The sequence below is a fragment of the Riemerella anatipestifer genome (assembly GCF_035666175.1).
Lineage (GTDB): Bacteria > Bacteroidota > Bacteroidia > Flavobacteriales > Weeksellaceae > Riemerella > Riemerella anatipestifer_D.
Genome location: NZ_CP142016.1, coordinates 115,343 through 173,013 on the forward strand (window position 1 = coordinate 115,343; position 57,671 = coordinate 173,013).

At 33.9% G+C, this 57,671-nt stretch carries 52 protein-coding genes and 1 pseudogene (2 of these 53 running past the window's edge); 37 read left to right on the plus strand and 16 right to left on the minus strand.

Annotation, left to right across the window (positions count from 1 at the left end):
- Positions 1-904 carry the 3' end of a S46 family peptidase gene (locus tag VIX88_RS00515; RefSeq protein ID WP_374761061.1) on the plus strand. It extends 1,217 nt beyond the left edge of the window, so the window shows 904 of its 2,121 coding nt (coding positions 1,218-2,121); its start codon lies beyond the left edge, outside the window; the stop codon is at positions 902-904.
- Between the two features lie 59 nt (positions 905-963).
- On the opposite strand, the gene VIX88_RS00520 is transcribed toward VIX88_RS00515, so the two are convergent.
- On the minus strand, positions 964-3,828 hold the full coding sequence (locus tag VIX88_RS00520) for a M16 family metallopeptidase (RefSeq protein WP_064971231.1): 2,865 nt from the start codon (positions 3,826-3,828) through the stop codon (positions 964-966).
- A 360-nt stretch (positions 3,829-4,188) separates the two neighbouring features.
- Here VIX88_RS00520 and VIX88_RS00525 point away from each other — a divergent pair, with 360 nt between their 5' ends.
- From VIX88_RS00525 to groL, 14 genes are all read left to right on the plus strand, one after another.
- Complete coding sequence (locus VIX88_RS00525) at positions 4,189-4,824, plus strand: hypothetical protein (RefSeq protein ID WP_214193943.1); 636 nt, start codon at positions 4,189-4,191, stop codon at positions 4,822-4,824.
- Positions 4,825-4,887: 63 nt separating this feature from the next.
- Positions 4,888-5,598, plus strand: a complete 711-nt coding sequence (locus VIX88_RS00530; protein ID WP_237190350.1) for a hypothetical protein — start codon at positions 4,888-4,890, stop codon at positions 5,596-5,598.
- 384 nt (positions 5,599-5,982) lie between these two features.
- Complete coding sequence (locus VIX88_RS00535; RefSeq protein WP_064970052.1) at positions 5,983-8,412, plus strand: alpha-ketoacid dehydrogenase subunit alpha/beta; 2,430 nt, start codon at positions 5,983-5,985, stop codon at positions 8,410-8,412.
- 75 nt (positions 8,413-8,487) lie between these two features.
- On the plus strand, positions 8,488-9,615 hold the full coding sequence (locus tag VIX88_RS00540; RefSeq protein WP_064970050.1) for a DegT/DnrJ/EryC1/StrS family aminotransferase: 1,128 nt from the start codon (positions 8,488-8,490) through the stop codon (positions 9,613-9,615).
- Positions 9,616-9,624: 9 nt separating this feature from the next.
- A complete protein-coding gene (gene galE / locus VIX88_RS00545; protein ID WP_064970048.1) occupies positions 9,625-10,647 on the plus strand; it encodes a UDP-glucose 4-epimerase GalE in 1,023 nt (340 codons plus the stop codon).
- Between the two features lie 12 nt (positions 10,648-10,659).
- Entirely contained in the window at positions 10,660-11,295 is a 636-nt protein-coding gene (gene rsmG / locus VIX88_RS00550; RefSeq protein WP_064970046.1) for a 16S rRNA (guanine(527)-N(7))-methyltransferase RsmG, read from the plus strand.
- Between the two features lie 32 nt (positions 11,296-11,327).
- Positions 11,328-13,994, plus strand: coding sequence for a PD-(D/E)XK nuclease family protein (locus tag VIX88_RS00555; protein ID WP_064970044.1), 2,667 nt, complete (start codon positions 11,328-11,330; stop codon positions 13,992-13,994).
- Positions 13,995-14,005: 11 nt separating this feature from the next.
- Positions 14,006-14,410 (plus strand): hypothetical protein, encoded by a 405-nt coding sequence (locus tag VIX88_RS00560; RefSeq protein ID WP_064970042.1) that lies wholly within the window; start codon positions 14,006-14,008, stop codon positions 14,408-14,410.
- Positions 14,411-14,507: 97 nt separating this feature from the next.
- Positions 14,508-15,353: an HAEPLYID family protein gene (locus tag VIX88_RS00565; RefSeq protein WP_064970040.1), complete on the plus strand. Its 846-nt coding sequence runs from the start codon at positions 14,508-14,510 to the stop codon at positions 15,351-15,353.
- Between the two features lie 101 nt (positions 15,354-15,454).
- Positions 15,455-16,585, plus strand: coding sequence for a DNA polymerase III subunit beta (gene dnaN, locus VIX88_RS00570; protein ID WP_004919817.1), 1,131 nt, complete (start codon positions 15,455-15,457; stop codon positions 16,583-16,585).
- 138 nt (positions 16,586-16,723) lie between these two features.
- Positions 16,724-19,123, plus strand: a complete 2,400-nt coding sequence (pheT, locus tag VIX88_RS00575) for a phenylalanine--tRNA ligase subunit beta (protein ID WP_064970038.1) — start codon at positions 16,724-16,726, stop codon at positions 19,121-19,123.
- Positions 19,124-19,140: 17 nt separating this feature from the next.
- Positions 19,141-19,554 carry an META domain-containing protein gene (locus tag VIX88_RS00580; protein ID WP_214193944.1) on the plus strand — a complete coding sequence of 138 codons (414 nt, stop codon included), beginning with the start codon at positions 19,141-19,143 and terminating at the stop codon, positions 19,552-19,554.
- A gap of 239 nt (positions 19,555-19,793) precedes the next feature.
- Positions 19,794-20,072 carry a co-chaperone GroES gene (locus VIX88_RS00585; RefSeq protein WP_004919811.1) on the plus strand — a complete coding sequence of 93 codons (279 nt, stop codon included), beginning with the start codon at positions 19,794-19,796 and terminating at the stop codon, positions 20,070-20,072.
- Positions 20,073-20,148: 76 nt separating this feature from the next.
- Positions 20,149-21,777 (plus strand): chaperonin GroEL, encoded by a 1,629-nt coding sequence (gene groL / locus VIX88_RS00590; RefSeq protein ID WP_064970034.1) that lies wholly within the window; start codon positions 20,149-20,151, stop codon positions 21,775-21,777.
- 153 nt (positions 21,778-21,930) lie between these two features.
- On the opposite strand, the gene aspS is transcribed toward groL, so the two are convergent.
- A complete protein-coding gene (gene aspS / locus VIX88_RS00595; protein WP_064970032.1) occupies positions 21,931-23,679 on the minus strand; it encodes an aspartate--tRNA ligase in 1,749 nt (582 codons plus the stop codon).
- 168 nt (positions 23,680-23,847) lie between these two features.
- On the opposite strand from aspS, the gene asnB reads away from it, so the two are divergent.
- Complete coding sequence (gene asnB, locus VIX88_RS00600) at positions 23,848-25,518, plus strand: asparagine synthase B (RefSeq protein WP_064970030.1); 1,671 nt, start codon at positions 23,848-23,850, stop codon at positions 25,516-25,518.
- Positions 25,519-25,715: 197 nt separating this feature from the next.
- Positions 25,716-26,333, plus strand: a complete 618-nt coding sequence (locus VIX88_RS00605) for a porin family protein (protein ID WP_064970028.1) — start codon at positions 25,716-25,718, stop codon at positions 26,331-26,333.
- Between the two features lie 107 nt (positions 26,334-26,440).
- Here VIX88_RS00605 and pncA read toward each other — a convergent pair whose 3' ends face one another.
- Complete coding sequence (gene pncA, locus VIX88_RS00610) at positions 26,441-27,046, minus strand: bifunctional nicotinamidase/pyrazinamidase (RefSeq protein ID WP_214193945.1); 606 nt, start codon at positions 27,044-27,046, stop codon at positions 26,441-26,443.
- Between the two features lie 147 nt (positions 27,047-27,193).
- On the opposite strand from pncA, the gene hisS reads away from it, so the two are divergent.
- Both hisS and VIX88_RS00620 read left to right on the plus strand, forming a co-directional pair.
- Positions 27,194-28,552 carry a histidine--tRNA ligase gene (hisS, locus tag VIX88_RS00615; RefSeq protein WP_064964678.1) on the plus strand — a complete coding sequence of 453 codons (1,359 nt, stop codon included), beginning with the start codon at positions 27,194-27,196 and terminating at the stop codon, positions 28,550-28,552.
- Positions 28,549-28,896: an ArsC/Spx/MgsR family protein gene (locus VIX88_RS00620; RefSeq protein WP_064970024.1), complete on the plus strand. Its 348-nt coding sequence runs from the start codon at positions 28,549-28,551 to the stop codon at positions 28,894-28,896. The genes hisS and VIX88_RS00620 overlap by 4 nt, the downstream gene beginning before the upstream one ends.
- A 42-nt stretch (positions 28,897-28,938) precedes the next feature.
- Here VIX88_RS00620 and VIX88_RS00625 read toward each other — a convergent pair whose 3' ends face one another.
- Positions 28,939-29,490, minus strand: a complete 552-nt coding sequence (locus VIX88_RS00625) for a thioredoxin family protein (protein WP_064970022.1) — start codon at positions 29,488-29,490, stop codon at positions 28,939-28,941.
- 97 nt (positions 29,491-29,587) lie between these two features.
- Here VIX88_RS00625 and VIX88_RS00630 point away from each other — a divergent pair, with 97 nt between their 5' ends.
- The 9 genes from VIX88_RS00630 (at position 29,588) to VIX88_RS00670 (ending at position 36,056) form a co-directional block, all read left to right on the plus strand.
- A complete protein-coding gene (locus tag VIX88_RS00630) occupies positions 29,588-30,472 on the plus strand; it encodes a lysophospholipid acyltransferase family protein (protein ID WP_004918796.1) in 885 nt (294 codons plus the stop codon).
- Between the two features lie 4 nt (positions 30,473-30,476).
- The gene (locus VIX88_RS00635; protein WP_064970020.1) at positions 30,477-31,454 is read left to right on the plus strand and encodes a glycosyltransferase family 2 protein; all 978 of its coding nucleotides are present in this window, start codon (positions 30,477-30,479) and stop codon (positions 31,452-31,454) included.
- 58 nt (positions 31,455-31,512) lie between these two features.
- Complete coding sequence (locus tag VIX88_RS00640) at positions 31,513-31,851, plus strand: MerR family transcriptional regulator (RefSeq protein ID WP_064970017.1); 339 nt, start codon at positions 31,513-31,515, stop codon at positions 31,849-31,851.
- A 22-nt stretch (positions 31,852-31,873) separates the two neighbouring features.
- Positions 31,874-32,428 carry a hypothetical protein gene (locus tag VIX88_RS00645; protein ID WP_127919820.1) on the plus strand — a complete coding sequence of 185 codons (555 nt, stop codon included), beginning with the start codon at positions 31,874-31,876 and terminating at the stop codon, positions 32,426-32,428.
- A gap of 89 nt (positions 32,429-32,517) precedes the next feature.
- On the plus strand, positions 32,518-33,855 hold the full coding sequence (locus tag VIX88_RS00650) for a helix-hairpin-helix domain-containing protein (protein WP_064970013.1): 1,338 nt from the start codon (positions 32,518-32,520) through the stop codon (positions 33,853-33,855).
- 57 nt (positions 33,856-33,912) lie between these two features.
- A complete protein-coding gene (gene cdd / locus VIX88_RS00655) occupies positions 33,913-34,398 on the plus strand; it encodes a cytidine deaminase (RefSeq protein ID WP_081276906.1) in 486 nt (161 codons plus the stop codon).
- 24 nt (positions 34,399-34,422) lie between these two features.
- Positions 34,423-34,893: a nucleoside triphosphate pyrophosphohydrolase family protein gene (locus VIX88_RS00660; RefSeq protein ID WP_064970012.1), complete on the plus strand. Its 471-nt coding sequence runs from the start codon at positions 34,423-34,425 to the stop codon at positions 34,891-34,893.
- A gap of 11 nt (positions 34,894-34,904) precedes the next feature.
- Entirely contained in the window at positions 34,905-35,435 is a 531-nt protein-coding gene (locus VIX88_RS00665; protein ID WP_064970011.1) for a TlpA family protein disulfide reductase, read from the plus strand.
- A gap of 6 nt (positions 35,436-35,441) precedes the next feature.
- On the plus strand, positions 35,442-36,056 hold the full coding sequence (locus VIX88_RS00670) for a DUF4230 domain-containing protein (RefSeq protein ID WP_064970009.1): 615 nt from the start codon (positions 35,442-35,444) through the stop codon (positions 36,054-36,056).
- Positions 36,057-36,304: 248 nt separating this feature from the next.
- Here the strand turns inward: VIX88_RS00670 and VIX88_RS00675 are convergent, their stop codons facing one another.
- The 3 genes from VIX88_RS00675 to VIX88_RS00685 form a co-directional block, all read right to left on the minus strand.
- Positions 36,305-36,781 carry a hypothetical protein gene (locus VIX88_RS00675; RefSeq protein ID WP_127919819.1) on the minus strand — a complete coding sequence of 159 codons (477 nt, stop codon included), beginning with the start codon at positions 36,779-36,781 and terminating at the stop codon, positions 36,305-36,307.
- A gap of 214 nt (positions 36,782-36,995) precedes the next feature.
- Positions 36,996-37,541, minus strand: coding sequence for a helix-turn-helix domain-containing protein (locus tag VIX88_RS00680; RefSeq protein WP_064970004.1), 546 nt, complete (start codon positions 37,539-37,541; stop codon positions 36,996-36,998).
- A gap of 152 nt (positions 37,542-37,693) precedes the next feature.
- Positions 37,694-38,749 (minus strand): TerC/Alx family metal homeostasis membrane protein, encoded by a 1,056-nt coding sequence (locus tag VIX88_RS00685; RefSeq protein ID WP_214193946.1) that lies wholly within the window; start codon positions 38,747-38,749, stop codon positions 37,694-37,696.
- 335 nt (positions 38,750-39,084) lie between these two features.
- Here VIX88_RS00685 and VIX88_RS00690 point away from each other — a divergent pair, with 335 nt between their 5' ends.
- Positions 39,085-40,191 carry a M14 family zinc carboxypeptidase gene (locus VIX88_RS00690; RefSeq protein ID WP_064970000.1) on the plus strand — a complete coding sequence of 369 codons (1,107 nt, stop codon included), beginning with the start codon at positions 39,085-39,087 and terminating at the stop codon, positions 40,189-40,191.
- Positions 40,192-40,205: 14 nt separating this feature from the next.
- Here the strand turns inward: VIX88_RS00690 and VIX88_RS00695 are convergent, their stop codons facing one another.
- Complete coding sequence (locus VIX88_RS00695; RefSeq protein ID WP_127919832.1) at positions 40,206-41,084, minus strand: IS982-like element ISRa1 family transposase; 879 nt, start codon at positions 41,082-41,084, stop codon at positions 40,206-40,208.
- A gap of 116 nt (positions 41,085-41,200) precedes the next feature.
- On the opposite strand from VIX88_RS00695, the gene VIX88_RS00700 reads away from it, so the two are divergent.
- On the plus strand, positions 41,201-41,854 hold the full coding sequence (locus tag VIX88_RS00700; RefSeq protein WP_064971065.1) for a protein-L-isoaspartate(D-aspartate) O-methyltransferase: 654 nt from the start codon (positions 41,201-41,203) through the stop codon (positions 41,852-41,854).
- An 83-nt stretch (positions 41,855-41,937) separates the two neighbouring features.
- Positions 41,938-43,254, plus strand: a complete 1,317-nt coding sequence (locus VIX88_RS00705; RefSeq protein ID WP_064971066.1) for a dihydrolipoamide acetyltransferase family protein — start codon at positions 41,938-41,940, stop codon at positions 43,252-43,254.
- A gap of 91 nt (positions 43,255-43,345) precedes the next feature.
- On the opposite strand, the gene VIX88_RS00710 is transcribed toward VIX88_RS00705, so the two are convergent.
- The 3 genes from VIX88_RS00710 to acs all read right to left on the minus strand — a co-directional run bounded on the left by VIX88_RS00710 (position 43,346) and on the right by acs (position 46,554).
- A complete protein-coding gene (locus tag VIX88_RS00710; RefSeq protein ID WP_237190353.1) occupies positions 43,346-43,840 on the minus strand; it encodes a hypothetical protein in 495 nt (164 codons plus the stop codon).
- A gap of 10 nt (positions 43,841-43,850) precedes the next feature.
- Positions 43,851-44,465: a type II CAAX prenyl endopeptidase Rce1 family protein gene (locus VIX88_RS00715; protein ID WP_237190365.1), complete on the minus strand. Its 615-nt coding sequence runs from the start codon at positions 44,463-44,465 to the stop codon at positions 43,851-43,853.
- A 178-nt stretch (positions 44,466-44,643) separates the two neighbouring features.
- The gene (gene acs, locus VIX88_RS00720) at positions 44,644-46,554 is read right to left on the minus strand and encodes an acetate--CoA ligase (protein ID WP_014938634.1); all 1,911 of its coding nucleotides are present in this window, start codon (positions 46,552-46,554) and stop codon (positions 44,644-44,646) included.
- A gap of 179 nt (positions 46,555-46,733) precedes the next feature.
- Between acs and VIX88_RS00725 the strand changes: the two genes are divergently transcribed.
- Both VIX88_RS00725 and VIX88_RS00730 read left to right on the plus strand, forming a co-directional pair.
- The gene (locus tag VIX88_RS00725; RefSeq protein WP_214193947.1) at positions 46,734-47,891 is read left to right on the plus strand and encodes a THUMP domain-containing class I SAM-dependent RNA methyltransferase; all 1,158 of its coding nucleotides are present in this window, start codon (positions 46,734-46,736) and stop codon (positions 47,889-47,891) included.
- Between the two features lie 15 nt (positions 47,892-47,906).
- On the plus strand, positions 47,907-48,908 hold the full coding sequence (locus VIX88_RS00730) for a glycosyltransferase (RefSeq protein ID WP_064971069.1): 1,002 nt from the start codon (positions 47,907-47,909) through the stop codon (positions 48,906-48,908).
- On the opposite strand, the gene VIX88_RS00735 is transcribed toward VIX88_RS00730, so the two are convergent.
- Complete coding sequence (locus VIX88_RS00735) at positions 48,905-49,192, minus strand: barstar family protein (protein WP_064971070.1); 288 nt, start codon at positions 49,190-49,192, stop codon at positions 48,905-48,907. The genes VIX88_RS00730 and VIX88_RS00735 overlap by 4 nt on opposite strands.
- A gap of 159 nt (positions 49,193-49,351) precedes the next feature.
- Here VIX88_RS00735 and VIX88_RS00740 point away from each other — a divergent pair, with 159 nt between their 5' ends.
- The 3 genes from VIX88_RS00740 to VIX88_RS00750 all read left to right on the plus strand — a co-directional run bounded on the left by VIX88_RS00740 (position 49,352) and on the right by VIX88_RS00750 (position 54,093).
- Positions 49,352-51,490, plus strand: a complete 2,139-nt coding sequence (locus tag VIX88_RS00740; RefSeq protein WP_064971071.1) for a M3 family metallopeptidase — start codon at positions 49,352-49,354, stop codon at positions 51,488-51,490.
- Between the two features lie 249 nt (positions 51,491-51,739).
- The gene (locus VIX88_RS00745; protein WP_154212690.1) at positions 51,740-53,218 is read left to right on the plus strand and encodes a S41 family peptidase; all 1,479 of its coding nucleotides are present in this window, start codon (positions 51,740-51,742) and stop codon (positions 53,216-53,218) included.
- A 191-nt stretch (positions 53,219-53,409) separates the two neighbouring features.
- On the plus strand, positions 53,410-54,093 hold the full coding sequence (locus VIX88_RS00750; RefSeq protein ID WP_237190367.1) for an outer membrane beta-barrel protein: 684 nt from the start codon (positions 53,410-53,412) through the stop codon (positions 54,091-54,093).
- A gap of 71 nt (positions 54,094-54,164) precedes the next feature.
- On the opposite strand, the pseudogene VIX88_RS00755 reads toward VIX88_RS00750, so the two are convergent.
- The 4 genes and pseudogenes from VIX88_RS00755 to VIX88_RS00770 form a co-directional block, all read right to left on the minus strand.
- Positions 54,165-54,554 (minus strand): annotated as a pseudogene (locus tag VIX88_RS00755) (MBL fold metallo-hydrolase).
- Positions 54,555-54,586: 32 nt separating this feature from the next.
- Positions 54,587-55,513: a 1,4-dihydroxy-2-naphthoate octaprenyltransferase gene (menA, locus tag VIX88_RS00760; RefSeq protein ID WP_064971242.1), complete on the minus strand. Its 927-nt coding sequence runs from the start codon at positions 55,511-55,513 to the stop codon at positions 54,587-54,589.
- Between the two features lie 30 nt (positions 55,514-55,543).
- Positions 55,544-56,380 carry a 1,4-dihydroxy-2-naphthoyl-CoA synthase gene (locus VIX88_RS00765; protein ID WP_004918886.1) on the minus strand — a complete coding sequence of 279 codons (837 nt, stop codon included), beginning with the start codon at positions 56,378-56,380 and terminating at the stop codon, positions 55,544-55,546.
- Between the two features lie 129 nt (positions 56,381-56,509).
- A complete protein-coding gene (locus VIX88_RS00770) occupies positions 56,510-57,238 on the minus strand; it encodes a VIT1/CCC1 transporter family protein (RefSeq protein ID WP_064971243.1) in 729 nt (242 codons plus the stop codon).
- 94 nt (positions 57,239-57,332) lie between these two features.
- Between VIX88_RS00770 and VIX88_RS00775 the strand changes: the two genes are divergently transcribed.
- Positions 57,333-57,671: the start of an IS982-like element ISRa1 family transposase gene (locus tag VIX88_RS00775; RefSeq protein WP_127919822.1), read on the plus strand. The gene runs 540 nt beyond the window's last position; only the first 339 of its 879 coding nucleotides appear in the window; it begins with the start codon at positions 57,333-57,335; its stop codon lies off the right edge, out of view.

Sequence of the window (57,671 nt, forward strand, 5' to 3'; positions counted from 1 at the left end):
TAAGAATATAGAACCTAAGTTTTTTGAGAGTTTAAAATCTTTTTATAAAGATTACGATGGTGCATTAGATGCTAAAGTAACGGCAAAACTATTGGCTTTATATACCAACAAGACACCTGCGGAATTTCTTCCTAAAGGGTTTGAAGAATTTAAAAATGAAGAGACTAATCTTAAAGTCATAGAAGAATGGAGTAAAAACTCGGTAATTACAGGAAGAAAATCACTTAACGGAGCTTATGTAACGTCTGATTTAGACAAGGTATTTCAGAATAAAGATACTTTAGTAAAAGAGCTTAGTTCTGACCCACTTTTAGGAGTGTTAGCTATGTTACAAACGACTTATGTTCAAGGAACTCAATCTAAGTTTAATGAGTATCAAACCCAAATAGATGCTCAGCTTAAAACCTTTATGGTGCAGCAAATGGCGACGGATAAGGATAGAAAATTCTTCCCAGATGCTAACTCTACACTTAGGGTAACTTACGGAACGGTGCAAGGTTCTAATCCTAGAGATGCTGTATATTACGGATATAAGACTCATACTTCGGGGATTATGGAGAAATATATACCAGGAGATTATGAATTTGATGTTCCTACTCGTCTTATCAATCTTTATCAAAACAAAGATTATGGCATTTATAAAGATGAAACAGGAGAGGTGCCAGTTAATTTTACAGCGACTAATCATACCACAGGAGGTAACTCTGGAAGTCCTGCGTTAGATGCTTACGGTAACTTGATAGGACTTAATTTTGACCGCCAATGGGAAGGTACGATGAGCGACATCAATTACGACCCTAAATTCAGTAGAAATATTATGGTAGATACTAAGTATATCCTATTTATTGTTGATAAATTCGCTAATGCCAAATGGCTTTTAGACGAAATGAAAATTATAAAATAAGAGTATAATTTCTTTCAAAATAGAAAAAGTCAGACAAGTTGTCTGACTTTTTCTTGTTTTTAATAACCAAATAAATCTTCTATGCTTAACTCTTGCACTGTTCCTAAACTTTTTAGATAATTTAAGTCAAGGCTTTTGGTTTGCCCTATAATGGCGGTATGATATGGTATCGGTTTTATGTTTTGATTATAAAAATCAATTAAATCGTCTAAACTAAGCGAGTTTATCTCATCATAAATATCCTTTCTAATGTCGTAGCTGTATCCCCATTTTTGTATCGCAAGATAATTGAAGTACAAATTCTGCTTTGTAAGTCTTTGTGAGGCAATTTGCTTCAGTGCAGAACTTTTAGCATTATTGAATTGCGACTTGACTTGTGGGAATTCGTTCATTAGTTCGTTTATAGAGTTTAAGGCGATTTCCATTTTGTCGGATTGAGTGCCAAGGTAAGATGTTACATAATCATATTTTTTGAGTTGGCTAGGGTAGGTGTAAGATACATAAGCCGAATAAGCCAAAGATTTAGATTCTCGTATTTCTTGAAATACAATAGAAGATAGCCCACGCCCAAAGTATTCATTAAAGACACTTATTCGTCCAAAATTTTTAGGATTGATTTCTTCGCCTCGTCCTACCTTCATTATTTCCACCTGTACCATATCATAATACACTAGATAAACTTTATTTTGGTTAGTGACTGGCTCTGGGTAGTTTTTAGGAGTTGGAGGTGTAAGGGTTCCTTTGGTAAGACCTATATCTAACAATGCTGATTTAAACGCTTCAATATCTTGCCCATAGAAAAATAGTTCATAAGGGTAATCCAATAATATTTGAGTTCTTTGCGTGAAATCTTCCGCCTTAGCCGTTTGTAACCTTTCTTTGGTAATAACATCTCGGAAACGAGAGTTTTCTCCATATTTAGCATAATTTACTAAAGCTCTCGTAATTTGGTTTTTGTCTTTTTTGCTTATTTCACGAGCATCTAAGATGGAGGCTACCATAGTTTGATAAATGGAATTATCAGGCTGTATATTCCTTAGCCAATGCACCATTAGTGCAACTCCTGTAGCAAGATTTTCCTCCAAACCGCCTAACATAATACTAATATTATCTGTACCAACTTGGAAGCTGTAATTAATTCCTATCTTGTAAAACTCTTGTTTAATTTCTTCGGGAGAATAGCGGTCGGTTCCCATATATTCCAAAACTTCTAGCACCAAACCTAGCTCTTTATCATTATCCGTACCCATAGGGAAAATAAAATTCATTTGAGCGAGGTTGTTTTGGGTGTTTCTAATGGAACTGAGTTTAATCCCATTGAGGTTATCCTCTAAAATTTCTTTAGAATAATCGGCAAAAACAGGAGCTATATCGTGAGTTTTCTCTGCGAGGAGTTGCGTTAAAAATTCAGATTGAGCTTCCTTATTGATTTTAATAGGCGTTATTTTAGGGTTTTCTACGCGTATGAGTTTATCATTTTCGCCTCTTTCTTTATAAACTACCACATAATTTTCGCCAAAAAACTCGTTGGCAAAACTAATGACTTCCTCTTTAGTAATGGTTTCGTACAGATTGAGTTCGTTTAGTTCCTCGTTCCATTCTCTTTCTTTAATAAAGGTTTCGTAAAGGAGTGTGGCGAGTCCATCGGCAGTTTCTAGTTGTTTTAATCTACCTTTTTTAATATCGTTGATGATGGCAGGAATGAGCCAATCTGGAAAATCTCCTTTTTTCAAGGCTTCTATTTGGGATAGAATTAAATCCTTCGCTTCGTCCAAAGTTTGATTTTCTTTTGGAACGATGACGATAGATAAAAATCCGTAAGACTTAAATGGAGAATGAAACGCCGATGCTCTTAAGGCGGTTTGTTTTTGATTGATGTTTAAATCAATAAGTCCTACCTCACCGTTGTTTGAAAGGATTTGAGTGCATATCTCGGTAAGTCTAGCTTCTTGAGTACCATAGCTATGAGAACGCCATGCCATCTGAAGTCTAGGTGCAGAAGGACTTTTAATAGTTCTTTTAATGATGTTATTTATAGGTTGCTCTATGATAGGTGTTTTTGGAGGCAACTCTCTAAAAGAAAAAGTGCCAAAATAGCGTTCAGCTAAAGCAATAGTTGGTTCAAAATCTAAATCTCCCACCAAAATAAGGGCATAATTGTTAGGAACATAGTATTCGTTAAAATACTTATGTAAGGCTTCCATAGACGGGTTTTTTAGATGTTCGGCTTTACCGAGGGTGGTTTGTTGTCCGTTGGGGTGATTAGGGAAAAGAGCGTCCATAATTTCATAATGCACCAATCTAAAATCGTTATCTTGGGCTCTGTTGAACTCTTCATAAACTGACTCTAGCTCGGTATGGAATAATCTTAAGGTTAGCTCCGAAAAGCGTTCTTTTTCAACTTTAAACCATTTTTCTAACTCGTTGGACGGGATATTGTTCTTATACACCGTTTCGTCTAGCCAAGTGTGGGCGTTAGTGCCAGAAGCTCCTAGAGAAGATAAAATTTTGTCGTATTCGTTAGGGATAGCATACTGTGCCGCCTCTTGAGAAATGGTATCTATCTCTTTGTAAATTTGCTTTTTTTCTTCCTCGTTTTGGGTGGCTTTGTGCTGCTCAAACAAATCGGATAATTTCTGTAAAAGAGGTCGTTCTTTTTCCCAGTCAAGGCTACCTATTTTAGAAGTGCCTTTAAACATTATATGCTCCAGATAGTGGGCAAGACCAGTATTGTCTTTGGGGTCGTTATTACTTCCTGTTCTTACGGGGATATAAGTTTGTATTCTGGGAGCATCAGAATTTTTGGAGAGGTAAACTTTAAGACCGTTTTTTAGGGTGTATATTCTTACTTGGTTGTCGTCGTTGGTTACCGATAGGTATTCTAGCCCATTCTTATCGGTGTGGGATATTACATCATATTTCATCACTTGCAAAAATCTTTATTGAGGTGCAAAGATACCTTAGTTAGAGTAATAATTGGTAAAATATTTAGAAATGAAGTCAAAAATGGGGTATTTAAAATAAAATTTTTAAATTTGGGGTGCTGTAATATTTTCTAGAACAGACATCATCCGAAAATTATTATTGAAACATTGAAGATGATTTTACAATAAATGAAATAATAGGAGATGGTTTGAAATTGTAGTAAAACTTTGTGTGAGAAAATTTTGCAGTAGGGTGAAAAAGCTGAACCTCATCCTTCTTAATATTTTGATTTAATTAAGTAAAGGAGTATTGTTTTTTTATTCTAAAGTTAAGTAGGCATAACTTTAAAAACTAGAATTATGAAAAAAAATTTAATTTTATTCTTAACTTTTACTCTTTTTATTGGAGTATTGAACTCTTGTAGAGATAATGATGGAATTCAAGAACAAGAAAATTCAATTGATGCAAAAACTAAGTTGGAGATTTTTAGAAAGGAGTTTGCTACCAGATTTTCTGAAACAGTAGTTGAAAGTAGAGAGGTCGTGAAACACATTACATTACCAAAAAGTAATGGTTCTTTGGCTACATTGGAAAGTTCAGACTCTTCTTTTGATGAGTTCTTAGCAAATGTTCCTAATGGGAATATGCTTGGAGTAACTGGTAAGAAATTAGCGAAAGAGAGTTTTGATTTAGCTTTGTCTGGACAATCTACGGAGGATATTATCTCAAATTTTGGTACTGAACAAGTGATTGAACTTGTTAATGAAATGGCAAAACTTGAGCAAAGTTTAAGTGTGGATGAAGCTGTTGATAAAATAATGTTTGGAGACGATAAGTTTTTTATTGAAGAAAGTTCTTATAAAGGAATAAGAACTAATGGTGGGGATTGTAGATTTTTTTGTAAAGTTTGGAATGGTGTGAAGTCTGCAGTGGCTTGGTTATGGGAGCATCGAAAAGAAATATTGGATTTTATAAGAGACATCAGATCATTGTAATTTTATAATATGATTAAGATGCTTAGAGGTTTATTTTATGAGCCTCATTTTTGTATAAAAATAATGATTTTATTTATTGCAGGATTTAGTTTAATATCTTGTTCTAGTACTTTTTTTCTACGAAATGCAGGGGTACTAGATGAAAGGGTAAATTTACAAGAGATAGATTATAAAGGTAAAAAAGTGGTCTTTTTAGGTATTCGTCATATTGGGACTAAGAGCTACTATCTTAACATTAAAACTGCAATAGATTCTTTAAAAAAAGAAGAATATCTATTTCTGTTGGAGGGACTAAATAAAGACGGTTCTAAAGAGGATTCAATAGTTTTTTATGATAAAAAAATGAGAAAAATATTGGGCGTTGGTGTTTCATCTAAATATATTGATACTTTGAATTACAAAATTCTTGGAAAAATAAGCTATTCTCCAGAGCTTAACCTTACTGACCAGCCGTCTTACGAAAAATTGGGGATAAAAAATACTTATATTGTATCAGATACTAATTCAAAAATATTGGTCAAAGAGTTTGAAAAAAAATACGGTGAAATTTTGTTGGATAAATGCGATTTGGAGACCGAAATTGCTCAAATCTACACCTGTAATACATTAAGCAGAAAACAAAGAAAGTATTTCGTTGAAGATTTTGTTCAAGATTTCAGAAACAGAATAGTAGTTGATGATATAGATTCGGTATCTGGCACTAAAATTTGTGTCATATATGGGGAAAGACATATAGAAAAGATTAAAAATATTCTGAAGCAAAACTCAAAATAAAATTAACCCAGAAAGAACAATATTCTTTCCGATGAGGAATATAATAAAGGCTCGTAGGAATACAAGAATGACCGTGAGGAATAGAAGAATGATTGTGAGGAGCTCATTATTTTAATGAAGAATTAAAAAACAGCTTTGAGGAATAGAAGAATGAATGGTTTTTATTCATAAAATTGAAAATAATTCAAAAAAATACTTTAGTAAGCCTTGTAACCTTACAGAATTATCTTATCAAGAGCTTTATTTCTCAGTTGCCAACCTCATTTTCTGTCCCGGTCAATCCTATGATTGGAGGTAGGTGATTTTTTTCAGCACGAATTAAAATAGGCTACCCTAAAATATTTCGTTTAGAATTATTATATTTGTCAAAATTCAAAACGAGTTATGAGTACAACTTACATAGAGTCTCAAAAAGTATCTTTTGAGGATTTTAAAAATAGTATTTTAAACGATTATAAACTAGGGAGAATTTCCCGAGAGATGTCCTATCTAGGTAGGAGAGAGGTGCTTACAGGAAAAGCAAAATTTGGTATCTTCGGTGATGGTAAAGAGTTGCCACAGTTGGCGATGGCAAGGGTATTTAGAAATGGCGATTTTAGGTCGGGGTATTACAGAGACCAAACTTTTGCCTTAGCGATACAAGCCGTAAGTGTAGAGAGTTTTTTCGCACAGCTTTATGCAGATACAAGTGTAGAAAGAGAGCCCGCATCGGCAGGAAGACAAATGAACGGACATTACGCCACTAGAAGCCTTAACGAAGATGGCAGTTGGAAAAATTTAACAGAACAAAAAAATATCTCCTCCGATATATCACCTACGGCGGGGCAGATGCCTAGACTTTTAGGTTTAGCACAAGCCTCTAAAATTTATAAAGAAATCCAGTTTGAAGGTTCAGAAAAATTCTCTCGCAATGGTAACGAAGTAGCTTTCGGGACGATAGGAGATGCTTCCACTGCGGAAGGTTATTTTTGGGAAACTCTCAATGCTGCGTGTGCCTTGCAAGTTCCTATGATTGTAAGTATTTGGGACGATGGGTATGGTATTTCTGTGCCTACGCACAACCAAAGAGCCAAAGAAGATATTACCGAAATGCTATCAGGCTTCCAAAGAAAAGAAGGTAAAGTTGAAGGTTGCGAAATCATTACCGTAAAGGCGTGGGATTATCCAGCCTTGTTAGACGCTTACGCTAGAGCAGAAGATTTTGCAAGGAATCAAAGTGTTCCTGTGGTAGTTCACGTTAAAGAAGTTACGCAGCCGCAGGGACACTCTACATCGGGTTCTCACGAAAGATACAAATCAGAAGAGCGATTGAATTGGGAAGCAGAGTACGATGGTCTTAAACAGTTTAGAGAATGGATACTCAATTATAGCATAGAAATAGACGGACAAACGGAAATCCTTGCCACGGCAGAAGAGTTAGATGCTTTAGATAAAGAAGCAAAGAAGGAGGTTAAGGAAGGGCAAAAAAGAGCGTGGGAAGCCTACCAAAATGCTATTAAATCTGTTAAAGAAAAAGGGCTGTCAGCGGTAGAAAAACTTAAAGCTCAAAATACTCAAGTAGAGTCTTTATTGCAAGATTTCGGTAAAATCATATCGGTTGGAAAGAGAGAAGTGTTCCATCTGATGAGAAAAGCACTATGGCTTACAAGAGGGCAAGTCTCTGCGGAAAGAAAAGATTTAGAAAAGACTTATCAAGAACTTTTATTGCAGGAGCAAGACCATTATTCATCTCATCTTTACTCTCAATCTCAATGGAAGGCAACTAATGTAAAAGAAGTAAAGCCTGTTTATAGTGATAATTCCGAAGAAGTGGACGGAAGGGTAGTGGTAAGAAACAACTTTGATAAAATATTTGAAAAATATCCACAAACCTTAGTCTTTGGAGAAGACACGGGGAACATAGGTGATGTAAACCAAGGTTTGGAAGGAATGCAAGAGAAGTATGGAGCTACGAGAGTGGCAGATACAGGGATTAGAGAAGCTACTATTTTAGGTCAAGGGATTGGTATGGCGATGAGAGGGCTTCGTCCAATTGCAGAGATTCAATATTTAGACTATATTCTCTACTGTTTGCAAGGTATGAGTGATGATTTGGCAACAGTGCAATACAGAACTAAAGGGGGACAAAAAGCTCCAGTAATTATAAGAACTAGAGGGCATAGATTAGAAGGAATTTGGCATTCAGGCTCTCCTATGGCGGGGATACTTAACTTGTCCAAAGGAATTTTGGTATTAGTTCCTAGAAACTTAACTAAAGCAGCAGGGTTTTACAACACGATGTTACAAAGTGATGAACCTGCGGTAATTGTGGAGTGTCTTAATGGTTATCGTTTAAAAGAAAAACAACCAGACAACTTAGGCGAGTTTACCGTGCCTGTGGGTAAAATAGAGGTAACTAAAGAAGGGGCAGATGTTACCCTTGTTACTTATGGTTCTACTTGGCGTGTGGTGATGGAGGCAGCTAAAGAACTAGAACAGTTAGGCATTTCAGCGGAAGTGATAGATGTTCAGTCATTAATTCCGTTTGACTTAGAGCACGAAATTGCAAAAAGTCTTCAGAAAACCAATCGTTTGGTGGTGATAGATGAAGATGTGGAAGGAGGAACTTCTGCCTTTATTCTTCAGCAAATTTTAGAAAAACAAAAAGCCTTTAGATATTTGGATAGCGACCCAGTAACCATTACGGCTAAAAACCACAGACCAGCTTATGCTAGTGATGGAGATTACTTTAGTAAACCTTCTGTGGATGATATAGTGGAGGAAGTTTATGCGGTGTTTCACGAAACCAATCCAAGTAAATTCCCTAAAATATAAACAATAATAAAAATTGATAAGAGCGATTGTTTAACGGCAGTCGCTCAACCTATTTAATACATAAAACTCAATATTATGAGAAAGATACAAATGGTAGATTTGCAGAGCCAGTATTTTAAAATTAAAAATGAAGTGGATAATGCGGTGCTTAATGTAATGCAGTCGGCACAGTTCATCAATGGTTCGGAGGTTAAATCTTTCCAATCCGAGTTAGAAGAATATTTAGATGTAAAACACGTAATCCCTTGTGCTAACGGTACAGACGCACTCCAAATAGCTTTAATGGCTTTAGGTTTAAAAGAAGGAGATGAGGTAATTACTGCAGATTTTACCTTTGCTGCAACGGTAGAGGTGATACACTTATTGAAGTTGAAAGCTGTTTTGGTAGATGTGGACTATGATACTTTTACTATAGATGTAGAAAAGTTAAAGAAAGCCATTACACCAAAGACTAAAGCAATAATTCCTGTGCATTTATTTGGGCAATGTGCTAATATGGAAGAGATTTTAAAAATAGCAAAGGAACACAATATTTTTGTAGTAGAAGACAATGCACAAGCCATAGGTGCGGAATATACTTTTGCCGACGGAATAACTAAAAAGTCTGGTACAATGGGAAGCATAGGAACGACATCGTTCTTCCCGTCTAAGAATTTAGGATGTTACGGAGATGGAGGTGCTATTTTTACTAATGATGATGCTTTGGCTCACCGCCTAAGGGGAATTGTAAATCACGGAATGTACGAACGCTATTATCACGATGAGGTGGGCGTTAATTCAAGGCTAGATAGCATACAGGCAGCGGTTCTAAGAAAAAAACTACCACATTTGGATAACTATAACGAAGCTAGACGTAAAGCTGCAGATTTTTACGATGAGGCTTTTAAAGATTGTCCTCATATTTTAACTCCAAAAAGAGCGGAAAATTCAACGCATGTATTTCATCAATACACTCTTAGAATCCTTAATGGAAAAAGAAACGAGCTTCAGCAATATTTGGCAGAAAAAGAAATTCCTGCGATGATATACTATCCTGTGGCACTTAGAAAGCAGAAGGCTTACTACCAAGAAAGTAATGATACCGATTTTATAAATACAGACCGTTTGTTATCCGAAGTAATTTCATTACCAATGCACACCGAGTTAGATGATGAACAGTTAAAATATATTACAGAAACTGTTTTGGAGTTTGTAAATAAATAAGAAAGAATTATGACGATATTAGTAACGGGAGGTTTAGGCTATATAGGCTCTCACACAGTGGTTGAACTACTGAATGATGGTTTTGATATTGTGATTGTAGATGATATGTCTAATTCGGAGAAATTTGTGCTTAAAAATATAGAAGAGATTACAGGCAAAAAACCTATTTTCTATCCTTTTGATTTAAAACGAAGAGAATTATTAAGTCAAGTTTTAGATGCTCATAATATAGAAGGGTGTATCAACTTTGCTGCTTTTAAAGCGGTGGGAGAAAGCCAAGTGAAACCAATAGATTATTATGAGAACAATCTCTTTTCCTTAATCAATATATTGCAAGAATTTAAAGAACGGAATATTTCTAACTTTATATTTTCCTCGTCGTGTACGGTTTATGGTCAGGCAGATGAAATGCCGATAGATGAAAATACACCACTTAAAACTCCAGAATCTTCCTATGGTAAAACTAAACAGATGGGAGAGGAGATACTAAAGGACTTTTCTAGAGCTCACGCTAAAAAAGTGTCTTTGTTGAGATATTTTAATCCCATTGGGGCACATCCTTCGGGCAAAATAGGAGAGCTACCGTTGGGAGTACCTAACAATTTGGTGCCTTATGTTACACAAACAGCGGCAGGGATTAGAGAGAAACTTAGTATTTGGGGAGACGATTATCCAACGCCAGATGGTACCGCGATTAGAGATTATATTTATGTGGTAGATTTAGCTAAGGCTCATTTGGCGGCACTTAAAAAGCTCATCAATGCAAAAGAAGAGACTGTTTTGGATATTTATAATTTGGGAACAGGGCAAGGTTCTTCGGTTTTAGAAGTGGTTAAAGCCTTTGAGAATGCCAATCAGGTAGAAGTACCGTATCAAATATGCAGTCGTAGAGAAGGTGATATTACCATAGCTTATGCCAATGCTGATAAAGCAGAGAGAGAACTCGGTTGGAAAGCTGAAACCTCTTTAGAAGAAGCTCTTAGAACGACTTGGAAATGGCAAAAATATCTAGAGAAGAATACTAATATTTGATGAATTAAATTGATGATGAAGAATCTGATATTAAAATATTTCCCAGAACTTACTGAGCAACAGCAATATCAGTTTGATTTGTTAGAACCTCTCTATAAAGAGTGGAACGAAAAAATAAATGTAATTTCTAGGAAAGATATGGACAGCCTCTATGAAAAACATGTATTACACTCTTTAGGTATTGCTAAGGTAATGCCTTTTTCTGAAGGAACAAAAGTTCTAGATATTGGCACTGGCGGTGGATTTCCAGGGATACCTTTGGCAATAATGTTTCCAGAGGTAGAATTTACCTTAATAGATTCTATTGGGAAGAAAATAAAAGTAGTACAGGCGGTATCGGAGGCATTGGAACTGAAGAATTTAACAGCTATACACGGAAGAGCCGAAAAACTGAAAGATAAATACCATTTTGTAGTTAGCAGGGCGGTTACGCAGATGCCTGTATTTTTGCGATGGTTAAAAGGAAAGTTTGAAAAAGAACAATTTAATCCTAAACATAATGGAGTACTTTATCTAAAAGGCGGCAATTTAGCGGAGGAATTGGCAGGACTTAAATGCGAGATTTTCAATCTTAAAAATTATTTTGAAGAAGAATTTTTTGATACCAAAAAAGTAGTGTATCTCTCTAAAGGTAACTTTAATTCATAGAAATTAAAATATAGATTTAGCAAAAAATACTGATGAATTTCCTTAATAAAATTGTAGATGAATTATTAGAACAGTCATCGGATTTATCTCGGTTTAACATCGTTTTACCAGGTAAAAGACCAGTGGTATTTATTAAGGATATTCTAAAAAATCAAAAAAAGTATTCGGGGCTACTTCCTCAATTTTCTACCATTGAGGAACTTATTAAAGATATTTCTAGCTATCAAGAAATCAAAGGGATTTCCTTATGGTTGTTTGCTTATAATGTTTACAGGCAGCTATTTTCAGCAGAGGATTTTGGTCAGTTTTTAAAATGGTTTCCAACATTATTGAAGGATTGGGACGATATTTTAAAGTTTTCTGATTCTGATGAGGCAGTGTTGGAATATATGTTTGATGAGGAACGTATTAAAAATTGGGGAGAAACTTTAGGAGAAGAAGACAATGCAAGGCAAAGGAATCTCAACTTTTGGCAAAAAATGACCACCTTTTTACCATTGCTAAAAAAAGAGCTTAAAGTTAAGCAATGGGCAACCTCTGGAATGCTTCATCAGGAAGCCAAATCTAAAGTTAAATTATTTGCAGAGCAGACATCGGAGCAATATGTTTTTTGTGGTTTTAATGCCTTTACGCCGGTTGAAGAATTGTTGGTAAGGCAGTTGTTACAATGGGACAAGGCACAATGTTTTTTCCAAGCGGACGAGTACTATATTAAAGATAAAAGGCAAGAAGCAGGGCAGTTTTTAAGGCGTTATATAGATTGGGCGGAGTTTAATGATTACAGAAACTTTAGTTGGGTAGAGAATCAGTTTTCTCAACCTAAAAATATCAATGTTTACGAGGTTTCGGGCAATGTTACCCAAACACAGGTGATTCCTAAAATATTCAAAGATTATAAAGAGTCAGACTATTCTAAGACAGCGTTGGTCTTGCTAGACGAGAATTTGCTTCCTGCGTGTTTAGAAGTCCTATCAGAAGTGCCTAAAGTTAATATTACGATGGGGCTGCCGCTTAAGAATTTATCTTTTAGCAACGCTATGAAACAGATTTTTTATCTGCACAAACAGCTAGAGAAAAAATCATCAACTTATTATCATCACGATGTCGTGGGGATTTTGGAAACTTTGCCGACCGATGTGCAGGAGGATAAAATCATTAGAGCGTTTGTAAACTACATTTCGGAGCATAATATTGTTTATGTTTCCTACTCTCTTTTAAAAGAATACTTGGGTGGATTGAATTTCTTTAACATCTTTGAAAAAAAAGGTGTTAAAGAGTTGCTGGAGATATTGATAGATTTTTGTTATCAGTTGAAATACAAACCTATAGATGATATTCAGTACGAGAATATTTCTTATTTTGAAAAGAGTTTTAAAATCGTTAAAAATCAATTAGAGCCTTACCAATTTGAAGTAAGTATAGAAGATTTAGAGGTTTTGGTTAATCAGATGGTAAGTGCAGAGTCTGTGGATTTTCAAGGCGAACCGTTGTCTGGTTTGCAGGTTATGGGATTGCTGGAAACCAGATTGCTCAATTTTGAAAACATCATTTTGCTTTCTACTAATGAAGGTAAACTTCCGCTGGGGAACTCACAAAATACTTATCTGCCTTTTGATGTAAGAAAGAATTTCGGACTTAATACTTTCTTGGAGAATGATGGTATTTATGCCTATCATTTCTACCGATTGTTGCAGGACGCTCATCATATCCATTTACTTTATAATGCCTTGTCTTCAGGCGTTAATACGGGAGAGAAAAGTAGATTTATCACTCAAATAGAAATGGAAAGTCCTCATCAAGTGCAAAAAATTATGGTGGAGAATGAGTCGCAACCCGTAGAGGTGCTTCCGATGGTGGTTTCTAAAACTCCACAAGTAATGGAACGGCTCAAAGAATGGCAACATAATATTGCGGCATCACACCTTACCACTTATCTCTATAATCCTATTGATTTTTATGCTAAAGTGGTTTTAAAAATAAAGGAAACTTCCGAAATAGAGGAGGAGCTTTCCCTTAGAAATTATGGTAATTTAGTGCATTATGCATTGGAGTTTTTATACGGTAAATTAAAAGGAAAGATATTAACTCCGCAGGATTTAGAATGGGCAATTACTCAAATAGATGAAAGTGTTGAGTTTGCAATAAAAACACTGAAACATCAGCCCGAATTTTACGAAAGAGGTATGAATTTCGTGCATCAACAGATGGCTAAAAAAGTTATAGGAGATGTTTTAAAGTTAGATTTAGAGCTGGTTTCCAGTGGAAATACCTTAGAAATTCTAGATTTAGAAAAAGAAATCAAAGATGTTAAATTTAAGGTTTCAGATGAGTTAGAAGTGGCTTTTAAAGGTTTTATAGATAGGATTGATAGGCTCAACGGAAATCTAAGAGTGATAGATTATAAAACGGCTAAAACTAAAAATCTAAGGCTGAAAATTTCTGATAAAAATAGGGAAACACTCCTTAAAAATAAAGACTATAAACAAGCACTTCAGCTTTGCATTTATGCCTATGCTATGGGGCAACTTTCCGAGTTTTTGGGTAAGGATATTAGTTGTGGGATATGGAGTTTTGCAGAGGTAAGTCGTGGAGTGCAAATGCTAGAAATAGACGGTGATTTGTCTGATGCTATGGCTTCAATATCAAGTATTATTACAGAAATTCTCAACCCTGATATAGATTTTGAGGAAAGTGTTTAGAGAGATATATTATGGAGAAAAAGAGTATCATTAAAATGAATAATTTCAGAAATAAAATTTTTCTAAAATTTCTTTGGGGAATTTTGGGAGTTTATTTTATGAATATAAGTATAGATACTCCAGATGATGATAGATACTATTTCTCAGAAACTTCAAACTATAATGATATGGAAAGCATTATAGAAGTTATTGTAGAAAAAGTATTTAAGTATGAAAATGCCATAGAAGAATCCGAAGAGTACGATTTGGATAATTATACTAAAAAATCTAAATATAATTGGTTTTTCGGATTATTTTCTCCGTGTAAATCAGTTCAGATGGTTGAGATTTATTTCTCAAAATATATTTGCATTGTTGGAGTATCCAAGCTCCTTAACGGCTTTTCTCAATTTGATGTGCCTCCGCCTAAAATTTGATTTTAATTTATAAATGGTTTATGATAATGATAGTTCTCAATTGAATTAAGGACTATCTAAAGTTGTAAAATAAATTTAGATTAAAATCAAAAATAAAATGAATTTTAAAAGAATAATGCTATTAGCTTTAGTGCTAATTTTTGGCAATGTGTTTTCTCAAAATATTAAAAATGAAAAAGATAGTCTTTATATAGCAGAGGTGGAAGATACTAAAGAACCAGCCAAAGTTTTACACGCAGAACCTTTGTATATAGATTTGATAAGGGATTTAGGAGCGAGAAAAGGCGAAAAAGAATGGAATTTAGGACTTGGTTTAACAGATAAACTCAATTTTGATGCTTATGAAGCATTGGTAGAGTACGAATGGGCTCCTATTGATAGGTTAGGATTAGAAGTAGAGCTACCGTTTACATTCTATTCTCCTACGGGAAACGAGAGAGTGCAAGCACCGTCTAGTAAACTTAATAGTCTGAAATTGGCTTTACAATGGTCGTTTTTGGTAAACGAAGAGAAAGCGACAACAATGGCTTTAGGCTACATCAACGAGCTAGAGTTTTCAGATTTTGGACGCTTTGGAAAACCTTTAATTAAAGGAAATGTTTACAACCCATTTTTTGTGGTGGCTAAACGATGGGGAAATAATTTCCATACCTTGGTTTATACAGGACCAATGATAGAGCAGAGTTTTATCACCAATAAATTTCATATGGTGTACGATGTACATTCTAGTTTCCATTATATGATTTCGGGGACAAGAAATTTTGTGGGAGTAGAATTTAATAAAACCTTTGATAGAGGTAATTTTGATATGGTCATGCGTCCTCAGATGCGTTTGGGTATTTTGGAGCAGTTGATGTTGGGTGTTGTTGTGGGGATTCCTGTAAGTAGAGAAAATGAACGATTGAGTTCTTTTCTAAGATTGATATGGGAGCCTAAACACTAGCATTTGTTAATAACTTTTTGAGTCTAGAAGTTCAAAAAATGTTACTTTTTTTTATTGTTTTATTACAATTACCTATATTTGTATCCAAATAATTTTTATTTATGAAATTTATCGTAGCAAGTAGCGAGTTACAAAAGGCTTTACAAGTGGTAAGTGGTGTGATTTCCAGTTCACAATCACGCCCTATTCTAGAAAACTATTTGTTCGAACTAGATAATCAAAATCTTAAGATTACTTCATCTGATGGGGAAACTACTTTGGTGACTTCTTTGGAGGTAATGTCCGAAGATCAAGGTAAAATAGCAGTTCCTGCGAAGACTTTTCAAGAACTGATAAAGACCTTTGGGGAGCAACCTTTAACTTTTACAGTAAAGGAGTCTGCCAATGAAATGGGGGCTTTACTAGAAATTCTAGATGATAGAGATAACTATGAGGTGGCTCTAGACAATGCAGAGGATTATCCAGAATTACCAGAGTTTGATGCTTCACAAAGTGTTACGATACCTTCAGGGGTATTAGCAGAAGCGTTGGTAAATACTTTGTTTGCTACAAGTAATGATACGCTTCGCCCTGTAATGACGGGAGTTTTATTCCAATTTGGAGAAAATGAGGCTAACTTTGTATCTACAGATTCTCATAGATTGGTAGTTTACAAGAGAAAAGACATTAAAAATAGTGAGCCTATAGAGTTCATTATGCCTAAAAAACCATTGAGTATTTTTAAAAATATTCTAGCCAACACGGAGGAAGAAGTTGTTATTGAGTTTAATGAGAATATGGCTAAATTTACTTTTGGTAATCATATTTGGATTTGTCGTTTAATAGATGGTAAATATCCTAATTACTCTGCGGTAATCCCTCAAGAAAACCCTAATTTGCTTACAGTAAATAGAAATTTACTACTTAGTTCTATTAGAAGAGCATCTATTTTATCTAACAAATCTACTAATCAAGTAAGGTTTAAATTATCAGGGAATATCCTTCATCTACACGCAGAGGATACCGAGTTTGCTAATAAAGCAGATATGCAGATTCCTTGCGACTATAAAGGAGAAGACATCAACATTGGCTTCAGTTCTAAATTTTTAACAGAAATGTTATCAGTTTTGAGTTCTGATGATGTATTGATGAGAATGTCTCAGCCTAACCGTCCAGGTATTTTAGAACCTATAGATGGGTTAGATGAAAACGAACATATTTTAATGCTTTCTATGCCTGTCATAGGAATGTAATTAGTAATAACTAAAGTGATTGTGTATTAAATTACTTTCAAAATTTGAGATTTGAAATACAAATCTCAAATTTTGTTTTAAGGAAAATTTAAGTCAATATTTTAAAAATAATAAAGATTTTCAAACACATATTAAAGAATGAAAATATCAAATAATTGGTTAAAAAACTATATCAAAACCGACTTGACTTCAGAGAAGATAGGAGCTTACCTTACAGATATAGGGCTAGAAGTAGAGGGGATAGAAATTTTTGAAAGTGTAAAAGGAAGTTTAGAGGGTATTGTGGTAGGTAAAGTTTTAACTTGTGAAAAACACCCAAACGCAGATAAACTTAAAAAAACAACCGTAGATGTAGGAGGTGAGGTTTTAGAAATTGTATGTGGAGCACCTAATGTAGAGGCTGGGCAATTAGTACCTGTGGCAGTAGTAGGAACAACGCTTTATGATAAAGAAGGGAATAGTTTTGAAATCAAAAAGGCTAAAATAAGAGGAGAGGTATCCGAAGGAATGATATGTGCTGAAGATGAACTGGGGTTAGGGACTAACCATGATGGAATTATGGTTTTAGATGAAACTCACGAAGTAGGGAAGCCTTTTGCAGATTATTTTGAAATCACTAAAGATGAAGTCTATGAAATAGGGCTAACGCCTAATAGAACAGATGCGATGTCTCACTATGGTGTGGCTAGAGATTTAAATGCTTTTCTGTACGCGTCTAATATCACCGAAACGGAGTTTGAAAAGGTATCGTCTGATATTTTTCAGCCAGAAGGTGAGCATGGATTTTCTATAGAGGTAGAAGATGCAGAGCTTTGCCCTAGATATATAGGAGCTGTTTTAGATAATGTGAAGGTAAAGCCTTCTCCAGAGTGGCTGAAAAATAAACTTAAAGCCATAGGTTTAAATTCTATCAATAATGTGGTAGATGTTACCAACTATATTTTACACGGCTTGGGGCAGCCTCTACATGCGTTTGATGCAGATAAAATTTCTGGACAAAAAGTAGTTGTAGGTGTTTGTAATTCTGGAACTAAATTTACCACTTTAGATGGCGTGGAGCGAACGCTTAACGGTGCAGAAATTATGATAAAAGACACTTCCGATAAGCCAATGTGTATCGCAGGGGTATTTGGTGGAGCAGATTCTGGTGTTTCAGATTCAACGACAAAAGTTTTTTTAGAAAGTGCTTATTTCAATCCAGTATCGGTAAGAAAAGCAGCGAAAGCTCATGGTTTAAATACAGATGCATCTTTCCGTTTTGAAAGAGGTGTAGATGTTAATGCGGTTAGAATAGCCATTACCAAAGCGATAAGCCTTCTTAAAGAAGTGGCAGAAGCAGAACTTGTAGGAGATTTAATAGAAGTTTATCCTGAGAAAATAAATCCGCATTATGTGCTATTTAGATATTCTAAGTTAGACCAAATTCTAGGAGTTAAAATTCACCGTGAAACGGTAAAGAAGATATTAAAATCGCTTGAAATAGAAATTCTTAACGAAATTCCAGACGGTCTAGAGCTTTCTGTGCCGACTTATAGGGCAGATGTTACTAGAGAAATAGATGTAATAGAAGAAGTACTTAGAATCTATGGATATAACAAAATAGATAGTCCTCAGAAGATTGCGTTTTCACCAGTAAAATTGAGTTTTGAAGACCAAGATGCTTTAGAAAATACTTGGGCTAGATTATTACAGTCCAATGGATTTAATGAAGTGATGAACAACTCTCTTACTACGGTAAAAGATGAAACCAATGCGGTTAAATTACTTAACCCATTGAGTAATGATTTGGCATTTATGAGAACTTCTTTATTAGAAGGTTTATTACAGAATGCAGTCTACAATATCAACCGTAAAAATACGGATATTAAGTTTTTTGAGTTAGGTAAAATCTATCATAAATTTGAAACTTATAAAGAAAGAAAGCAACTAGCAATGCTGATTTCTGGTAGACATCAATCTGAAAATTGGCTTGTACCGAAATCTAGTACAGATTTCTATCACTTAAAGTCTTATGCTAAATTAGCGTTAGAAGTTTTAGGTATTACTATTCAGGAGAAACCTTTGCAAGATGTTCGTTTCAGTGATGGGTTAGAATTTGTTTCTGATGGTAAGGTATTGGCAAGGCTAGGTAAGGTAGCACCAGAATATCTTAAATCTGCAGATATGGAGCAGGAGGCCTTTTATGCAGAGATAGAAGTAGAGGCTTGTCAAGAATTGAGGATTAAAGGTAACTTTAAGTTTAGAGAAATACCTAAATTTAATAAGATAAGAAGAGATTTAGCGTTACTTTTAGATAAAAACATCACTTATTCAGATTTATATCAAGAGGTGATGAAGAAGCCGTCGCCGTATCTTAAATCGGTTAATCTGTTTGATGTTTACGAAGGTAAGAATTTGCCAGAGGGTAAGAAATCTTACGCTTTGAGTTTTGAACTTCTTAATGAAGAAAAAACATTAGAAGAAAAAGAAATTTCAGAAATAATGGGAGGGCTAATCACACTCTTTGAGAAAAATTTTAATGCAGAGCTACGCTCGTAAATACAAATAAAAAGGTTATGAAAAATATAATATTAACATTAGGTATAGGTTTGCTGATGTTTTCTTGTGCCACGGTTGGTAATACAACTACAACTAAGAGTAAAAAGAATCAAGTTAGTCTATTATCAACAGAGTGGGTTTTAGCGGAAAGCAGACTCGGCTCTAGTAAAGTACCTACTTTAACAGTAGAAACAGAGAAAGTATCAGGAAACTCTGGGTGTAACAATTATTTTGGACAGCTTAAAACAGATGCACAAACGGGAGCTTTCTCGGTAGAGAATGTGGGTTCTACTAGAATGGCTTGTAAGGATATGTTGGTGGAACAAAACTTTCTAAAAATGTTGGAAAAAGCCAATAGATACGAAAGTGATGGCATTACTCTTACACTTTACAAAGACCAACTACCACTAATGAAATTTAGTAAGAAGTAGATTGTTTTTATTAAATAATATAAAACGGATTGAAAAGAAAATATTTCAATCCGTTTTTTGTTTATATAGAGAGGCAATAGGAAATTTTTTATCACTACTGTTTTAATTCTTGTCATATTTTATAAATCTTTGTCATTTTAATGTGTCAAAATGTCTTATGATTGTTGCCGTATGGTGTTTGGCATTTTTTTCGTGTCTAGAGTAGAAGTTAAAATTAAACAATAAAAATTTAAAACGATATGTCAGTAAATTTTAAACCATTATCAGACAGAGTTTTGGTAGAACCAGCAGCAGCTGAAACTAAAACAGCATCAGGAATTATTATCCCAGATACAGCAAAAGAAAAACCTCAAGAAGGTGTAGTAGTAGCTGTAGGTGCAGGGAAAAAAGATGAGCCTATGACTGTAAAAGTAGGAGATAAAGTGCTTTATGGCAAGTATTCTGGTACAGAACTTAAACTTGATGGTAAAGATTATCTTATCGTAAGAGAAGGAGATCTTTTAGGTATTTTAGGTTAAAAATCAATCAATAAAAAATAGGTAATACAGAGGTTTAATCTGTGTTTTCATAACAATAATTTAATTAGATATAAAAATGGCAAAAGACATTAAATTTGATATAGAATCAAGAGATGCACTTAAAAGAGGTGTAGATGCATTAGCAAATGCAGTTAAGGTAACTTTAGGACCCAAAGGTAGAAATGTAGTTATAGAAAAGTCTTTCGGTGCTCCACATGTAACTAAAGACGGTGTTTCTGTGGCTAAAGAGATAGAGTTAGAGGACAAAGTAGAGAATATGGGAGCTCAGATGGTAAAAGAAGTAGCTTCTAAAACCAATGATTTGGCAGGAGATGGTACCACTACAGCTACTGTATTAGCACAAGCTATCGTGAGAGAAGGTCTTAAAAATGTGGCTGCTGGAGCTAATCCTATGGATTTAAAAAGGGGGATTGATAAGGCAGTTTCTACTGTAATAGAAAACTTAAAATCTCAATCTCAAGCAGTAGGAGATTCTTCTGAAAAGATTAAGCAAGTAGCTTCTATTTCTGCAAATAACGATGATGCAATAGGTAGTCTTATTGCTGAAGCTTTTGGTAAAGTAGGTAAAGAAGGTGTAATTACTGTTGAGGAGGCTAAAGGTACAGATACTACGGTAGATGTGGTAGAAGGTATGCAGTTTGACAGAGGTTATCAGTCGCCTTATTTCGTTACAAATCCAGATAAAATGGTAGCGGAGTTAGACAATCCGTACATCCTTTTAGTAGAGAAGAAAATTTCTTCAATGAAAGAATTACTGCCTGTTTTAGAGCCAGTAGCTCAGCAAGGTAAAGCTTTACTTATCATTTCAGAAGAGGTAGAAGGTGAAGCGTTGGCAACATTAGTGGTTAATAAACTAAGAGGTTCTTTAAAAATCGCTGCAGTAAAAGCTCCAGGATTTGGAGATAGAAGAAAGGCGATGTTAGAAGATATTGCTATCTTAACGGGTGGACAAGTAGTTTCTGAAGAAAGAGGCTTTACTATGGATAATGTAACTATTGATATGCTAGGTAGAGCAGAAAAAGTAGTTATAGATAAAGACAATACTACGGTAGTGAATGGTGCTGGAGATGAAGCTCAAATTAAAGCTAGAGTAAATCAAATCAAAGCTCAAATGGAAAGCACTACTTCTGACTACGATAGAGAAAAATTACACGAAAGATTAGCTAAATTGGCTGGTGGTGTAGCAGTTCTTTATGTAGGTGCAGCTTCTGAAGTAGAAATGAAGGAGAAGAAGGATAGAGTAGATGACGCATTACACGCTACTAGAGCGGCAGTAGAAGAAGGTATCGTAGCTGGTGGAGGTGTAGCTTTAGTAAGAAGCATTGCTTCTCTTGAGAATCTTAACGGTGCTAACCAAGATGAAAACACAGGTATTAAAATAGTTAAAAGAGCTATAGAAGAACCATTGAGACAAATTGTAGCCAATGCAGGTGGCGAAGGTTCTGTAGTTGTAGCTAAAGTTTCAGAAGGTAAAGGCGACTTTGGATATAATGCTAAAACTGACGAGTATGTTAATATGCTAGAAGCAGGGATTATAGACCCTACCAAAGTGACTAGAGTAGCATTAGAAAATGCAGCTTCTGTGGCTGGTATGCTATTAACTACGGAGTGTGTAATTACAGAGTTACCTAAAGAAGAATCTGCAATGCCACCAATGGGAGGCGGAATGCCAGGTATGATGTAATTTCATCACAATTTAACTAAAATAAAAAACCGCTTTTTAGGCGTTTTTTTTAATTGGTCTGTGAAAACTACTCTATTAGGGGGAGTAATTTCTTCTCTCTATAATAGAATAAAATATAAAAACCTCTCTTTAAGAGAGGTTTTACTATATTATTTAGTTTCTTAGTTTTAAGTGCAGCTCTTCTAGTTGTTCTTCAGCGATGTTGCTTGGAGCATCTATCATGACATCTCTACCACTATTATTTTTAGGGAAAGCAATATAATCTCTAATAACTTCGTTGCCGTCTAAAATAGCCACTAATCGGTCAAAACCAAAAGCAAGTCCGCCATGAGGTGGAGCGCCATATTTAAAGGCATTCATTAAAAATCCGAATTGTGCTTCTGCTTCTTCTTCCGTAAAACCTAACAGATTAAACATTTTAGATTGTAGATTTCGGTCGTAAATACGAATAGAACCACCTCCAATTTCGTTACCATTAAGTACCAAGTCATAGGCATTAGCTCTAGCTTTACTAGCCTCATTTTCTAGTAATTGTAAATCTTCTTTCTTTGGTGAGGTAAATGGGTGATGCATCGCATGGTAACGCTGAGTTTCTTCGTCCCACTCTAAAAGAGGGAAATCTACCACCCAAAGAGGAGCAAACTCATCAGGTTTTCTTAAGCCTAATCTGTTACCTAATTCCATTCTTAGAGCAGAAAGTTGAGTTCTTACGGAGGAAGCCGTTCCACTCATGATAAGCATTAAATCACCTGCTTTTGCTCCGAATTTTCCAGCAATTAGTTTTAAATCTTCTTCAGTATAGAATTTATTAACCGAAGAGGTTAGTGTTCCGTCCTCTTGATATTTTACCCAAACCATTCCATTAGCACCTATCTGTGGACGTTTTACCCAATCTATAAGTTCATCTATCTGCTTTCTAGTATAGTTTGCACAGCCCTCTACATTGATACCGACTACCAATTCTGCTTCATCAAATATTTTAAAATCTTTTCCTTTAACAATTTCATTCAACTCAGTAAATACCATTCCGAATCTGATGTCTGGCTTGTCGTTACCATACTTTTGCATAGCCTCTGCAAAGGATATTCTAGGGAAGGCTCCAAAATCTTTCCCTGTAACTTTCTTTAGGAGATGAGTCGTCATACCTTCAAACACATTCATAATATCTTCCTGCTCTACAAATGCCATTTCACAATCTATTTGAGTGAATTCAGGCTGTCTATCCGCTCTTAAATCCTCATCTCTAAAACATTTTACAATTTGGAAATATTTATCCATTCCACCTACCATTAAGAGTTGTTTAAAGGTTTGTGGAGATTGTGGTAGAGCGTAAAACTGCCCCTCATTCATACGGCTAGGCACTACAAAATCTCTAGCTCCTTCTGGGGTAGATTTAATGAGTACAGGTGTTTCTACCTCTATGAAACCTTGGTTAGAAAGGTAATTTCTCACTTCTTGTGCCATCTGACTACGGAAGATGAGCTTGTTTTTCACAGATGTTCTTCTAATATCCAAATAGCGATATTTCATTCTAAGTTCTTCACCGCCATCTGTTTCATCCTCTATGGTAAAAGGCGGAAGTTGAGATTCATTTAAAATATTTAGTTCTTCTACCAATATTTCTATTTCTCCTGTAGAGATTTTAGGATTTTTGTTACTTCTTTCAATAACCTTTCCTTTGGCTTGTATTACAAATTCTCTTCCCAATTTTTTAGCTTTCTCTAGTAGCTCTTTAGTAGTTCTTTCCTCATCTAAAACAAGTTGAGTGATACCATAGCGGTCTCTAAGGTCTATCCAGACTACGAAACCTTTATCTCTTATCGTCTGTACCCAGCCAGAAAGTGTTACGTTTTCATTAAGATTTTTTAGCGAAAGTTCGCCATTGGTATGTGTTCGGAACATAATATTCTTTAAGTATTATAGTTTATTTTACAATCTGTGCAAAGATACGGAATTGCCCTCAAAAAATATTTTTCTTTCACTTTTTTTATTTTTTTTGATTTAAAGAAGGCTTGGTATCATGTAAATATAATAAATTTGTCGTAGATTTATAATTTTAGGAGAATATATATGTGTGGAATTGTTTGTGCTTTTGATATAAAGCAATCGGCGGAGAGTCTTAGACCTCAGGTATTAGAAATGTCAAAAAAGATACGTCATCGTGGTCCAGATTGGAGTGGTGTGTATAGTGACGATAAAGCGGTTATCGCTCACGAGCGTCTAGCTATTGTGGATCCTACTTCTGGGAAACAGCCACTGTTCAGTCCTGACGGAAAGTTGGTTTTAGCTGTAAATGGTGAAATTTATAATCATAGAGAAATTCGTAAAAGATTTGAGGGGAAATATCAGTTTCAAACAGAATCTGACTGCGAGGTTATTTTGGCTCTTTACCAAGAGAAGGGGAAAGATTTCGTAGATGAACTTAATGGTATTTTTGGATTTGCTCTTTATGATACTGAAAAAGATGAATATTTTATCGCTCGTGATCATATGGGGATTATTCCTTTGTATATAGGCTGGGATAAAAATGGAACATTTTATGTAGCTTCGGAGCTTAAAGCTTTAGAAGGTTATTGTTCTAAAATAGAAATATTTCCTCCTGGACACTACTGGCACAGTAAAGATGCCAAATTTGAGCAGTGGTACAAAAGAGAATGGAGAGCGTTTGATAATGTAAAAGACAATACCACTAATCTATCTGAACTTAGAGAGGCTTTAGAAGCTGCCGTTCACCGTCAGCTAATGTCTGATGTACCTTATGGCGTGCTGCTTTCAGGCGGTTTAGATTCTTCTATTACTTCAGCCATAGCTAAAAAATATGCTGCTAAAAGAATAGAAACTGATGACCAATCTGAAGCATGGTATCCTCAACTACATTCGTTTGCGGTAGGATTAGAAGGTTCTCCAGACCTTAAAGCAGCGAAAGAAGTAGCAAAGCATATAGGGACCATTCATCATGAAATAAAATTTACAATACAAGAAGGTTTAGATGCTATAAGAGATGTAATTTATTATCTAGAAACTTACGATATTACTACAGTAAGGGCTTCTACTCCAATGTATTTAATGGCGAGAGTAATTAAATCTATGGGTATAAAAATGGTGCTTTCTGGAGAAGGTTCAGATGAGCTTTTTGGAGGTTATCTTTATTTTCATAAAGCTCCGAATGCAGAAGAGTTTCATAACGAAACGGTAAGAAAATTAGATAAACTTTACCAATATGATTGCCTAAGAGCTAATAAATCTCTTATGGCTTGGGGGATAGAAGGACGAGTACCGTTTTTAGATAAAGAGTTTATGGATGTAGCTATGCGTATCAATCCGAAAGATAAAATGGTTACTCCAGAACGAATGGAAAAATGGGTGCTCAGAAAGGCTTTTGAAGATGTCTTACCAGAATCTGTAGCGTGGAGACAAAAAGAGCAATTTTCTGATGGAGTAGGCTATAGCTGGATAGATAAGCTTAAAGAACTAGTGAATGAAAAGGTAACAGATGAGCAACTAGCTAATGCTAAGTTTCGTTTTCCTGTGCAGACGCCTACATCTAAAGAAGAATATTATTACAGAAGTGTTTTTGAAGAACATTTCCCTTCGGAAGCGGCAGCACTTACCGTTCCGTCTGTGCCATCTGTGGCATGTAGTACACCTACCGCATTGGCTTGGGACGAATCTTTCAAGAATATGAACGATCCTTCTGGAAGAGTGGTAGCAAAGGTACACACTGAGGCTTACCAAAAGTAGAAACATATTTAATAATATTAAAATAACTAAAGTTGAGGTTTGGATTGAAAAATATCTAAACCTTTTTTATTTGACTGAAATACAGTAAGTAAAGATTATTTTTATGTTTGATTTTAATCAATTGTTTAATTTTTGGCAAGCCTTTTGATTAGAAGGTTGTTGTAAAAACAAATTTTATAAAATTAAAAATTGGAATTATGAAAAAATTATTTTTAGGATTAGCGGTAGTAGCTGGTTCATTTGTATTCGGACAACAATTTGGAGCAAAAGCAGGTTTAAATGTATCTTCTATCTCTAAAGGAGGCTATGATGATACCAAAGCTAAAGTAGGTTACTATGCAGGGGTATTTTTAAATGCACCTATATCAGGAGATTTTAGTATTCAGCCTGAGGTACTTTATAACAATTTAGGTTCTAAAACGATAAAGGATGCTGGAATACTGGGAAAGGCAGAAACTAAATTAAACTTGGATTATATCTCAGTTCCTGTAATGTTTCAGTATAAAGCGACTCCACAGTTTTATTTGGAAGCTGGTCCAGAGTTTAGCTTTTTAGTAGGAGCAAATGCTAAGACTTCTTATGAAACTCCTTTAAAATCAGGGCAAACAGTTACGGAACTTAATAAGGACAACTTTAATAGCTTCAACTTTGGAATGGGGTTAGGTTTAGGGTTTGATATTACACCAAACATAGGTGTTAATGCTAGATATGTAGCTGGTTTTACAGATATTTCTAAAAATGGAACAACTTCTGCATCAGATAATACAACTAACAAAAACAATACTTTCCAAGTAGGTTTAGGAGTTAAATTCTAGAGTATATTTTAGCAAAAGGAAAGCTGAGAGGGAAACTTCTCAGCTTTTTTATTTATATTGATATGAAAGAAAAAACACTTATAAATAGTTATAAGTGTTTTATTTTTTTAACCTAAAATGGTAACACCATTTTCTAGCATTTCGTAGATGGCATCTCTCTCGTTTTCAGGTTTTACATTTACAGCACGAGTACCATTAAAGTGTAAACAGGTTAAGAATCCTTCTTTAACAGCATCTAAACAAGTATATTTAACGCAATAATCTAGTGCTAAGCCAACAATTTCTACTAATTGTATATCGTTTTCTTTAAGATAGTCAGCTAACCCCGTTTTCATGAAATGATTATTGTCTTGGAATGCACTATAGCTATCTATTTCTGGGTTTTTACCTTTTTTTACAATATAATCTACTTTGCTAGTATTTAGGTCTTTATGGAATTCTGCACCAAAAGAGTTTTCAACACAATGGTCTGGCCACATAAACTGTGGTACGCCGTTCAGTGATATGGTTTCGCCTACTTTTTTACCATTATTAGAAGCAAATGATTTGTGATTTGCAGGGTGCCAATCTTGTGTGAAAATTATTTTATCATATTGGTTTTCCTCAATTAAAAGGTTGATGTAAGGGATAATTTCATTAGCATTTGGTACAGCTAAAGCTCCTCCTTCGCAGAAATCATTCTGAACATCTACCACAATAAGTGCTTTTTTCATATTTTAAGTCTTTTATAATTTTATCTCAAAACAAATTTTTCGCCAAATTAAAATTACTGACAAATAGACACATTTTATAAGATTTTACAGTAATATTGTGGACAACTTATTTTTCTGTACTTTTGTAGCTTTAAAAGTGATGAGTTTATGAAGCCTAGTTTAGCAAAGGGAACAAGAGATTTTTCGGCATTAGAAGTTTATCGTAGAAGATATATCATTAGTGTTTTACAAAAGAATTTTGAGCTGTTTGGGTTTTCTCCATTAGAGACACCTAGTTTTGAAAATTTATCAACTCTTACAGGGAAATATGGGGAGGAAGGAGATAGGCTTATTTTTAAAATTTTGAATTCTGGAGATTATTTAAGTAAAATATCAGAACAAAATTTAATAGAAAAAGACCATAAAAAACTCACGCCCAAAGTATCCGATAAGGGACTGAGATACGACCTTACCGTTCCATTTGCGAGGTTTGTAGCTATGAATCATGGTCAGCTTGTATTTCCGTACAAACGATACCAAATTCAACCTGTATGGCGTGCTGATAGACCACAGAAAGGTCGTTTTAGAGAATTTTATCAGTGCGATGCTGATGTTGTGGGTAGTGAAAGCCTTTGGCAAGAAGTAGAGTTGGTTCAGCTTTATTTAAAGTCTTTTACAGAGCTTAATTTAGATGTTAAAATCCATATCAATAACAGAAAAATACTTTCAGGATTAGCTATTTATGCGGGTATAGCAGAACAATTGATAGATTTTACTGTAGCTTTAGATAAGTTAGATAAAATCGGTAAAGATGGGGTTATAGAAGAGCTTAAAAGTAAAAATATACCTATTGAAGCGATAGAGAAATTGGAGTTTCTATTCAGCCCATTGGAGGATAATTTAGAATATCTATCGGCACTTAAAGAGCGTTTTTCTGATATAGAAGTAGGGCTGAAAGGTATTGAAGAATTAGAATTTGTGATTAAACAATGCCTTGCTTTAGGTGTTTCTTCAAAGGTGCTTCAATTTGATATTACTCTAGCAAGAGGACTAGACTACTATACAGGTGCTATCTTTGAAGTTAAGTCTAACGAGGTACAGTTAGGCTCCATCGGTGGTGGTGGTAGATATGATAATCTAACAGAAGTTTTCGGTGTTAAAAATATTCCTGGAATAGGGATTTCTTTTGGCTTAGATAGAATTTATCTAGTTATGGAAGAGCTCAATCGTTTTCCACAAGAAGTATCTCAAAATGTACAGTATCTTTTTGCTAATTATGGTGAGCAGGAGGCTTTTCACGCTATGGATATTATACAGCAATTAAGAGCTAAAGGTATTTCTTCCGAGCTTTATCCAGAGGCTGCTAAGTTGAAAAAACAATTCACTTATGCGGAGAAAAAAGGGATTCCATATATTGTATTTGTGGGGGAAGAAGAAATTAAAAATAAACAAGTTTCTATTAAAAATTTAGAGACAGGAGAGCAAAGCTCGCTAACTTTAGCGGATTTTTTAAATCAAAAATTATGATAAAATTATACCATAATAACAGATGTTCTAAGTCAAGAGGAGCTTTAGAACTGCTAAACTCTACTAATGAGAATGTGGAAATGTTTGACCTTCTCAAAGATTCTTTAACTAAGGAACATTTAGAGGAAATACTTTCATTTTTAGAAATGAAGCCGTCTGAACTTATCCGAAAGAAAGACACATTCTTTAAAGAAAACTATGGAGATAAAAGCTATACAGAGGTAGAATACTTAGAAATAATGCTGAATAATCCTCGTCTGATAGAACGCCCAATAGTGGTTAAAGGAGAAAAAGCCGTTATAGGCAGGCCAATAGAACTTATAGCTGATTTTTTGAAAAAATAAATAATTGAGGTTATCTCTAAAAAAGATAACCTCAGTTTGTTTTTAGAGGTTTTTAGGCTTCCATTCGTTGAAGAATGCCTTCACTTTATCTAGGCTGTAGCCTTTGTTCTCTTCTAATACGGCACTATTTTGTATATGGATTACCTTGCCTGTTTGGTCTAAAACAATAAATACAGGATAACCGTATTTCTCTCCAGGATTGCCATATTTTTCAAATAGAGCTTTGTTCTCGTTTTCTTTTGAATAATTCAAATGATAGTAGAGATAATTTTGGTTTATAATTTCTTTTATTTCAGGTATTTTGTTGATGTAATCATTAAATCTAAGACACCAAATACACCAGTTGCCACCTGCCTGTAGAATGATGTTTTTATTCTCTTTTTGAGCTTGAGAAATTAAGGTTGCAATTTTCTCCTCAGCGTTATCTTCTGGGTGGTAGGGTTTTTCTAGCTTGTCCTTTTCTTGTTCGGCTAGTTTTTGTTTAATTTCTGTACTATCATTGGTATTGCTAGCTGGGTTCTCTGCATTTTTATTGCAAGATAAAATAGTGAGTGTGGCACTCATCAATCCTAGGGTTAAATAACGGTATTTCATAATTTTTGATTTTAAGTTTAAATCCCAAAAATAAAGAATAATTCTGACATCTCATCTGTTTTGTAATTTGTAAATTTGCAGTCGTTAAGAAAAATCAATGCTAAATAATATCCTTTTTAGAACCGTTTATATCATCTCTAAACTTCCTTTAAGGGTGCTTTATATTTTCTCTGACCTTATTTTTGTACTAAGCTACTATATAGTAGGTTACCGAAAAAAAGTAGTCTTGGAGAATTTAAGAAAATCTTTCCCTGAGAAGTCCGAAACGGAAATCAATGCAATTTGTAAAAATTTTTATCAAAACTTTGCAGACTATATTGTAGAAACACTAAAAACCTTTACTGTGTCTAATAACGAATTAAGGGTAAGGGTTCAGCATATTAATCAACATTTGTTTTCGGAGGCGTTAGAAGAGCGGAAAAATATTATAATGCTTTCCGGACACATCTTTAATTGGGAATGGTTTAATGCCCTTGCAGAAGTGGTTCCACAAAAATATTGTTTTCCCGTGTACAGAAAAATGCAAAGTGCTTTTTGGGAAGAAAAAGTTAAACTCATTAGAGGTCGTTTTGGTAATACAGCATTAGAGGCTAAGCAAGTGGTAAGGCATATATTGAAGCAGCCTAACGATGGTAATTCGGTGTATATGTTTGTAGCAGACCAGTCACCTTATGTGTTAGATGTAGATTATGGTTTAGAATTTTTAAATCAAAAAACACCTGCCTTTATTGGGTATGATAAACTTTCTACCAAAATGGATTTAATCTTTATTTATTGTGAAATGAAAAAGGTTAAACGAGGATTTTATCAAGTTAATTATTACAGAATTTACCCTGATGGAGAGCGATTTCAGCCGTACGAAGTGGTTAATAAATTTTATAAAATGCTAGAAACCACTATTAAAAAACGACCAGATAATTGGCTTTGGAGTCATAGACGATGGAAGTATCAAGACGCCATTAAAACTTTTGCTAAACAATAAAATTATGAAATTAGCAATAGCAATACTTAATTGGAACGGAAAGCATTGGCTTAAAAGATTTTTGCCTAATGTAATTAAGCATTCTCAAGGAGCAGATATTTGGGTGATAGATAATGCTTCCACAGATGATTCTGTTGTTTTTTTAGAGCGAAACTTTCCAGAGGTTAAAGTGGTTAAAAACTTAAAAAATAACGGCTTTGCAGGTGGATATAATGAAGGTTTAAAGGCTATAAAGGCAGATATTTTTTGTCTTTTAAACTCTGATGTAGAGGTGAGTTCTGGTTGGTTAGAGCCTGTTTTAGATTTGTTCAAATCAGATGAGAATATCGTTGCGGTACAGCCTAAAATATTAGACTTTAATAACGAAAAGTATTTTGAATTTACAGGAGCGGGTGGCGGAATGATAGACAACCTAGGTTATCCTTACTGTAGAGGTCGGGTTTTTGATACGCTGGAGAAAGATGAGGGGCAATATGATGATGTATGTGAGATACATTGGGCTTCGGGGTGTTGTTTATTTATTAGAAGTGAAGATTTTTTTGGTATAGGTGGTTTTGACGAGCGTTTTTTTGCCCATCAGGAAGAGATAGACCTTTGCTGGCGATTGAGGAATTTAGGAAAGAAAATCTATTATACCGGGCTCTCTAGAGTGTATCATGTGGGAGGTGGTACTCTTAATAAACAAAGTCCTTATAAAACCTATCTTAATATAAGGAATAATCTTTCTATGTTGCTTAAAAATCTACCTGTCTATCTGTTGTGGATTATTTTCGTTCGGTTGTGTTTAGATGGTGTGGCAGGGCTTTATTTTGGGGTTAAAAACGGTTTTCCTCATCTTTGGGCAGTGGTAAGGGCTCATTTTGGTTTCTATGCTCAAGCGTACGGAACTTGGCGTAGGAGAGATAAAAATCAACTTAGTAAATATTATCAGTCCAAGTGGCTAATATTCAAATATTTTTTGTTCAACCAGACTAAGGTTTAGAGATTATTTGTATTTTTGCTTTAACCCACTGTAATTGTGGTTCTAATTTGGTATAAATATGAAACTTAATCTTCCAGAAAAACTATATTATTCTATAGGCGAAGTTGCCAAAGCGTTTGATGTAAATACATCACTCATAAGATATTGGGAAAAAGAATTTCCTGTAATAAAGCCTAAAAAAAACAAGAAAGGCAACCGATATTTCACACCTAAGGATATTGATAACCTAAAGATAATTTATCATTTAGTAAAGGAAAAAGGCTATACTTTAGACGGTGCTAGAGTGGCATTGGCTACCAATGAAAAAGTAAGCGAAACGGTAGAAATAATAGACCGCCTAGAGTTTATAAAATCAGAACTTACCAAACTTAAAGATGCTTTAGTGGATAAGGAGTAAATGCGGCTAACATTTGATAAAAATGAATAATCGTAAATTTTTAGATATATTCTATTTGATTATTTCAAATCTGATGTTGTTTTGTTGTGTTTATGAATTATGTTTTTCAATAAAAATTTCGGTAATCTTTTTCAATGCTCTCTTATCGTTGTCGTGTTTAAATTTTGGCATTATAACTTCTCCCAAAACCAAATTATTGAATAAAAAAAGTATTTGGTATATAATCTCTGAATGGATTTTAGGATTTGTCATAGTATCGTTTTTTACTAAATTCTTTTCTATTAGAAGCTCAGAGCTTCAGCTTTATTTTTGGTTTTCTGTTTGTGGTGTTTCATTATTGGGTGGTATTTTGACTATTGTAAATCACAATAAAATTTTTGGTAGTAAGATTGATATTAAAAAATACTTTATCTGGTTGATTCTTTTAACTTTTCTTTTTCCTTTAGTAAGTTATTTCTTTTTTAAGTTTATGTATCATAAAGAATTTTATGACTTAAGTTTTTACATCATTATTCCTGAAATAATTATTGTACTGATTTGGCAAATTTTTATGCTGTTAAGTCTAAAAAAGTACTAATCTAAAAGAGTTTAGAGATTTATTCATAAACTATTTTTCAATTCCATAATTTTATTTAATTTGGTGGCATCTAACTAAAAGTAAATGCTATGAAAAAGCCATTCTCTAAACTGGAGTTCAGTATGATAAAAAAGCAAGTGTTGGGGTGGTCTGTTATAGCAGTGTTGCTTTTAGGAATTCAGATATTTTTTTACTTTTATAAAAAACAAAAAGAAGACCAACCATTACCTGAGCTAACTTTTACCACCTCGGTAGAACACCAAAATAGAGAAAAATTAAATCTTACCCCATTTAATCCTAATCAGCTAAGTTTACAAGATTGGCAAAATTTAGGGTTTTCTGAACGGCAGTCTGAAACTATCCTAAAGTATAAAGATTTGTTGGGAGGTTCTTTTTCGTCTAAAGAAGAATTATCTAAATGTTATGTAATCTCGGCAGAGAAATTTAGCGAATTGTCAGAATTTATAATGCTTCCTGATAAAATAGCTAAATCTCATGAAAATTCATCTCATCAGTCGTTTTATAAGTCTAAAATTACAGTAAATAAGTCTTTTAATCCAGATTTATACTCCGTTTCGGATTGGGTGAAGCTTGGTTTTTCAGAAAAGCAAGCTCTATCTTTTATCAAATATAAAAATTATTTGGGTGGAAGTTTCATTAGCAAAGAAAAATTAAGAGACTGCTATACCTTAAGTCCTGAAAATTATGCTATTATAGCACCGTATGTTCTTTTGCCAAATAAAGTAAATCCTAGCACATCCAACGAAATTAGAGAAAAAAAAGAAAGTATTGTATATCAACCTTTTGATCCTAATGATTTAGATTTAGGAGGCTGGCAAAAGCTAGGTTTCTCGGAAAAACAATCTGCCGTTATTGTAAACTATAAGCAGAAAATACTCAAAGGAAGATTTAAAACAGCAGACGATGTTAAGAAATGTTTTGTGATTTCTGATGAAAAATTCCAAGCATTAAGTCCTTATATTAGAATTAAAAATGAGGAACCTTCGGTAATAGAAACTACAAAACCTCAGATAAAGACTAATTTTGCTTCGGTGGACCTTAATGAGATTTCTTATGAGCAATTAGTTGAATTTGGTTTTACACCCAAGGCAGCTAAAAGTTATATTTCGTTTAGAGGGCTACTCGGTGGGTTTGCTAACAAAAAACAAATTCTAGAAGCCTACTATATAGACCCTGATTTAACTCAAAAGTTGATAGAAACGGCATATTTAGATGCTTCTAAAGTAAAGAAATATAGTTTATCTAATGCTCCCGAAGAGTGGCTTAAGAAACATCCTTATTTTAAATATCACGCAGATAAAATTATTTTTTACAGACTTACCACACCCAATGATAAAAAAATCATAAAATTTATTAAACCTAAACCAGAGTATTTAGAAAAAATGACTTGGTATATGGCGGAGTAAGGGTTTTAATTGTTTTTTTTAATAAAAATCCGTACTTTTACCCTCTTATTTTACCTAATGAAAATGGAAAAATCACTTCATATTTCATTTGAAGTCTTTGAAAGTATTGAGGCTTTAAATGATACAGAAAAAAAACTATACGAAGCAGCTAAAACAGTTAGAGAGAAGGCTTATGCACCTTATTCTAACTTTTTGGTAGGCTGTGCTATTCTTTTAGAAAATGGGGAAATTGTAACGGGGAGCAACCAAGAAAATGCAGCTTACCCGTCAGGGTTGTGTGCGGAGAGAACTACCATTTATTGGGCATCTGCCAATTATCCAAGTGTTAAAATGAAGAAGTTATTTGTAATTGGTGCGCCAAAAGATAGTATTTCATCAATAGCAATTCCTCCGTGTGGAGCCTGTAGGCAGAGTATTTTGGAGTATGAAGCACTTCAAGAAGAGTCTATAGAAATTTATTTTGCTTCTGTTTCTGGCGAAATTTATAAAACAAAGTGTATAAGAGACTTATTGCCGTTTTCTTTTGATAAATCATTTTTATAATAATAGATTTATAAGACATTAAACATGGAAAAAATAGATAGCCTTAATCAAGTAGCAGAGTTTCACAGAACCTTTAATGCGCCTATATTAGACCAACCTCAAATTCCGTCTAAGGAGAGATGTGAGTTAAGAGTGAGCCTTTTACAGGAAGAATTAAATGAACTAAAACAAGCGATAGAAGACCAAAATATAGTAGAAATAGCAGATGCCTTATGCGACTTGCAGTATGTGTTGAGTGGAGCTGTATTAGAGTTTGGGTTAGGCGAAAAATTTGTGGAATTATTTAATGAAGTACAAAGGTCTAATATGTCTAAAGCTTGTGAAAACGAACAACAAGCAGAGGAGACAGTAGCTTTCTATAAGGAAACAAAAGGGGAGGAGGCTTATTATGAAAAATCAGGAGGGAAATACAATGTACACAGAGTTTCTGATGATAAAGTATTGAAAAATAAATATTATTCTCCAGCAGATTTAAAATCAATAATAGAAAAATAAAAAATAATATCATGATAAAAAAAATTGCTCTAAGTACCGTATTGTTATTGGGGATAGCTTCTTGTGGAGTGGTTGAGAAAACAGTTGTTAATCGTCAAGTAGACTCTGAACAGTATGGAAAAGTTTTATTAGGAAAGCAAACGCTTAGTCAGTTTCAACAGGAGCCGTTTAAAACCTGGTATGATGAGGAATATGCAAACTACGAAACAGATAAAAATACTATAGCACTACTTAAAAAAAGCAAAGAACTTAATAAATACAGTCTTACCGTTTTTGTGGGCACTTGGTGTGGGGATAGCCATAGAGAGTTCCCTAGGCTAGTTAAAATATTAAAAGAAGTTGATTATCCATTATCTAAAATGAAAATAATAGCTCTTTCTAAACGAATGGAATCACCAGAAAGTGAGGAGTTAGATTATCATGTGAAAAAAGTACCAACTATTGTTTTAGAACGCTACGGAAGAGAGATTGGGCGTATTGTAGAAGCACCATCTACAGGCTTTTTGGAACAAGATTTGTATAATTTAGTAAAGAAAAAGTAACCTAAATTGAAAAATATTAAAGTTATTATAGGATTTGTAGGGGGCGTTTTAGTAATGCTCCTTATTTTCTTTGTATGGAAGGGATTTACGACCAAAAAAGGAGATAAAATCATAAGTGATTATTACCTTATTAACAACCAAATTTCTAAAATGAATAAGATGGTGGTTATGGAGCAAAACTTTTCTAGTATGCAGAAAACCACTATTAAATCTGAGCTTTTAGGGAGCAGTCTCTTGCCATCTACTGAGAAGAAAATCATCACTTTTACTAAGACTATGGCACAGGTGTCCTATGATTTAACCAAAATGAAGATAGAAGTAGATAGCACTGATAAGAAGCTAATTATAAAAGAGTTACCACAGCCACAAGTTAAGATTATACCAAGTGTAGAAATACAATCTCTAGACGATTCTTTTTTTGACCGTTTTGATGAGAAGGACATTAAAAAAATAACTCAAAATGCTAAAGATGAGGCATACAAAAGGGTTAATCAGGAAGATTTAAAGAAACAAGGAGCAAAGCAACTTATGACCAACCTTAACGAAATATTTGTTCTTGCTAAAGCCTTAAAATATGAGATTGTAGATGAAACCAAAAAGATTCCTCTCGAGGGATATTAAATTAATTTATATTTAGAAGTTATTCAATATTTTATAAAATATTTTGTGATAAAAAAGTGAATATGATTAATAAATTTTTTATGGAAAGGAGTCTTGCAAGGTGTGGTCTACTGCAATCGAAAGTTGAGAGGATAACGAAACTCCAGCAAAAACGTTTTCTATTTCCTAAATTGCGAGAGAACTAAAAGCGGGTATTTTCTAGAAATTTTCTGAGATCACCTTCAATTCCGCATCTTGCAACCCCCATGTTATGTGATGTTTTTCTCATTTTTCAAGTAGTATATTATAAAAATTATTATTTGCAAAAAGAATGAAAATTTAATTAGAATATCTTTCAAGGGGTTTAAAATTTGCCAATTACTTACATCAAAAACTAAATTCCAATGCTTTTCGCCTTCAATATTTCTTTTTCCAACAACTTTCCCTTCTATAAAGTTTGGATCAAAGATATAAGAAGGATTAAAGTTCTTTGGGAATTTTTTAAAAGAATTTTCAGTTAAATATATTTCTGAATAATCAATATTAAATCTCTTTAGACTATCTGGTGTTATTGTTCTCAAATATATTTTTCCTGTTTTAACAGTTAAATCAGGACAAGTGCAAGCCAAGCCTTCAACTTTTAATTTACCCCAAGAAAATGGCATTAAATTATCCGAGAATATAAATAATTGAAAGAGAAATATCAGCGTAATTATTGAATAAAGATTTCTTTTATTTTTTAGCATCTTAATTTTTATTTTCCTTATATATTGTTGATTAAGGGTTTTAACAAAATGTCGCATAAATAGTATTATGTATAATAATCAATCGGATTATTTATCAGGTATTGGCTACTTGGCATACTATAACAGTGGGATATTTTAGTTGTAATTATATTTTTCTGCTAGAAGTAGTTTTTGTGGTTAGACTACTTTTTTGGTTGAAAAGAGTAAAACGTAATTACATTTCGTAACTCTCAAACTTTCCATTATCAAAAAATAAAACCACTCTTTTAACTTTTTGAGTGCTAGGTTCTTTTTCAATGTTAATAATCTTTTCGGAGCCTGAATTTTCTACTTTTTTCTCTAATGGCTGAGATTCTTTTATAGATTCAGTTTCTTTATCTACTTCCGTTTTATGAGATTCTCGTGGATTAGGGAAAACTTGTTTTTTTTTCTCACTAATAAAATTTTCCTCAAAACTAAATAAATCGGGGAGGGTAGAGGTGGGCTGTTCTTTACTATCACTTTCGGAGGGATTATCGGTTTTTAGCATTTCACCTTCTCCATTGATGAGCCAATCCCATTCAACTTCTGGAAATCGGTCTTTTATTTTTATAATAAAGTCAAGAGAGGGTTTGTTTCTCCCTGAAGTAATGTGAGAAATACTAGAACGCTGTACTTCTATTTCGTCAGCAAAATCAGAGGCGGTAAGTTCCGAATAAGCTATAACTTTGGATATTCTTTCATTTAAACTCATAAAATAGAGATTACAATTGTTAATCATTAACTTTTACAAAAGTAAAATAAATAAATGAGTTAGCAATAAACATTTGTAAAATAAAGATAAAATCTAAAATTTACAAAAATAAAAAGTGCTTATAAATAATTTATTATAAGCACTATATTTAATTTTAAATATGTAAATATTCGTAGAATTTAATCTGTTTTTCTCGCTGGAATTAAAGAGGCAAGAATACTTACAGCCAAAATACTTACAATTATGATAAGCGAATGTGTAGTGGTAAATCCAAGCTCATCTAGCTGATGGTGCAGAAGCATTTTCGCTCCTATAAAAGTAAGCAATACCGCTAAACCTATTTTTAAGAATCTAAATTTATCTATAATTCCTGCCAATAGGAAGAACGTAGACCTAAGACCTATGATTGCAAAAATATTAGAAAAGAACACTATGTAAGGGTCTTTAGTAACAGAGAAAATAGCAGGAATACTATCTACGGCAAAGATTAAGTCGGTAAATTCTATAATAATGAGTACTAGAAATAGAGGGGTCATTTTTTTTACCCCATCTATATTTACAAAGAATTTATTTCCCACAAATTGATTATGAACTTTAAAATACTTATTAGCAAACTTTACTATAGGGTGCTTCTCGGTATCTATACTTTCTTCTTCCTCTTTAGAGATGAACATTTTAATCCCTGTAAATACTAGGAATGCTCCAAAAACGTACATTATCCAAGCAAACCTTTCTATAAGAGCGGCTCCTATGAAAATAAACATAAACCTCATAGCAACAGCACCCAAAATTCCCCAAAATAGCACTCTATGATAGTTCCTTTTCTCAACACCAAAAGCTGTGAAAATTAGTACAATTACAAATATATTATCTACCGATAAAGCGTATTCTACTACGTAACCTGTAAGATATTCTAGTCCTAGATTTTGGTTATAAATCTGGATACTCGTTTCTAAATCATTTGGGATTATTTTTATAGGATGCCTATGCTTATGAACAATAGTTTCTAGCTTTTCAATACTATCAATACCATGTAATTGATGTCCAAAACCTAACAAGATAGAGTAGAAGACCATAGATAGGCAGACCACAAAAATACTCATCAGCAAGGCTTTCTTAAATGAAATGCCTTCAGTTTTTTTATTTTTTGATTTGCTAAGTACCCCTAGATCTAGAGCCATAACAATCCCAATGAATATTAAAAATCCTAGTAGAAATATAGTTTCATTTGTCATAAAGCAAAGATATGAAAATAAAAAATCTTAACTAATTACAAAAGTGAAAATATGGACGTTTTTCGTGAAATACACATTTGTAAGTGTTTAATGTTAGTTTCTACAAATGGGGATAAATAACCATATTTATAATTAAAGTTAATTTAACAAAATACTTTATATAAAATTTATAAAATACTGATTTTTAATATTTAATATTTTTTAATTAAATTGTATTTAATCCACAATTTTATCAACAGACATTTAGTCATATAGGGGTGTTTAAATAATTTACAAAAGTAAAATATTATTTTTGCTTTTTTAGTATTATCTTTGTGGAGGTAAAAATATTTGTTATGACAAATGTGTTTTCGTATGTTAAAGATGTAAACTTTAAAAATAGATATATTTCGCCCGAAAAATTATTTGTTTTTCTAAAAGAGAAGTATGGGAATGTTTTAGAGCAGATAGGAACCTCTCCTATGGGGAGACCTATTTATATGATGAGTATAGGGAAAGGGAAAACCAGTGTAGTCGCTTGGAGTCAGATGCACGGTAACGAATCTACTGCAACTTTAGCTATGCTAGATTTATTGGAATCTTTGGAGCATAATCCATCTTTATCAGAACAACTTTGGCAGGATATAAGATTGGATTTTATTTGGATGCTTAATCCTGATGGTTCAGCTGTTTGGACGAGAAGAAATGCTCTGGATATAGATATTAACAGAGATTTTGTTAAAGAATCTTCTTTAGAAATGAGACTTCTAAAAGAAATCGTTTTAAATGGTGATTATCACTATGCTCTTAACTTGCATGACCAGAGAACTATTTTTACAACAGATGCAGTTCACCCTGCGACTTTATCTTTTTTATCTCCATCTGAAAATATAGAGCGAGAAGTTACAGAAAATAGAAAGAAAAGTATGGCGGTGATTGCTGAGATTTTTAGCAAGTTATCAATAGAAATTCCAAATCAAATAGGGCGTTATTCAGATGAGTTTTACCCTACTTCTACGGGAGATAATTTTATGAAAGCAGGAATTCCTACCGTTTTGTTTGAAGGTGGGCATTTCTTTGATGATTATATTCGTGCAAATACGAGGGAATATTACACTAAGGCTCTTTACTACGCTCTAAGGGCGATGGCTGATTTAAAAGGAGAAACTGGCGAATATGAGAAGTATTTTGAGATTCCAGAAAATAGAGAAACTCATTATGATGTTATTTATAGAAATGTAAAACTAAATACTAATTTCCCTTGTGTGCTAGATGTAGCGGTACAATATAAGGAAGTCTATAATGAAGGAGATGAGGAAATTAGCTTTGTGCCTTATGTGGTAGAAGTAGGTGATTGTAGTAGAAAGAAAGGGTGGAAGGAAATAGATTGTACAGGTAAACGCTTTGTGAGTGATAAAAAATATCCTAAATTAGACGCTGTTGTTGATTTTAAAGTAGAATAAACTCGTTGTGCATTTTAAATAATACTGATTTTTAGATGATTTAATTTTCTTTGGAAGATAAATTTATTGATATATTGAATAACCGTTGCGGCGGTTATTTTACTGATTATCCTTGTTTTAAAGCCTTCAAAAGTTTTAGCATAGTTTCTTTTAATCATAAATTGGTCGCAAAGTTGAGAGAAAAATGTCTCAATTCGTTTTCGCTTTTTCTTGTACAATGAAAATTGAGGAATATAATCTTTCTGATTACTTCTCATTGGTGTATCTAATTTAATATTAGCATAGTTAAATAAATCTATTTGAACTTTTGCTGATAAATAGCCTCTATCTCCAATTAAAGTACAGTTTCGCATTTGCTCACCAATATCTTTTAAATAGTGGATGTCGTGAACGGATGCAGGGCTTATATCAAAATTCTTAATCACACCATTTAAAGAACATACTGCGTGTAGTTTATAGCCATAGAAATATAATTTCTGTGAAGCACAATAACCATATGTTGGTGAAGAATAGGATTGCTCTTTACAAATTTTTGAACGAGTAGAACGAGCATTTTCACAAACTTTCATTGGCATGCTATCAACGATAAAAATATCTTCAAACTCATTGAACTCCATCGAAATACGCTGTCTAATTTGCTCTGTTTGTAGGGATAGTCTTCGTTTTCGCTTATTGTAAACACTTCTTTCAATTTTGTTTATCAGAGAGTTTGGCAATTTTCTAAAGAACTGTAATTCGCTATCAATACTCAAGTATTCAGCAGTAATATTAAGACTTATGACTTCTAAATCGCTCATTTTAGGTGTTCTTCTCTGATAACTAATCAGTTGATTTTCTGAAAAAAGTCCTAAAACTTCCAAAATTCTTTCATATATTTGCTCTAAGTTGTTCATTTATATCGTTTTATAGCAAAAACAATATACTGATTTTCAGTCTAATAAACAACTCTTGTTTTTTTCATTTCATAATGCACAACGGGTTAGAATAACTTTCTTTTTCCAAAAATAAAATGAAAGATACATTTGTACATAAAGGAAAACGAAAAATACTGGTAGAATATTTAAGAGAAAAATTGGGTATTTGTGATGAAAATGTGCTATCAGCGATAGGAGCATTGCCTCGTCATTTTTTTATGGAAAGTGTTTTTGAAGATTATGCTTATGAAGATAGAGCTTTTCCTATTGCTGCACATCAAACGATTTCTCACCCTTCTACTGTGGCGGAACAAACCGAATTATTACAGGTAGAAAAAGGAGAGAAAATATTAGAAATAGGCACAGGTAGCGGCTATCAAGCAGCGGTTCTTATGGTAATGGGAGCTAAAGTTTACACTATTGAAAGACAGAAAAAGCTATTTGATTTTTCTAAAAAGATGTTTAAAATTTTGGGACTTCGTCCACATTTTCAAAGTTTTGGAGATGGTTTTTTAGGGTTGCCTACTTTTGCACCATTTGATAAAATTATTGTAACCTGCGGAGCTGAAACTTTGCCTGTAGAGTTATTAAAGCAACTTAAAGTAGGTGGTAAAATGGTCATTCCGCTAGGGGCTTTAGAAGAGCAAATACTTTATAGATTTACCAAAATTTCTGAAACAGAAATAGAAAAGGAAACTTTTGGAGTGTATAAGTTTGTTCCAATGTTGGGAGATACGGATGGCGTTTAAATAGGCTATCGTTGAAAAATTGAACGATGAAATTCGTGTGAGAGTTTAAAAAAATATTATCTTTGCTAAAAACCAATAAAACAATGGCAGAATATAAATTATTACTTCCTTCAATGGGAGAAGGCGTTATGGAAGCAACTATTATTTCTTGGCTATTTAACGAGGGCGACTTCGTAAACGAGGACGATAGTGTAGTGGAAATAGCAACAGACAAAGTAGACTCAGATGTTCCTACTCCTGTTTCGGGGAAGATTGTTAAAATTTTAAAACAAAAAGACGAGGTAGCGCAAGTAGGAGAGGTTATTGCGATATTAGAAACAGAGGGCGGAAGTGCCGTAGCAGATACTACTCAAGAAGCACCAAAAGTAGTTGAAACGGCAGAGGAAGTTCCTAGTGCTGATGTTATAAAAACAATAGAAGCACCTCTAAATGAGTCGAAAGTAGAGTTTTCAGGAGATTTATATTTGTCGCCTTTAGTGAAATCTATTGCTCAAGAGGAAAATATTTCAGAAGCTGAGTTAAAAACTATACAAGGTACAGGTCTAGAAGGTAGAATTACCAAAGAAGATATATTAAAATATGTGGAGAATAGAGGTCAATCTTCGTCATCTGTTAAGAAGCAGGAAGTGCCTCAGGTGGTAGTACCTAGTAGTGCATCTGCGGTATCTTCTGTACCTGTAAGTACTTCTGAGGGAGACGAAGTGATACAAATGGATAGAGTTAGAAAAATTATTGCTGATTCTATGGTGCGTAGTAAGCACACGGCTCCTCATGTAAGTTCATTTATAGAGAGTGATGTTACCAATGTAGTGAAATGGAGAAATAAGTATAAAAATGTTTTCCAACAGAGAGAAGGCGAAAAGCTTACATTTATGCCTATTTTTGTAAGAGCGGTAGTGAAGGCTATTCAGGATTATCCAATGATTAATGTTTCTGTAGATGGAGATAAAATCATTAAGAAGAAAAATATCAATATAGGTATGGCAACGGCTTTACCAGACGGAAATCTTATTGTGCCTGTAATTAAAAACGCAGACCAATTATCGTTAAGTGGTTTAGCTAAGGCTATTAACGATTTAGCTCATCGTGCGAGAAACAAAAAACTAAAACCAGAAGATACTCAAGGTGCTACTTATACTATTTCTAATATTGGTTCTTTTGGTAATTTAATGGGTACACCAATTATCCCTTTGCCTCAGGTGGCTATTTTGGCGGTAGGTGCTATTGTTAAAAAACCTGCAGTGCTAGAAACTCCAGAGGGCGATGTAATTGCGATTAGACAGAAAATGTTTATGAGCCACTCTTATGATCACCGTGTGGTAGATGGTTCTCTAGGTGGAATGTTCTTAAAAGCGGTTCACGATTATTTAGAGAATTGGGATTTGGATACAGAGATTTAAATTGTAAAATTTTCTAAGATTAAATACTAAAAAAGCTATCTCAAAATTGAGGTAGCTTTTTTACTAAGGTGGTAAATATAGTTTAATATTATTATTTATTATCTTTTTTGCGTTTCTTCTCATTTTGGTAATTAAACCATGGAATCATAAAGTTTACACCAGCGAGAAAGGTAAGAATAGTAAAAATTATATTCCAAAAACTAAAATTTGAAGAATAGATAAGTGTTATAGCTTGTAAAATAAAAAATCCTAATGTAGCAACTCCAAAAAAAAGATGGTTTGAACGGGTTTTTATAAAAAATGGAATATTACCTCCTAGATAATGACCTGGGTTAAGGTTGTTATCATTCCATTCTTTATACTCGGTCATAAAGTTTTCTTGGTCAATTGTTTCACTTTCATCAATGTCTTGAGTTGAAATAATCTCTAGAGCAACTTTAATATCAGGGTTTTTAACTAAAATTCCATTATTTTCGTAATTAATGAGGGCTCCTATTTTGTTTTCAGATAAAATATCTTTTAAATATTCAGCGTTTACTAAATATTTACATTTGAAGATTTCTATAAAATTGTTCTCAGTTGTCATTTGTACTTTTTTATATCATTCTCTCCACTATTACCATAATAATATGAGTACATATATGGGCAATAAAGGCACTTTCTAACCCTTTCTTCCAATATAGCCAACCAAATATTACACCTCCAACTGAATTTCCAATAAATACATAACTCAATAATCCAAAAGAAGGATTTTCAACGGCTTGATAGGTAATAGGGAAGTGACCAATAGCAAAAATAGCCGATGCTATAATAATACCAATCCAATACACAATAGGTTGAGTTCCATTAAGTATTTTGGAAGCAATCCAAGTAACAAAAGTCATCATACCGAATCTCATTGAGATTTCTTCGGTTAGTCCGCCGTACAGAAATCTAGCAGTTAGGGTGGGTTGCAGAGTTTCTCCTAAGACTATAAATTCTTTCGGAAGTATTGGCTTAAATATAATTCCTACAAGGCTTAATAAACCTCCTGATAGGATACCACCTAAAACACCATATTTCAGAATATTTTGGAGATTGGGGAGCTGATGACTTTTAATTCCGACTATGTGTTCAATAATGGGAACTTTTAGATTTACCTTTTGATGAAGAATAGTTCCTAGAACCACAGCAACAATGAGCATTATAGTGGGGTTTACTAATGCAAGCATTTTTATTTGTAGTGGACTAAAACTCTTTCGTAGTATTACTTCTGCTTCAGGAGGCAAGGGTATTTCCATTGTGAGAATTGAAAATACCCCTATCATTCCTAAACATAATAGAATTAACCCTAATTCTATGTTCTGTTTTTTCATTTATTCAGCTTTTGAAAGTTTTTGGAAAAATGGACTAATCAATACGCTGGTCTTTAATTTCATTTATAATTTCAGGGTTTAATAGAGTAGATGTGTCCCCAAAATTACTAAAATCACCTTCGGCTATCTTCCTTAAAATTCTACGCATAATCTTTCCACTTCTCGTTTTAGGTAAGGCAGATACAAACTGAATTTTATCTAACTTAGCTATAGGACCTATGGTATCTGCTATTAGGTGATTGATTTCTTTTCTCAGATTTTCTTTATCTCTACTTTCTCCAGTATCTTTTAGTATCACAAAGCCATATAAAGCATTTCCCTTAACTTCATGAGGATATCCAACAATGGCTGACTCTGCTACGGCAGGGTGTATGTTAATACTATCTTCTATTGGTGCAGTACCTAAGTTATGTCCAGATACTATAATAACATCATCTACACGCCCTGTAATTCTGTAATAGCCTACCTCGTCTCTTAAAGCTCCATCTCCAGTAAAATATTTACCTGGGAAAGCTGAAAAATAGGTTTGTTTGTACCTCTCATGGTCGCCCCAAATGCTTCGTGCTATACCTGGCCAAGGAAATCTAATACACAAACTACCATCAACTTGGTTTGCAGTGATTTCGTTTCTTTTATCGTCCATAAGTACAGGCTGTATTCCAGGTAGTGGTAGGGTAGCATAAGTAGGTTTAGTAGGTGTAACAAATGGAATAGGAGCAATCATAATTCCTCCCGTTTCTGTTTGCCACCAAGTGTCTACAATAGGGCATTTTTTCTTACCTACATGGTCGTTGTACCAATGCCAAGCCTCGTCGTTAATGGGTTCACCTACGGAACCAATTACTCGTAAGCTAGATAAATCGTGTTTTTCTACCCAGTCCGAAGATTCCTTTGCTAAAGAACGGATAGCGGTGGGAGCAGTATAAAACTGAGTAACTTTATGTTTTTCTATAACTTCCCAAAATCGGTCAGGTTGAGGGTAAGTAGGTACACCTTCGAAGATGACGGTGGTAGCCCCATTAGCTAAAGGACCATATAAAATATAGGAATGTCCTGTAATCCAACCTATATCGGCGGTACACCAATAGATGTCGTTTTCTTTGTAATTAAATACATTTTTAAAGGTATAAGCCGAGTAAACCATATAACCGGCACAGGTATGAAGCATACCCTTAGGCTTACCAGTAGAACCAGAAGTGTAAAGGATAAAAAGAGGATCTTCGGCATCCATAATTTGAGGAATATTGTCTACAGGAGCAGCGTTATACAGAGGTTCTAACCAAAAATCTCTTCCTTCTTTCATGTTGATAGAGTTATGAGTTCTTTTCACTACAAGAATTTTTTCAACAGAAGGTGTTTGTTCTGTAGCTTCATCAACAATAGATTTAAGGTCTAAAACTTTATTACCTCTATAACTTCCATCAGAACAAATCATCATTTTGGCTTCACAATCGTTAACTCTAGAGGCTATAGCAGAAGCTGAAAACCCTGCAAAAATAACCGAATGTATGGCTCCTATCCTAGCACACGCCAGCATAGCAACGGCTAATTCTGGAATCATAGGTAGATAAATACAGACTCTATCTCCTTTCTGTATGCCTTGGGCTCTAAGAACATTGGCCATTTTGCCCACTCTTTCATACAAATCGTTGTAGGTAATGTATTGAGTAGCTTCCTCAGGATTGTTCGGCTCCCAAATAATGGCATTTTTATCGCCTCTTTCGGCAAGATGTCGGTCGATACAGTTTTTGGTAATGTTGAGTTTGGCATTTTTAAACCATTTTATTTTAGCCTCATGCATATCATATTCTACAACTTTACTCCATCTTTGATACCAAACAAAGTTTTCGTCGGCTATTTTGTCCCAAAACTTTTTAGGATTTTTTATAGACTTTTTGTACTGTTTAAAGTAATCTGGTAGATTTTCAATAACATAATTTTTCATATATTTTTACTTTATATAAGATTATCAAAAAATTACTTACTATTTTAATTTATGAGTTTACTAATATAGTAAAAAATATTAAATTATGTGAGTTTGGCAATTTTTAGTTTGTAGTCTTTTTAATTTTGAGCAAATAGAATCGCTTTTAGTATCTTTGTAGCACAGATATTTTAAGAGAGATGAATTGGGATAATTTAAAGATAAGCATTAAAACTTTTTACGGATTAGAAGACGTCTTAACGGAAGAGGTAAAAAAGCTCGGTGGGAGAGAGGTTGAAACTAAAAATAGAGCGGTAAATTGCGTAGGCGACTTGGGATTTCTCTATAAAATTAACTATGCCTTGCGTACAGGAGTTAAAGTTTTAGTACCTATCCTAGAGTTTAAGGCTTATAATGAGCAAAAGTTTTACGATAAATTATCTCGCTTTCCTTGGGACGAATTTATGAATTTGAGCCAAACCTTTGCCATAGATGCGACGGTGCATTCGGAGAGGTTTACTCACTCCCATTTTATGACTCTTAAGATGAAAGACGCCATAGTGGATTACTTTCAGCATAAATATCATAAACGTCCAGATGTAGCTCCGAAAAATCCTGATATTAAATTCCATCTACATATTGATAGAGATATGGTGGTAATTTCTTTGGATTCTTCTGGCGACCCTCTCTTTAAAAGAGGCTACAGAAAGGAGCAAGGGGTAGCACCAATTAACGAAGTATTGGCATCTGGAATGCTACATTTGGCAGGTTGGGACGGCAAAGGTAATTTTTTAGACCCTATGTGTGGTAGTGGTACATTACTGATAGAAGCTGCTATGCTGGCAATGGATTTACCAGCTCAACTTTTTAGAAAAAAATTTGCATTCCAAAATTGGAGAAATTACGATGAAGCACTTTTTGTTAAAATAAAAGAGTTTAGAATCAATAGGATAAAAGAGTTTACAGGGAAAATCATAGGCTACGATATAGACCCAAAAGCTTTGGCTGTAGCAAGAACTAATATTGAAGCCGCAGAGCTGGAAGATGTGATTGAACTAAAGAAACAAAATTTCTTTGAGACAGAAAAAGAGCACTTTCCACTTTTAATGGTATTTAATCCACCTTATGACGAGCGAATTAGCATCAATGATGAAGCATTTTACAAAAAAATAGGAGATACCTTTAAACAAAATTATCCTAATACTTTGGCGTGGCTTATCAGTTCAGATTTAGAAGCGGTTAAAAAGTTGGGGTTAAGACCTAGCCGAAAAATAAAATTGTATAATGGTAAATTGGAAACCAGATTCCTGCAATACGAAATGTATGAAGGAAGTAAAAAAGCCAAAAATCAAAACTAAATATCCTTTATTTCTATGCCTAATATTTCTATCATTATTGCTATCTATAATAGGAAAGACGAACTTTTTGAGTTGTTAAATTCCCTATCTCGTCAGACGGATAAAGCGTTTGAAGTGATTGTAGTAGATGATGGTTCGGCTGTAGATTTACGACCTACAATAGCATTATTTGGGGAAATGCTGAACATTCAGTTTTTTAGGAAGGAAAACTCTGGTCCTGGTCTAACGCGAAACTACGGTGCAAGGCGTGCCTCAGGCGATTGGCTAGTATTTGTGGATAGTGATGTGATTGTGGAAAATAACTATATAGAAGAAATAAAAAATAATATTTCTAAAACGTCTTGTGATGCCTTTGGTGGAGCGGATAAAGCCCATAGAGGATTTAACCTTATGCAGAAGGCTATTTCTTATTCTATGACTTCCGTTTTTACAACAGGAGGAATTAGAGGTAGCAAAAAATCGGTATCAAGATTTCAGCCGAGAAGTTTTAATATGGGTGTTAAAAAATCAGCTTTTGAGCAGGTAGGAGGTTTTTCAGAAATGCGTATAGGAGAAGACCCAGACTTATCTATGTCGCTATGGGAGGCGGGTTATAAAACGGCTTTTTTTGATAGCATTGGGGTGTATCATAAACGCAGAACCGATTTAGGTAAATTCTCAAAACAGGTCTATCAATTTGGGATTGCTCGTCCTATTCTCAACCAAAGACACCCTAAATATGTAAAGCCTACTTTTTGGTTTCCTAGTTTGTTTTTGATAGGCTATATCATAGGATTTCTACATTATGTTATTTGGCATAATGGCTTATTACTTGGGCTCTACGGTTTGTATACTTTTGTAGTTTGGATACACGCACTTATAAAAACCAAAAACATTAGTATCGCTACAATGGCAGTTATGGCAACCTATGTGCAAATGTTTTCGTATGGATACGGTTTTCTTAAGTCTTGGGTAAAGCTGAATGTTCTAAAACAAGACCCTAAAGAAGCGTTCCCAAGCCATTTTCATAGATTTTAATCTTCGTCTTCGTATTGCTCAAGGTAATAGGAAAAACTAAAACCTTCTATCTCCTCATCAGCCTCTTCAAGAGTGGTTAGGAGGTCTTCAAAATCTTCTAGTTGTTCTACGGTCATATTTACAAACTCTAGGTGTAGAGGTAGTTCTATATCTCCACTGATGGAGTCGTAGAGGGCGTCTAAATTATTCCCGAAATAATCAGGAAGAGGTAATTTTTCTTTTAATTGAGAATAAAAATCTTCCTCATCACCAATATTAAAAAAATCTATATATACAGTTTGCATAACTAATTCTAAGTTGAAAAGATAACACGACAAAGTTACTAAAAATTATGCTTAAAAATAGGGTTAGCAAAGCCTTTAGTTTAACAGCTTATTTTGTGCAATACTCAAAAATTCATCTATTTTTCTTACTTTTACAAGGTAAATTATAAATTTTAATCAATGAAAAATATTGCATCAGTATTGCTTTACGGTTCGGTAGGACTATCGGCAGTAGCTTGTACAACTATGGAAAAAACGAAAACATCAGCGGATATTCCTGTACCTGCAGGTAATCCTTTTTTAGAAAAATCAAAATTACAATATCAAGCCCCAGAATTTGATAAAATTAAAGATGAACATTTTAAACCCGCTTTTGATTATGGTCTAAAAGTACAGGAGCTAGAGGTACAAAAAATTAGTGATAATACAGAAGCTCCAACTTTTGAAAATACCGTATTAGCATTAGAAAACAGCGGTGAGGTACTCAAGAGAGCCCAATCTATTTTTTATAATTTAACGGGGTCTAATACTAACGATAAGTTACAGGCTCTACAACAGGAGTACGCTCCAATTTTTTCGGCACATTCGGATAAGATTTACCTTAACTCTAAACTTTATGAACGTATCAAAAAAGTGTACGAAAATAGAGGAGGACTTAATAGCGAAAGCCAAAAGTTAGTAGAGTATTACAAACAAAACTTTGATATCGCAGGAGCTGGACTTTCTGACGCTAAAAAAGAAGAACTTAAAAAAATTAATGGAGAATTAGCCTCTCTTTCAACACAGTTTTCTAATAAGCTATTAGATGCAAGAAAGAATGGAGCGTTAATTATAGACAGTGTTAAAGAACTAGATGGACTTTCACCTGATGAGATAGCTGCCGCAGCACAAGCAGCTAAGGAAGCAGGACACGAAGGGAAGTATCTTTTATCTTTATTAAATACTACTCAACAACCGCTATTACAGAATTTAAAAAATAGAACAACGAGAGAAAAATTGTTCAAAGCTTCTTGGTACAGAGCGGAAAAAGGTAATGCAGATGACACTCGTTCAATCATAGAAAAATTGGCAAGATTAAGATTGAAAAAAGCTCAAGTTTTAGGTAAAAAATCTTTTGCAGAGTGGAAGCTTCAAGATCAAATGGCTCAAAAGCCAGAAGAAGCATTGAATCTTTTAGCTCAATTAGCAAAACCAGCGGTAGAAACAGCAAAAAGAGAAGCGGGTGAAATCCAAAAAATTATTGACGTACAAAAAGGTGGGTTTGAACTAGCACCTTGGGATTGGAATTTCTATGCAGAGCAAGTAAGAAAGGCTAAATACGACTTAGATGAAAACGAAATCAAACCTTATTTTGAGGTAACTACTGTCTTGGAGAAAGGGGTTTTCTATGCGGCTGAAAAATTCTACGGAATTACATTCAAGGAAAGAAAAGATTTACCTGTTTACCATCCAGATGTAGTGGCTTATGAAGTGTTTGATAGAGATGGCAAATCTATGGCACTTTATTATTTAGACTTCTACACTCGTAATAACAAAGGTGGTGGTGCTTGGATGAGCAATTTTGTAGATCAGTCTAAAACTCTAGGACAAAAACCTGTTATTGTAAATGTATTTAATTACCAAAAACCAGCTCCAGGTAAGCCTTCGCTAATTAGCTATGATGATGTAACTACCATGTTCCATGAGTTTGGGCACACTTTGCACGGTTTGTTTGCAGACCAAGATTATGTGAGCCTTTCAGGGACTAATGTGCCTAGAGATTTTGTAGAGTTTCCTTCTCAAATCAATGAGTTTTTTGCTTTAGAACCAGAAATACTTAAAAACTATGCACTACACTATCAGACTAAACAGCCAATGCCACAGTCTTTAATTGATAAAATTAAAAAGGCATCTGCTTTTAACCAAGGTTATTCTACAACGGAGTTGGTAGCGGCGGCAACGCTGGATATGGCGTGGCATTCCGTAACTAGTGAGGAGCAGTTTAAGCCTGCTTTGGATTTTGAAAAAGAAGCTCTTAATAAATATGGTCTATTGGTAGAGCAAGTTCCACCTAGATACCATTCGCCTTACTTTGCACATATTTGGGGAGGTGGTTATTCGGCTGGATACTATGCTTATATGTGGAGTGATATGCTAAATTCTGATGCTTGGGATTGGATTAAAAATAACGGAGGAATGACTCGTGCTAATGGCGACCGTTTCAGAAAATATATTCTTTCTGTAGGGAATACCAAAGACCTTAATCAGGCTTACAAAGAGTTTACAGGTAGAACTCCAGACCTAAAACCTTTGTTAAAAAATAAAGGGTTTATTAAATAGATAGAATACTACAATCATTATAAAAAGGGTGGTCTTATTTTCAAGATCACCCTTTTTTATAGGAGAATTATTTAAAATTTTTAAAGTAAATAGATTAGCATTTCACTATACTCCCTTATTCACTCCTAAGTGGTAAAATTTGAGATATATTGAAAAAGAAATGAGCGTTATGTAGTTTGTATTTACGAAATTTATACTTTTGTTTCAGAAAACCTATTGTTATAGGCAACTATACCAAACATATCATAAATGAACAAAATATTAGTATTATTAATTTTATTGACACAAAGTATCTATTCTCAAAACTTTGGTGATTTTCCTAAAATTGAAAAAGAAAAACTTCAACGAGATTTGGATTTATTATATCAAGGATTGGATAAATTTCACTCGGGAATGTATTGGTATACACCGAAAGATAGTGTTGATTTCGCTTTCCAACATGCAAAAAGTAAAATAACAACAAACCTTAATGTGTTTGAATTTCATAAAATAATTGCACCATTGGTAGCATTATCAAGAGAAGACCATACTGATATTTTTTTACCAAAAGAAGTTAAAGAAGAAATTAACAAAAACGAAAGTATCCGATTTTTGCCTTTAACAGTAGTTTTCTTAGGTGAGAAATTATATTGTACTCATAATGCTTCAGATAATTCTACAAAAATCGAAAATCTTGAAATTGAAGAAATAAACGGAGAAAAACCGAAAGAAATAGTTAGAAAAATTGGAAATTTATTTGCGTCAGACGGTTACATAAAAACTGTGAAATATAGTGATTTAAGAGGTTTTGGTTTTTCTAAATATTATTACTATTACTATGGAATAATTGAGAAATATGAAGTGAAATTTAAAGGAATTGAAGACCCTATCATGATTAACTCATTGTCAATTAGTAAAATTAATGCTAACTTAAAAAAGAATATTGCTTTAGCTGAGAAAAAAGATGAAAATGAACCTCTGAAACTTAAAATTATCAATCCAAAAACAGCTTATTTAGATATTCAAACATTTTCAAATGATGTTATCAAAAAAGATAGTAAATACAAAACCTTAAAAAAATTCTTAGAATATAGTTTTTCTGAAATAAAGGGAAAGGATATTGAAAATGTAATTATTGATGTTAGTAAGAATGGCGGAGGAACAGAAGGAAATGAAGGATTATTGTATTCTTATTTTGGCGATAAGTATCAAAAATACGCCAAAGTAAGAGTAAAAGCCCCAAAAATAGTACTTGATAATGGAATTGATAAACCTATAAAACTTAAAGTATTTGGACTTTTAGAGAGAATTTTTGCGAATAAAAAAATGAATGACGGAAGTCTTGAAAGAAAAAATAACTTTGGTTTAGGGCTTAAGGCATATAAAAAATCACCCAAAAATAAGTTTAAAGGAGATGTGTATATCATCATCAGTCCAATAACATATTCTGGGGGTAGCGAATTTTCAAATATGATGTATTCAAAAGGATTAGCTACATTTATTGGGCAAGAAACAGGCGGTGGTTATTTTGGAAACACAAGTGGATATAGCCAAAATTTGACTTTGCCAAATTCTAAAATAACTATTGAAATTCCAGCATTACAATTCCTTATGAATGTTGAACCAAAATTACCTTTTGGTAGTGGAGTTAAACCACATTATGAAGTAATACCAACAATATATCAGTACATTAACAATGAAAATGTTTTTTTAGAATATGCTTTAAAATTAATAAATGAAAAAAAATAACAGTCTGTAAACAAAGTATTACCAAAAGAGGGAAGTCTCACTTTTGCTTCTTCCATCTACTTCTGTATAGAAGTGGTAAATATATCTTATTTGAAAAATATAAAGATACATGTCTTTTAGGAAGAAAGTTGAGGCTATTTTGTTTGAAAGTTTTGTTATTTTTGTTTAAGCACCTTTTAAAATTTGTTATTATGAAAAAGAACATTTTTAGCCATTGTTTTGGTTTAGACCGTTTTAGATTTGTATCAATGATAGGTATAAACTCAATTAAATATCAAACATTATTTGTGATGGTATTGGTGCTGTTGTCAAATACGATTACGGCGCAAACAAGAGAAATTATAAACCCAAAGGGACGATGGTTTTTTGGGGCAGAGGTGGGGTTGAACTCAAAAATGTCGGTTCCTCCAAGTAAAATGTCGTTTATGCAAGGGGGCTTTTTAGCAGAATATTTTTTTGCGAAAAACTGGTCTGTTAGCGGAAGGCTAAAGTATTTTGAAACAGGGGTAATAAACCCAATGAATGATGGTTCAAAAGGTTTTTTTGAAGGAGCTGTTATTTCTGTTCCTTTGAATATCGTTTGGAGGTACCGAATCATAGAAAATTTTAGTGGAAACTTAAATTTAGGGTTGGCTATAAATCAAGAAGTGAAGAGTAACTACTACTATTCGCCTAGTGAGGCAACGGATTATGATAAACTTTATGCTTCTTTTAATGCAGGAATAGGTTGCAGCTATTTTATTTCAAAATATATGGCTTTATATATGAATTATGAAGCTATTGTTTTGGGGAATGACAGAGATGAAGCGGATCTCTTTGAAATACTCCCTAACTCGCCTAACAACAGTTTACTTAGTATTGGGGGTGAAATATAGTTTTAAGAAATAAATAGAATAATTAAATCCCTCAACATTGTTTGTTGAGGGATTAGTTATAGAATGGTAGTTTATAAATCAAACTCTTGCCCCAAGTTAGGTAAAACGAGTTCTACATTTTTCTCTTTAAAATGGTTTTGGGCTTGGGTGTGGTCTATACTAATCGGAGGGAAGGTATCAAAGTGGCAGCCAATAACCTTAGGGGTTTTAATAAGTTCCGAAGCGGCAAAACTTGCTTTTCTAGCACACATAGTATAATGTCCACCTTAGGTGTCTAGCACTTCCTGTACATCGGCAATATGGTCTCCGTGAGCGTGAGTGATGAGTAGATAGTCTATTTTTTCTTTAGTAATATCAAACCCCGATTTTTCTTTTTGATAATTATAGAAAGGGTCTGAAAGAATATTGATACCCTTATAAGAAAATAGAAAACAGTTTTGTCCTAGAAATTTTATTTTCATTGTAGTATTGTTTTTATCAAATTTATTTCTGATTAAAAATAATTAAGTCCTACTGCTAAAAGTATAGACATTACTAGAGTAATGATGCCTACTTGTTTTAAAAATGGGTCCAGCTCTTTGGGTTCGTTTACTTGCATAATTCTTCGCCTAAGTGCCATCATAGGAAATAGCAAAATCATCACGATGAAAGCATAGTAATTCCCTCGTTCGTGTAGTTGATTTAACATTAAAAAAGCGAGTACCAAAATGAGAGGTAGTTGCATCAATATCATTTGATAAACCATGGCTTTTCTAAATCCTAGTTTTAGTGCTAAGGTATGTTTACCAGAGGCTTTATCACTTTCTATATCTCTCATATTATTTAGGTTGAGTACGCTTACACTCATCATTCCCACGGCAGTAGCAGGAAGAAAAATATCCCAATCCAAAGATTTAGTAAACAGAAAATAGCTACCAACTACAGAGACTAATCCAAAAAATATAAATACCATTATATCGCCTAGCCCCATATATCCGTAAGGTTTTTTGCCTACCGTGTAGCCAATAGCTGCGAGGATACACAATACACCTAACCCAATAAAGAACCAAAATTCTTTAATATACTTGGGAAAAAACGCAATATATAGCAGGACTACACTTGCTAAAAAAGCAAGAACCGCTGTAATGAGTACTGCCATTTTCATTTGTTGGGCTGATATTTTTCCAGAGGCTACCGCCCTAGCTTCTGCTTGGGTGGAACGATGGGTATCTGTACCTTTTATGCCATCGCCGTAATCATTAGCAAAGTTGGATAAGATTTGGTAGAGTAGGGTTACTAAAAGAGCAAGGATTAAAATCCAAATATCCCAAGTTCCTCCTGTTTCTTTAAGTTTCCATTTAGCCACAAAAGCTCCCGTAATAATTCCGCTTAATGATAACGGAAGTGTACGCAGTCTTGCGGCTTGTATCCAATGCTTCATTTTATTTTTATTGAAAAGTGATATTTTTTATTAAGAAATCCATTGATTTTCACCGAAGTCAGGTTTTCTTTTTTCTAAAAAGGCATTTCGTCCTTCTTTGGCTTCGTCAGTCATATAGGCGAGTCTTGTTGCCTCTCCAGCAAATACTTGTTGACCTACCATACCGTCGTCTGTAAGATTCATCGCAAATTTTAGCATACGGATAGATGTAGGCGATTTTGCTAATATCTCTTGAGCCCATTCGTAAGCGGTATCTTCTAACTCTTCGTGAGGTACTACTTTGTTCACCATTCCCATTTCAAAGGCTTCTTGTGCAGAGTAATTTCTGCCTAAAAAGAAAATTTCTCTTGCTTTTTTCTGTCCTACCATTTTAGCTAAGTAGGCAGAACCATAGCCACCATCAAAACTGGTAACATCAGCATCTGTTTGTTTAAAAATAGCGTGTTCTTTACTAGCTAAAGTTAAATCACAAACCACATGTAGTGAATGTCCTCCACCAACAGCCCAACCTGGAACTACAGCAATTACTACTTTTGGCATAAATCTAATAAGCCTCTGTACTTCAAGGATATTAAGCCTGTGTCTACCATCTTCGCCTACATAACCTTGATGACCTCTTGCCTTTTGGTCGCCACCGCTACAGAATGCCCAGCCACCATCTTTGGGGCTAGGACCTTCGCCTGATAATAATACCACTCCAATAGATGGGTCTTCGTAAGCATCATAAAAGGCATCGTAAAGTTCTGATGTTGTTTTGGGACGAAAGGCGTTACGCACTTCGGGTCTATTAAAGGCAATTCTAGCAACGCCATTGCATTTTTTGTAAGTAATGTCTTCGTAGTTTTTGGTTGTTTTCCAGTTTATCATTTTCTAAAAATTTTTGCAAACATAATTATTTTAATATTAAATTTTCAAATCCCTAAGTAGGAAAATATTTTAACTAAAAATAAACTGCCTAAAAGACAGTCTATTAAGTATAAATTTAATGGAGTTTATTTATACATTAACTCCAAATAAATAACCTACTAATGCCGATAATCCCATAGCTAAAGTTCCCCAAAGTGTAATTCTTAATATGGCTCTTACTACATTGGCACCACCTGTTTTTGCAGAAATAGTTCCTAATATAACAAGGAAAATAATGGTAAATCCGTAAAGGAAGTACTCCATACTTTCTACAGGAGTAAATAAAGTTACTAGAAGAGGCAATACACCTCCTACGGTAAATGCAGCTCCTGAAGCTAATGCCGCCTGTGTAGGGTTAGCTTGGCTAATCTCATTGATGCCTAGCTCGTCTCTTATGTGTGCTGCCAAAGCATCAGCTTCCGTTAATTCCTTAGCAACTTGTAAAGCAGTATCTTTTTTAAGACCTCTTTTTTCATAAATCTGAGCTAAAATTTGAAGTTCTAATTCAGGGTTTTCTTCTAATTCCTTAATTTCTCTAGCGATATCAGCCTTTTCGGTATCTGTTTGAGAGCTTACAGAAACATATTCTCCCGCTGCCATAGAAAGAGCTCCCGCTACTAGACCTGCCACAGTGGCAAGAACGATAGGTTCTCTCGTAGTACTTGCAGCTGCAACCCCTATCGCCAAACTGGAAATAGAGATTATACCATCATTAGCACCCAATACAGCTGCTCTTAGCCAGTTACTTCTGTGTATGTAATGGCTGTCTAAATAGTTTTCAATAGTTGTCATATTTTTGTTTGTGTTATTCTTGTTCATTTAATTAACCCGTTGTGCATTATGAAATGAAAAAAACAAGAGTTGTTTATTAGACTGAAAATCAGTATATTGTTTTTGCTATAAAACGATATAAATGAACAACATAGAGCAAATATATGAAAGAATTTTGGAAGTTTTAGGACTTTTTTCAGAAAATCAACTGATTAGTTATCAGAGAAGAACACCTAAAATGAGCGATTTAGAAGTCATAAGTCTTAATATTACTGCTGAATACTTGAGTATTGATAGCGAATTACAGTTATTTAGAAAATTGCCAAACTCTCTGATAAACAAAATTGAAAGAAGTGTTTACAATAAGCGAAAACGAAGACTATCCCTACAAACAGAGCAAATTAGACAGCGTATTTCGATGGAGTTCAATGAGTTTGAAGATATTTTTATCGTTGATAGCATGCCAATGAAAGTTTGTGAA

What these genes read in the sequence shown, in the direction of transcription:
- VIX88_RS00520 (WP_064971231.1), bottom strand. Translation starts at nt 3,828, where the DNA reads ATGAAATATGATGTAATATCCCACACCGATAAGAATGGGCTAGAATAC.
- VIX88_RS00525 (WP_214193943.1), top strand. Translation starts at nt 4,189, where the DNA reads ATGAAAAAAAATTTAATTTTATTCTTAACTTTTACTCTTTTTATTGGA.
- VIX88_RS00530 (WP_237190350.1), top strand. Translation starts at nt 4,888, where the DNA reads ATGATTTTATTTATTGCAGGATTTAGTTTAATATCTTGTTCTAGTACT.
- VIX88_RS00535 (WP_064970052.1), top strand. Translation starts at nt 5,983, where the DNA reads ATGAGTACAACTTACATAGAGTCTCAAAAAGTATCTTTTGAGGATTTT.
- VIX88_RS00540 (WP_064970050.1), top strand. Translation starts at nt 8,488, where the DNA reads ATGAGAAAGATACAAATGGTAGATTTGCAGAGCCAGTATTTTAAAATT.
- galE (WP_064970048.1), top strand. Translation starts at nt 9,625, where the DNA reads ATGACGATATTAGTAACGGGAGGTTTAGGCTATATAGGCTCTCACACA.
- rsmG (WP_064970046.1), top strand. Translation starts at nt 10,660, where the DNA reads ATGATGAAGAATCTGATATTAAAATATTTCCCAGAACTTACTGAGCAA.
- VIX88_RS00555 (WP_064970044.1), top strand. Translation starts at nt 11,328, where the DNA reads ATGAATTTCCTTAATAAAATTGTAGATGAATTATTAGAACAGTCATCG.
- VIX88_RS00560 (WP_064970042.1), top strand. Translation starts at nt 14,006, where the DNA reads ATGGAGAAAAAGAGTATCATTAAAATGAATAATTTCAGAAATAAAATT.
- VIX88_RS00565 (WP_064970040.1), top strand. Translation starts at nt 14,508, where the DNA reads ATGAATTTTAAAAGAATAATGCTATTAGCTTTAGTGCTAATTTTTGGC.
- dnaN (WP_004919817.1), top strand. Translation starts at nt 15,455, where the DNA reads ATGAAATTTATCGTAGCAAGTAGCGAGTTACAAAAGGCTTTACAAGTG.
- pheT (WP_064970038.1), top strand. Translation starts at nt 16,724, where the DNA reads ATGAAAATATCAAATAATTGGTTAAAAAACTATATCAAAACCGACTTG.
- VIX88_RS00580 (WP_214193944.1), top strand. Translation starts at nt 19,141, where the DNA reads ATGAAAAATATAATATTAACATTAGGTATAGGTTTGCTGATGTTTTCT.
- VIX88_RS00585 (WP_004919811.1), top strand. Translation starts at nt 19,794, where the DNA reads ATGTCAGTAAATTTTAAACCATTATCAGACAGAGTTTTGGTAGAACCA.
- groL (WP_064970034.1), top strand. Translation starts at nt 20,149, where the DNA reads ATGGCAAAAGACATTAAATTTGATATAGAATCAAGAGATGCACTTAAA.
- aspS (WP_064970032.1), bottom strand. Translation starts at nt 23,679, where the DNA reads ATGTTCCGAACACATACCAATGGCGAACTTTCGCTAAAAAATCTTAAT.
- asnB (WP_064970030.1), top strand. Translation starts at nt 23,848, where the DNA reads ATGTGTGGAATTGTTTGTGCTTTTGATATAAAGCAATCGGCGGAGAGT.
- VIX88_RS00605 (WP_064970028.1), top strand. Translation starts at nt 25,716, where the DNA reads ATGAAAAAATTATTTTTAGGATTAGCGGTAGTAGCTGGTTCATTTGTA.
- pncA (WP_214193945.1), bottom strand. Translation starts at nt 27,046, where the DNA reads ATGAAAAAAGCACTTATTGTGGTAGATGTTCAGAATGATTTCTGCGAA.
- hisS (WP_064964678.1), top strand. Translation starts at nt 27,194, where the DNA reads ATGAAGCCTAGTTTAGCAAAGGGAACAAGAGATTTTTCGGCATTAGAA.
- VIX88_RS00620 (WP_064970024.1), top strand. Translation starts at nt 28,549, where the DNA reads ATGATAAAATTATACCATAATAACAGATGTTCTAAGTCAAGAGGAGCT.
- VIX88_RS00625 (WP_064970022.1), bottom strand. Translation starts at nt 29,490, where the DNA reads ATGAAATACCGTTATTTAACCCTAGGATTGATGAGTGCCACACTCACT.
- VIX88_RS00630 (WP_004918796.1), top strand. Translation starts at nt 29,588, where the DNA reads ATGCTAAATAATATCCTTTTTAGAACCGTTTATATCATCTCTAAACTT.
- VIX88_RS00635 (WP_064970020.1), top strand. Translation starts at nt 30,477, where the DNA reads ATGAAATTAGCAATAGCAATACTTAATTGGAACGGAAAGCATTGGCTT.
- VIX88_RS00640 (WP_064970017.1), top strand. Translation starts at nt 31,513, where the DNA reads ATGAAACTTAATCTTCCAGAAAAACTATATTATTCTATAGGCGAAGTT.
- VIX88_RS00645 (WP_127919820.1), top strand. Translation starts at nt 31,874, where the DNA reads ATGAATAATCGTAAATTTTTAGATATATTCTATTTGATTATTTCAAAT.
- VIX88_RS00650 (WP_064970013.1), top strand. Translation starts at nt 32,518, where the DNA reads ATGAAAAAGCCATTCTCTAAACTGGAGTTCAGTATGATAAAAAAGCAA.
- cdd (WP_081276906.1), top strand. Translation starts at nt 33,913, where the DNA reads ATGAAAATGGAAAAATCACTTCATATTTCATTTGAAGTCTTTGAAAGT.
- VIX88_RS00660 (WP_064970012.1), top strand. Translation starts at nt 34,423, where the DNA reads ATGGAAAAAATAGATAGCCTTAATCAAGTAGCAGAGTTTCACAGAACC.
- VIX88_RS00665 (WP_064970011.1), top strand. Translation starts at nt 34,905, where the DNA reads ATGATAAAAAAAATTGCTCTAAGTACCGTATTGTTATTGGGGATAGCT.
- VIX88_RS00675 (WP_127919819.1), bottom strand. Translation starts at nt 36,781, where the DNA reads ATGCTAAAAAATAAAAGAAATCTTTATTCAATAATTACGCTGATATTT.
- VIX88_RS00680 (WP_064970004.1), bottom strand. Translation starts at nt 37,541, where the DNA reads ATGATTAACAATTGTAATCTCTATTTTATGAGTTTAAATGAAAGAATA.
- VIX88_RS00685 (WP_214193946.1), bottom strand. Translation starts at nt 38,749, where the DNA reads ATGACAAATGAAACTATATTTCTACTAGGATTTTTAATATTCATTGGG.
- VIX88_RS00690 (WP_064970000.1), top strand. Translation starts at nt 39,085, where the DNA reads ATGACAAATGTGTTTTCGTATGTTAAAGATGTAAACTTTAAAAATAGA.
- VIX88_RS00695 (WP_127919832.1), bottom strand. Translation starts at nt 41,084, where the DNA reads ATGAACAACTTAGAGCAAATATATGAAAGAATTTTGGAAGTTTTAGGA.
- VIX88_RS00700 (WP_064971065.1), top strand. Translation starts at nt 41,201, where the DNA reads ATGAAAGATACATTTGTACATAAAGGAAAACGAAAAATACTGGTAGAA.
- VIX88_RS00705 (WP_064971066.1), top strand. Translation starts at nt 41,938, where the DNA reads ATGGCAGAATATAAATTATTACTTCCTTCAATGGGAGAAGGCGTTATG.
- VIX88_RS00710 (WP_237190353.1), bottom strand. Translation starts at nt 43,840, where the DNA reads ATGACAACTGAGAACAATTTTATAGAAATCTTCAAATGTAAATATTTA.
- VIX88_RS00715 (WP_237190365.1), bottom strand. Translation starts at nt 44,465, where the DNA reads ATGCTTGCATTAGTAAACCCCACTATAATGCTCATTGTTGCTGTGGTT.
- acs (WP_014938634.1), bottom strand. Translation starts at nt 46,554, where the DNA reads ATGAAAAATTATGTTATTGAAAATCTACCAGATTACTTTAAACAGTAC.
- VIX88_RS00725 (WP_214193947.1), top strand. Translation starts at nt 46,734, where the DNA reads ATGAATTGGGATAATTTAAAGATAAGCATTAAAACTTTTTACGGATTA.
- VIX88_RS00730 (WP_064971069.1), top strand. Translation starts at nt 47,907, where the DNA reads ATGCCTAATATTTCTATCATTATTGCTATCTATAATAGGAAAGACGAA.
- VIX88_RS00735 (WP_064971070.1), bottom strand. Translation starts at nt 49,192, where the DNA reads ATGCAAACTGTATATATAGATTTTTTTAATATTGGTGATGAGGAAGAT.
- VIX88_RS00740 (WP_064971071.1), top strand. Translation starts at nt 49,352, where the DNA reads ATGAAAAATATTGCATCAGTATTGCTTTACGGTTCGGTAGGACTATCG.
- VIX88_RS00745 (WP_154212690.1), top strand. Translation starts at nt 51,740, where the DNA reads ATGAACAAAATATTAGTATTATTAATTTTATTGACACAAAGTATCTAT.
- VIX88_RS00750 (WP_237190367.1), top strand. Translation starts at nt 53,410, where the DNA reads ATGAAAAAGAACATTTTTAGCCATTGTTTTGGTTTAGACCGTTTTAGA.
- menA (WP_064971242.1), bottom strand. Translation starts at nt 55,513, where the DNA reads ATGAAGCATTGGATACAAGCCGCAAGACTGCGTACACTTCCGTTATCA.
- VIX88_RS00765 (WP_004918886.1), bottom strand. Translation starts at nt 56,380, where the DNA reads ATGATAAACTGGAAAACAACCAAAAACTACGAAGACATTACTTACAAA.
- VIX88_RS00770 (WP_064971243.1), bottom strand. Translation starts at nt 57,238, where the DNA reads ATGAACAAGAATAACACAAACAAAAATATGACAACTATTGAAAACTAT.